This window comes from Chryseobacterium wanjuense, from assembly GCF_900111495.1.
GTDB classification, from domain to species: domain Bacteria; phylum Bacteroidota; class Bacteroidia; order Flavobacteriales; family Weeksellaceae; genus Chryseobacterium; species Chryseobacterium wanjuense.
In genome coordinates, this window is sequence record NZ_FOIU01000001.1 from 1,844,454 (window position 1) to 1,902,124 (window position 57,671).

A 57,671-nucleotide genomic window follows, 5' to 3' on the forward strand; every position below is an offset into this window, starting at 1 on the left:
AGTTCTTTCGATTTATACAACCGGGATTTCTGATTCAATAAATAGAGAATTCTTGTATCTGCTTTCTGAAAAGCAATTGAATTGACCATCGTTACAAGATCTTCAAATCTTTTGTGATAAAGTTCAAAGACAAAAGTAGACCATTCCGGGTATTTTATAAGCCATTCTTTGGCCTTGACGAGAGATAACATCAAAATTTCCGCATCTTCCTCTACTATGGCCTTAACTTTAGAAGTATCATGTGTTAATCCTGAAAGTATTGATGAGATACAGCTCTCCCCGGGAGCCAGGTAATACAGGAGAATCTCTCTCCCATCTTCCTCTGTTCGCACTACCTTAACACTTCCTGACATCACAAGAGGAATATAGTTTACATACGAATCAATATCTAAAATTACGGATCCTGCAGGGAACCTTTTTAAGTCACCGCTGGAAGCAATCTCTTTTCTGAATTCCGGATCTAAAATTTCATGAAAGTTCATTATCAAATAGTAAAAAGTAAACCTGATACGAAAGTTACAAAAAAGTATCCCACAAATTGTGGGATACAAAAAAAAATATACATAATATTCAGACCTATGTATTTTTATTGATAAAGGCTTTTTACATGAGTTTCTTCTGTTAAAGAGCCAAAACATAATTTCAAAATGTTTTCTTCCAAAAACTCAATAATCCGTTACAGGCAGAATCTACCAATTCGAAACTTCTGGGTATTTCGTCCCATTTGCTCCAATAGGTCACCAAGCGTGTTCCTACAGGAGTTGTATGCAATTGTTCTTTTACATAATTCGAATATTCATCATATAGATTTCTATGCGGAATCACTGCATCATCAATGGGAAAAGAGGTATCAATATTTTCAAAAAAAGAATTAAAAAAATAGAATGCCTCATAGTCTGCAAATGAAACCTCATTGATATTGGAGTTGATGAATTTTACATTTATAATATTGTTTTTTTCTGCAATTTTCTTTGATATTCTGGTGAGGGAAGCCCGTTGCTCTACCCCGTAGAAAAAACCCTTGGTGGAAGCAGCACCCACCAGACAAAATTTTCCCGCCCCTGCTCCGATATCAAGAACTTTCCTTCCTGGTTTCTCTACCAGATATTCAGCGGCTTTTTTTGCTATTGCAACAGGAGTCCAGTGTCTTTCTGCCACTGCCTTTACATGGGGAGGATATATCTGATCAAAAACAGGATCCTTAACATCCACATTCTGTCTGAGTTGTGTAAAAATCATTTCGTAAATTGTAGATCGTCTTCATGCATTAAAAGATTTCTTGACCTTAGCAATAGATCTTTATAAGGAAGCATTCTTTTAATTATTTTCTTATAAATGGAGTGTTAACAACTATTGCTTTAACAGGTTTGTTTCTAATTGCTATAAAAATTTCGTTTCCTGCCAAGGAGTTTTCCACCGAAACATACCCCATCCCTATTCCTTTTTTAAGTGTGGGAGATAATGCTCCTGAGGTAACTGTCCCAATAATTTGCTGATGGCAATCCCAGATTTCATAACCATGACGGGGTATGCCTTTGCCTTCCATTTCAAAACCAATCAGTTTTTTACTGACTCCTTTATTTTTTTGAATAGCTAAAAAACCACTATAAACAAAATCTTTATTAAATTTTGTTATCCATCCCAGACCTGCTTCCAGAGGTGATGTAGAATCATTAATATCATTCCCGTAAAGGCAATATCCCATTTCCAGTCGTAATGTGTCTCTTGCGCCCAGCCCGATCGGTTCGATACCTTCATGCTTTCCGGCATTAAATAGGGCTTCCCACAGATGAGCCGCATATCTGTTTTCTACATAAATTTCAAAGCCTGTTTCTCCCGTATATCCTGTTGCTGAGATCAAAGCATTCGGAATATGTCCAAATTCGCCGATGGTGAATGTATAAGATTTCATTTCTTTTACATTAACGTCAGTCAATTTCTGTAAAACTTCTACAGATTTAGGGCCCTGAACGGCTAATAAAGAAACTGAATCGGAGATATTGGTCACTTCCGCTCCAAATAAATTATAGCATCTAATCCAATCCAGAACCTTCTCTACATTGGAAGCATTAACAACAAGCAGATAATCATTTTTGCTTATTTGATATACCAGCAAATCATCAATAATTCCTCCCGTATCATTAGGCATACAGCTGTATTGTACTTTTCCGGGATAAAGTTTTGAGGCATCATTTGTAGTTATTTTCTGGATGAGCTCCAGAGAACCCGCTCCTTGTATTGAGATCTCTCCCATATGCGAAACGTCAAAGACGCCAACTCCGTTTCGTACCACTTCATGCTCATGAATAACACCTTTATAGTGAATAGGCATTTCATATCCCGCATATTCCACCATTTTTGCCCCAAGAATATGATGTATGGCATTAAAAGCCGTTTTCTTTATTTTAGTAATAACTTCCATATTATAAGCCTATTATGGATGCATATGAATCGGAAGCTAATAAACTTTCTGCTTCAAGAAGGTTGTCAACTTTCACTTTGACCATCCATCCATCTCCATAAGGATCAGAATTCACCAGCTCCGGATTTGCTTCTAATTTTGTATTGATCTCCAATATTTCCCCACCAATTGGCAGAAAAAGATCGGATACCGTTTTCACGGCCTCTACAGTTCCGAACACTTCATGCTGCTTTAAATTTTCTCCCAGGGTTTCAATTTCAACATATACTATGTCTCCTAATTCACGCTGGGCAAAATCTGTAATTCCGATATAAGCAATATCATTTTCCATCCTTACCCATTCGTGATCCGCTGTATACAGGAGATTTTCAGGAATCTTCATTATAACTGTTATTTATATTAATCTCATTCGTCTATTGCATAAAAGGTCTCTGCTAATAATAACAGACTTAATGAGATGACAAAAATAGGGGCTTTACAAGAAAGAATAAATGATGTATCTCTTCTATAAACTTGATTTAAGTCAAATTTATAGAAGCTTAAAAATACGTAAATTAGTAACCCATGATTTCAAAATTTATTTTTAACAATCAGTACCTTTTTGATGAACTCCCCGACCGCGACAAGGAGCTGCTTCGGCAGGTGATGCAAGCTAAAAATTACCGTAAAAATGAAGCAATCTTTACCGAAAGAACTACCCCTAATGGAATTTTTTACTTAAAAAGTGGTAAAGTAAAAAAATATAAGGTCGATAATGACGGAAGAGAGCAGATTATATACATCTATAATGCTGGAGAATTTTTCGGATATTCTGCTATATTAAGTGATGACACCTACGGCGATACCGCTCAAGCCATAGAAAACTCTGCTATTGCTTTTATTTCAAAAACAGATTTTTTACGCATTCTCGATCAGTCGGTTGTGTTTTCAAGATTGCTTTTAAAAAGTTTAAGTCATGAATTCAGTGTGATGGCTAATCTGATGACGGTCTTATCACAACGAACTGTAAGAGAACGTGTAGCACTCAGTTTACTGATTTTGCATAAAAAATATACATCCAATACAATGGACGACAAAGTGTATATTACCTTATCAAGAGCAAACCTGGCCAGCATGGTCGGCACGGCCAACGAAACTTTAGCCCGTATACTTCATGACTTCCGGGAAGACCGGCTAATCGCTATGGAAGGTAGAAAAATACAGATAATGGATGTAGAAAAATTAAGCCGTATCGCAAATTTATAACTCAAATGCAGCTTTCTGTATTGATCATGAATTTATCATCTGTTAACTAAAAAAAATCACTCATGTTCAGGCATAAAGGGAAAGGACGTACATATTCCCACAATTTAAAACTGGCTTCTATCTTATCCTGTGTCGCGGGATTGGTAAATATTACTGGTGTCCTTGCTGTAAGCACGCTTACAACCAATGTAACAGGACATTTTGCCTACTTCTCGGAGCAGCTTTTTTTGAGGAATTTCAAAATGGCCTCCATCTATTTGTTATACATTCTATTCTTTTTATCCGGAGCTTTCATTTCGGGGCTTATTATGGAATGGGCTTCAAAGCACAAATCTCATACGTCCTATATTATTCCTCTGTCTATCGAAATGATGATCATGCTTCTTACAAGCTTCTCCTCTGAAATACTCCCCAATACGCCTTCTGTCCCAATAATTATTTCTTCAGCGCTGCTTTTTGCGATGGGATTGCAAAATGCTTTGGTGACACGTGTATCCCAATCTGTGGTACGAACCACGCATCTCACCGGATTGTTTACAGATCTGGGAATAGAATTGTCACAGTTTTTTTTCCACCATCAAAAAGAAAAGAAAACACAATTAAACCGCAGTATTTTTTTAAAACTGATGATAATCAGCTTTTTCTTTTTAGGTGGAATCCTAGGATCTCTTCTTTACCTATATTTTCAGCTGAAAACCCTTCTTTTCCCTCTCGCATTATTATTGTTTGCCCTGTGGTATGATACATTATTATTCAAGTACTACCGGATCAAAAGAAAAACAAGGGAAAGCTAATCAACACATTACGATGAATATCTCAATTAATGCATTCCTGTTCCGTTCAAGTAATACGCTGCCTGGCATGAACTTCCTTGCAGATATTAATGTTATTTATCTCACAATTTTTTTAATGCTTTTTTGCATATTTTTGTAAAAAAGGCAAAATTTCCCAGAAAATATTAAATTCCCTAGCCATACTTTCGGTAAAGTATGTTTTATTAACCTCAAAAATAACCTTGGAATTGGATTGATCTAAATTATAGATCTGCAAAATCTCCTGAGAATTATTCATAAAAATCATCCTCCCTCTTCTAATTTTAATCGGACAACAATTGATTTTACCCTAAATAATCGGGAGGAAAAGTTTTCTGTCCATGGATTTCATCGAGATGTTGTAATAAGCTTTTTCGCTCTTCCGTCATTTCCGGAACCGGCAAAAATTCACCTTCGGAAACCGGCTGTCCGACAGCTTCGAAGATTTTTTCCAGTCCAGCAGGCATTACGGTGCAGAGCAATTTCGCAAAAGAATCTGAAGTATTTTTAAAACAATGAATAGCGCCACCAAAAGGAATTTCTACGAAACCACCTTTGGAAACAATTATTTTTCCTTTTTCTGTTTTAAATTCCACCTCACCTTCCAAAACATAGAATGTTTCGTGTGTATTGGGATGAGAATGTGGCGGCGGGCCTCCTCCCGGCGGAACCGTCATTTCAATAACGGCATAGGTATTATCCGTTTCTTCACCGGAAATAACGATGCGGTAGTTTCCACCTGCAACGCCTAATCTTTTCCCGTTTTCTTTCTCAATAATTCTAATATTTGAGTCCATAATTTTTCGTTTTTTTTAAACTTTATTAAAGTCGTCTTTCCGATTCATCAATAGGTAAATCATTTACGCTTGCAAACCATCTCTGCATAAGTCCGTTTTCATCAAATTCCCAGTTTTCATTGCCATATGCCCTGAACCATTGTCCTTCTGCGTTATGATATTCGTATTCATAACGACGCTAATTCTTTCACGGGTAAACGGAGGTAAAGGATGTTTCTGCTCCATCATATAGATTTTATGTGATTTATATTTTAATAGTACAAATTTACGCCAGCAATAAATTCAAAACGTTGACTTTTATCACAATCGATGCAGCATGAAAAGTAATTATCGAAAACTCTGTTTCCTGATTCTGCTAAGCGTTTCCCGGGAAATTCCCAAATAAGAGGCGATCTGATGTAAAGGAAATCTTTGAATCATTTCGGGATGATTTTCAACGAAGCTTTCATACCGTTGCAAAGCACTGAGGCTGATGGCATCATCAACCCGTTTCTGTGAAGCAATATGATTATTTTCACTCATTTTCCAGAACGTATCTCTAACCGAAGGAATTTCCAGAAAAGCATCAAGATTTGGTCTTGGCAAAATCAATAATTCCGTGTTTTCCCAAGCTTCGATATAATATTTTGAAGGGGTTTGATTCATAAAACTCTGCCGGTCAACAATCCACCAGTTTTCTAACGCCAGCTGCAGAATATATTCAATCCCATGGCTATCCACACTAAACTGCCGTATTGCTCCTTTCAGAACAAAACCTGTGTATGCACAAATATTGCCTTCTTCGAGAAAATACTGTTTTTTCCTTAATTTCTTTGGAAGCAATAACGATTCTATCTTCTCTTTTTCTTCAGATGAAAGGCTGGAATTGCTGTAGCGTTCTATATATTCAAAAAGCGGCTGGTACATTTTTTAGTTTTTTGGGATAAAAATCGTCATCAATCAAATTTAAAAATTTTCTTTATCCTTTCACTATTTGAATACTTTTTTAATTAAATAAAATATTAATGATTAAATAAAATCACCCTAATTAGTTCCCAGGACGATTTAAAAATAATCCTTTACTTCATTTTTTTAAATAAAAATTAAATTACTTAATAATCAAAAACTTAAAAACACACATTGACATTTGTCACAGATTTTTTGTATCAAATATCACCGTTTTCCGGAAGCCATTCAACATAATTTTGTCCTGTATAAAAGCAATTACAATCGCTGAAGTACAGAATAAAATAATATTAACTTAAATACATTTAATCATGCACACAAAAGCATTCAACCCAGAAAACGCAGCAATACTGCTGATTGACCACCAAACAGGAACAATGGCGTGGACACACTCCCACGACATCAATCTGGTAAAACAAAACGCCATTAAACTGGCAAAAATTGCAAAAGCACTTCATCTGCCTGTTATTTTAACATCAAGTATGGAAGATCAGATTCAGGGGCCTTTGATTCCGGAATTACAGGAAATCTTACCGGAAGCTTATGAAGCCCGCATCAAACGTCCAGGAATCGTTAACGCGATGCACCACGAAGGTTTTAATGAGGCCGTAAAAGCTTTAGGCAGAAAAAAACTTTTCGTAGCGGGAGTTACGACTGAGATTTGTGTGACTTTCCCTGTTTTACAGATGCTGGATGAAGGGTATGAAGTACAGGTTTCTGCGGATGCTTCGGCTTCTTACACAAAATATGGGGACAACCTGGCGTTGGAAAGAATGAGACAGGCAGGGGCAATTATCACAACGGTAGACCAGATTATTTCGGAATTGGCCATTGACTGGACAAGCCCTAATGGACAAAAACTGGTGGGAATTTTAAACTATCACTAAAATTCGGTTTATAAAAGAAACATCGTATCAGAATGTATCACGGTGTTTCTTTTGTTTTTTACAATTAAAAATTATGTTATGAAAATTATAAGAGCTTCAGAAAAACATACACATGGAAATCAGACATTCCACATTGAAATACTTTATCCGGGAACAAATCTTGGAAAAAATGATACCGGATTTTTTACCATCGGACGAATTGACCACGCTTTATTTAAGCCCCCCGGATTGGTTCCGATGCATCCGCATCAGGATGATGAGATTTTTTCTTACATCCGTTCGGGGAAGATGGTTCATAAAGACAGCACCGGACATACAGAGCATCTAAACAATGCTTATATGATGCTGATGAATGCCGGAAGCGGAATTTCGCACGAAGAAAGCGCCGAAGAAGATGTAGAAATGCTTCAAATCTTTATGCGGCCTTCTGAAAATGACTTGCCACCAAAGGTTCAGTTCCATCATTTTGAAAATATGTATAGTGAAAATATCTGGAGACTGGCTGCCGGAAACAGAGCTGACTCACCATTAAAACTAAGGGTTGACACCAATATTTTCGACATCCGGTTACAAAAAAACAATTCTGTAGAAATCCCGGATTGGAATGAGGATGTAATCAATTTTGTGTACTGTTTTAATGGGGATATTAGAATTGGAAATGAAACGATTACAAAAGGAGACAGCGTAATTCTTGAAGAAAATCTACCTCTCGAAGCCATTACAGAAAGTGACCTTGTTTTGTTTCAGATAAAAAAAGACGCCCAATATAGTGATACAGGTATGTTTAGCGGAAATAAATTTCAGTAATTTTTCTTTGTTTATAAAATACTAAAGTCTTTGAAGTTCAAAGGCTTTTGATGTTTTTTATTGTATCATTTTTTATGTAAATCTGCGATTGTATGTACAATCTTCCTGAAATCTTATCTAAAACAGGAAATGAAATCTGATCGTTTAATAATTGGACTATCAAAATCCAGTTGCTTAATAACATTTGAGTTTTTTACCAAACTTCTTCTACTTATAGTTACCTAACAATATTCATTAATAAAACTCTTAACTATTCAAACGGCAATATCTAAGATAAGAATGCATTATTTACTCTATGCATTAGTAATCTGTCACGAAATAGCCGTAAGCTTTTTGTAGGAAATATATTCCTGAGGATAAGGAAGCATCGTAGCCGGTATGAAAATTAAAACTATCTTCAAAATTTACTTGATCTGCTGTTTTTGAATTTCTTCAAATAAATGCTCCACATTTTCCTTGGCGAAAAGCCCTGACCCTTCGGCCATTGTAGTTGCTGAACCACATGCTACACCCATTGCCAAAACTTCTTTATAATTTCCTCTTTGTATCAAAACAGAAAGCATCCCGGCAATCATACTGTCTCCTGCACCAACAGTGCTTTTTACGTCAACAGCCGGTGCTTTAATTTGAATTTGTTCAGTTGCTGAAAATAAAACAGCTCCTTGAGATCCTAATGAAACGACCACAACCTCAGCTTTTCCCTGGGAAATAATAAGCTGGGCTGTTTTATGTATCTCACTGTCTTCCAGCTTTTCCTTTCCTGCCAGAGAAGCCAGCTCTCCAATATTGGGCTTTAATAAAAACACTCCTTCTTCTACAGCTGTTTTGAGAAGCTTCCCAGAAGAGTCTACAATTAGCTTGCTGCCTTTGGTTTTGCATATGTTGATAAGCTGCTTCATAAATTTCCGGTCAACCCCAATCGGAAGACTTCCACTGATTACTATAAAATCAGGGACTTGATTCATTACATCAATATTATTCAAAATTTCCTTTTGCTCCTCTTGTGTTAGCGATTCTCCAGGGAATCCAAATCTATACTGCTTCTTATCAGAAATATCCGAAACAGTAAAATTTTCCCGTGTTTCTGCAGCAACGTGGAAGGATAATGCATCCAGTTGCTCGCTATGAAGCAACTCCTCCAGTAGCATGCCGGTTCTTCCACCTGAAGTAAAAAAAGTATCTGAAAGTATCCCTAATCTTTTTAATGCTCTGGATACATTAATTCCTCCTCCCCCTGCTTCATACTTAGGAGAATTACAACGTAATTTTTTCTCAGGAATTATATTTTGTACACTGCTGCTTTTGTCTACCGACGGATTCAGTGTGATTGTTAAAATAGTCTTTTTCATTTTATTTTTTCTCAAAATTTTTAAGGGTTGCGACCAATCTTCCGGGAAACACCACTTCTGATAATTTCAAATTTCCACCATAAAGAACAGATCTCATATGTAATCTGAAATGCATCATCTTATCTTCTGTAATTTTTTTAAACTCCGGAATATAAATTTACTGACTATATATAATTTAACACGGAATTAATTTTTTATTTTTTAAATAAAACAACAAAGGCGAACTAAAATAGCTGGCCTTTGTTGTTACCTATAGTATCTGAATTAAAGTTTTCTTTAGTGATGCTTTGCGTCATCTTTGGGGGTTTTGCCGACAGATTGGTGATGACTATCTGTTTTTTTTCGGAGTTCCGTATTTTTCTGTTTTTGGGCTTTAGAAATATCCTGGGACTCCGTTTTTTGTTTATTTTCCTTGGTTCTCATTATATTATTTTTTTTTAATAATTACTGTTAGAGAGCATATTCGTAGTCAACGGCCAATTGATTTTTCACATGCCAGATACCGGGAGTTTTCCAAGCAATGCGTCCTGCTTCTTCTTTTTCATATAAAGAATCTACGACCCCTGTTAAAGTGACTGTAGTTCCCGATACGGATACTTCGATGTTACTGTCATCAATTGTACTTCTCTTAAGCGCTCTTTTAACGTTTTTCTGTTCGATCTCATCGTGTATTTCAGATTTGATCTTAATTTTGTTGCTTATTCCTGTAACTCCGGTAAGATTTTTAATATCATTTTTTGCAGCCTCTCTCTGATAATTCCAGGAAAGTTCGCCTTCCAATGTTACCCAGCCGTCTTCTACTTTTACAGCTATCTTATCATCCGGGACAGTCCAGTCAGATTTCAATGCGTTCAAAACATCCCTGGCGATTTCCTCATCTGTTTTGAACCAGGAATTCGGCAATTTAACCTCGATATTTTCAACCAAGGCTTTAACTCCGGCAACCTTTTTAGCGGCTTCTTCCGCTTCGGTCTTTTTTGAATAACTGTCTACAATGCCCGTAAGGGTAATAATACCTTCTTTTGCGATAACTCCAATTTCTGCGGCTTTCAACAGTGGCTCCCATTCAATTGCTTCTTGAACGTCTCTCTGTAATTCTGAATTTGTTTTCATTTTTAATCTAAATTTTAATTTTGGAAATTGAAATCACAATGCTTTGGCTTTGACAACAGGAAAAGACAGCTTGCAATCAATCTCCGGTTTGACAATTGTTGATTTTTAATTTTACTTATACAATAAGATTACGTAACCATTTCATTATAAAAGCATTACAAAGCTCCATATACTTTATTAAAAATAAAATGACACGAATCATTATAAAACCTGATCCTGATCAGAGTTTTAAGTGATACGTGTCATTATCAAATGGCTGATAATTGTAAAGTCCGAAGCATGGGGATAAATAATCAATTTCGCATATGTTGCCGTGAAATATTTTTTACACTTTTAAGCCTATCATTTTCTCTATTTTTTTTTGATTTATCAGAAGAAAATTTGCCCGGATGTAATCAGTTCTGCTATCAATCATTTTTTTGCAAACTTTTCAAGTTCTGTGTTGAATTTCTCCATTTCTTCGATAAACAATGCATGTCCGCTTTTCTCAAATTTCACGATGTAAGAATTTTTAAGCCCTTTGTGTAATTGTTCTGCAAACGCAAAATCACATAATTTATCTTTCGTTCCATGAAATATTGCTACAGGGACATTAATTTTTGATAATTCCGGACGTAGATCAAGATCTCTTAAAGCGATTATAGATTGGGTGGTGGCATAAGGTGAAGCATCGGCATTGATATCAGCCAGCCATTGGGACATTCCTTTGGAGATACCGTCCTCAGTTGCAGCGAAGGCTTTACCAAAATCCTCAATCAACTGTTGTCTGTTGGTTCTTGTAGTATTGATCAAACCTGCAGCGGCTTCATCCGAAGCGCCATAAGGAAAACCCTCACGCTGTTTCCAGGACGGTGCGGCAGCAGCAAAAAGTGCCAGCTTGCTTACATGTGCTCCATTGTATTTGGCCATATAATGTAGTACAACCGCACCCCCCATAGAAAAACCTCCTAGAACCGCATTTTTTATTTTAAGTTTTTCCATTACAACTTTGATGTCATCGGAGAAAACATCAAAATCATATTTACCATAAGGTCTGTCTGATTTCCCAAACCCTCTCATCGATATTCCTATTACCCGGAATCCTTTTTCTACAAAGTATTGATATTGATATTCATACATCGCATCGTTTAATGGCCATCCATGTATTAATACGATTGGTTGTCCTACTCCCAGGTCTGTTACATGAAGTTTTACATTCGGTTCAACTTCAATGAATTCGGATCTTCCGGCTGATGCAGCAGTTCTAATTGATTGAGCAGATAGCGGTTGGCCGAAAGCAAAAGTGCATAAAAGGCTTAATGTTAAAATTAATGTTTTCATTTGATTTTGATTTTAATTACTGTTAGGATTATCTTTAGTTATTTATACTGCAAAGATCTATAAAACAGTCATTTCCTAAAATGGACTATTGGATGAGTTTATGGTACATTTTTCCCTAATATGAAATAATGCAGATTTTGTACAAGGCAAAGTTCATTTCAGCTGTGGATCAACCGGCGTAAATTTCTATGATATACAATTTGTAGACAAGTACGGAATTACGAGTCATATAGGTAATAAAAAACATACGTCCAAAAAAGGATCTAAAAAGTTGATATCCTTAATCAATAATTATTACATTTTTACGAATTAAAACCAGAAGAGTATTTCTTTGGCTTCAGTCCTATATATTGCTCAAAAACTTTTGAAAAGTGACTCAGATTGGTAAACCCCAATTGATAACCGACTTCGGAAACATTCAATCTTTCAAATTTTAATAATCGTGCAGCTTCTTGCATTCTATTGTATTGGAAAAACTCGAAAATACCTTTTCCAAAAGTCTGTTTGAAGAGTTTTCTCATTTTAGGTTCGCTCATTCCAAGCTCTTTGGCGAGAACTGCTATGTTTGGCGGATTATCCAAATCGCTCTGCAATTTGATCTTAACAGAGTAGATCGCTTTAATATCATCAATATGTAAAGTACTCGTTGGTACAGATTCTCTTTGGACAAGCAAACTGAAAATATAGGAAAGCAATTCTTCACATTTTAATTTACAGTAATGGCTTTCCATAATCTCCGGAACATTCGGATAGAGCATTTCGCTGGCTACTTTTATCATTTCCGGCGATAAAGCTGTATCAAAGGCAAAATTATCTTGAGTATTCAAAATATTTTCTACCAGAGGATGATTGATGTTTCCAAATGACTTTTGCAGATAATTTCTTGAAACAGCAACTACGATGCTTCTGAAAAATGTATTCGAAGGCATATCCAAAATTGATGTTACCGATTGCTTACAAATAGTGACACTGGGTTGTTCAGGAACTATTTGCTTTTCAGATGAAAGTGAATCGGGAAAAATACCATTCAAAATAAAAATAATATCATCCTGATCCTCTGCAAATCCATTGGTGCACTCTACTACTATATCTTTGTGCAGGAAATAGTTCCTAAGCATAACACGCAGTTGATTGTCATTCCAAGAAAATCCTGTGATGAAGCCCTCCCCTTTATCTTTTGGAATATAAACATATCTTCCGGTCATTACCGTTCCCAGTGCTTTGGCAAATCCTGTGATGATGTCTGAACCTTGTTTATCCGTGATCGAAATTTTCATTTACGATTATTTTAATATTATTTACGGTTATTTTATTCATAAATGTAACAATAATTTTGTAGGCAGAAATCAAATTCAATTTTTTATTATGAAAAGCAGATTATGAGAAAATAATCAAGTAGTAAAAATTGACAATTAATTTTAAATAATGAAAGAAAAGATTAGAATAGGCTTTATAGGTCTTAATCCCAAAGGACAGTGGGCATCAACAGCACATTTGCCGGCATTAGAGCTTCTAAAAGATGACTTTGAAATAACTGGTGTAGCCAATACATCTTACGAAAGCGCCAAAATTGCAGCCGAAGCATTTAAAATTCCTTACGCTTTCGAGAATGCAGATGCGTTGATTCATTCTGAACATATAGATCTTGTCGTCGTTACGGTAAAAGTTCCTTATCATTTTGAATTGGTAAAAGCTGCACTGGAAGCGGGCAAACATGTGTATTGTGAACATCCTTTGGGAAATGGTTTGCAGGAATCTATTCAGCTGGCAGAATTGGCAGCAAGTAAAGGTGTCGTTGCTGTGACAGGCTTGCAGATGACGGTTTCTCCCGAAGTGCGCTATCTGGAACAATTGATCAGCGAAGGTTATGTTGGTAAAGTTCTATCAACCACTTTAATTGGTTCCGGTGGTCATTGGCGGGATGAAACGATATCAGAAAATTATTATCTGTACGACAAAAAAAATGGTGCAACGATGCTTACAATTCCATTAGCCCATACTTTGGCTGGAGTGACTAAAGTTTTGGGAGGTTTTAAGGAATTTTCATCCAATATCATTAATCATTTTAAAACAGTGACTCTTCAAGACACTGGTCATGTTAAAGATAAAACGGCAGATGATCAGATTATGATCATAGGAACGCTGGAAAATGATGTTGCCATTTCTGTACATTACCGCGGTGGGATTTCAAAAGGAACGAATCTGTTATGGGAAATCAACGGCACAAAAGGCGATCTGCAAATAACAGGGGCTCTAGGTCACGGCCAATTGACACCTTTAACTATAAAAGGAGCAAGCGAGGCAGAAAAAGAAATGATAACTTTAATGCCTCCACCTGAATTATATGACAGTTTGCCGGCAGATCCGGTAAGTGGAAATATAGCAAGAATCTATAAATTGCTTGCTTTGGATATTAGAAATAATACAAGAACTGCTCCTACATTTGCAGATGGTGTAGAACTTTACCGATTGTTAGATTCTATTGACAGCTAAGCGATAAGCTGTTTATTTTACAATATTTTTAAACAAAATCCTGATATTAATGTATCGGGATTATTCTTCAAATGTAATTACTTCTTAGAATTAGATACTTAGATATTCACTGATCGTTTTTAAGACACCAAAATCATCATTTGAAAGTGTAGAAAAGCTGGCGGCAACCTTTACAGAAGGATGAGCATTTTCCATGGCATAAGAATATTTTGATTTTTCCAGCATGGTGATATCATTCATGTAATCTCCGAAAGACATTGTCTGGGACGGTGAAATATTCAAAAGATTCTGCAACTTTTGCAGTGCATTGCCTTTGTTGATGTCTTTATTCATGATATCTAGCCAGTATTTCCCGGATACCACTACTTCCAGATTATTCTCCCGGAATTTTTCAAGGAAAGGGTAAAGATTTTTTTCAGACCCCTCAGGATGATAAACCGCAATCTTGAATACATCATCATCCACCTCTTCTCCCAAGTCGTTTACTTTTTGATTTTCAGTATAATATCTTGTAAAATAATCTACAAACTGCTGATCATCACTTTCATAATAAGCTTTCTTTTTTGCAGACAAAACAGCTCTCGCACCAGGAATTTCACGAATGGCCGCAGTAATGTCAACAATAAATTTATGTTCTAGCTTATCTGCGAAAAGCTCTTTATTTTTATAAATAACATATCCTCCGTTTTCTGCGATAAAACCGATGTCATTTTTAATGTCTTCAAAATATTGGGTAATACCCGACATTTGTCTGCCACTTGCAGGTACAAACAGGATATTTCTTTTTTTCAACTCCTGAAAGACAGCAGAAAAGTCAGGACTTACTTCATAATGTGAATTGAGGAAGGTGCCATCCATATCTGTGACAATCAGTTTAATATCTTTCATAATAGTAATCTTTACGCATAATTTCCCTAAAGTCTCTTGAGGGTAATTCAATTAAAATGTATGATGCAAAGTTAAGTTCTTTTTATTTATCGCTTTTGTAATGTACAACCGAAAGATTCTGCAGTATTTCTGCGCTCTGTTCCGGCGTGATGTCACGTTGTGGTTCTGCCAGCATTTCATAGCCAACCATAAATTTTTTCACCTCTGCATTCCTTAATAAAGGCGGGTAAAAATGCATATGAAAATGCCATTCAGGATGAGGTTTCCCATCTGTTGGCGATTGATGAATTCCGGCTGAATACGGAAAAGAAATCTCAAAAAGATTGTCGTATTTTGTGGTTAAATCTTTCAATATCTTTGAGAAAGAAAGCTTTTCTGCATCGGAAAACTGTAAAATGTTTTCAGCTTTTCTTTTGCTGACAACCATCGTTTCGTAAGGCCAGATTGCCCAAAATGGAACTAAAGCCACAAAATCCTCATTTTCAAGAACGATTCTTTCTTTTACTTCCAGTTCTTTTTTGATATAATCTTCAAGAAGCGAGCTTCCATTTTTTTCATAATATTTCTTCATGTTTTCCTGCGTCTTCAAAACCGTCGACGGAATTGAAGCCTGTGCCCAGATTTGGCCGTGAGGATGCGGATTGCTGCATCCCATCACACTTCCTCTGTTCTCAAAAATCTGAACGTGACTGATATAATCTTCAGAACCCAACTCTTCATATTGTTCCTGCCAGACATCCACAACTTTTTTGATGTCGTCTGCTTCCATTTCCGGTAAAGTGAGACTGTGGTTTTCAGAAAAACAAATAACTCTGTTAATCCCGCGTTCTGGTTTTAATGTAAAAAAATCCGACTGTTCCTCCGAAAATTCAATATCATCTTTCATCAGAGAGCCAAAATCATTATCAAAAACATACACGCCTTTGTAAACGGGATTTCTTTCACCATTTACCCGTAGATTTCCGGAACATAAATAACAATTCGGATCGTGAGCAGGAAGTTTTTCTTCGGCTACCTTTTCGGTTTGCCCTTGCCAGGGACGGTTTGCCCTTTGCGGAGACACCAGAATCCATTCATCCAAAAGAGGGTTGTATCTTCTGTGAGGATGCTTTTTTTGATTAAATGACGAATTTATTTCTTTTGTATTCATTGATTCCATCCGATATTTTTACACGATACACTTTCATTTCGATATTATAATACGTTTTGTATTTCGTACTGATATTTTTAATCACTTCATCTACATTTTCATCCTTAATAAGATTGATGCTGCATCCGCCAAAACCTCCGCCCATTATTCTTGCGCCTGAAACACCCTCTTCCTTTAAAGTTTCCTCTACCATAAAATCCAGTTCCTTACAGCTTACTTCAAATTCAGTCGAAAGCCCGGCATGTGTTTCGATAAGAAGCTCACCCAGATATTTCACATCGCCTTCTGACAAAGCTTTGGCAGCTTTTTCAACCCTCTTGATCTCCTTTAAAAGGTAAAGGCATCTTTTGTAGGATGTCTCTCCTATTTCTGCCCTCACTTCCTCCAACATTGAAAAACTGAAATCTCTGAACTTCTCTATTTCAGGGAATTTCTCCCATAATTTCTTTTTTCCTCTATCAACATCTTCTCTCCTGTCATTGTAACCGGAAGTGAGATGCGTATGTTTTACACAACTGTCGAAAAGCACCAGGCTGTAGCCTTCCAGATTCGCATCGAAATACTGATGTTCCAGAGAATTGCAGTCCAGCATGATCACTTGATGTTCTTTACCGAAAACAGAGGCAAACTGATCCATAATTCCGCATTTTACGCCAACAAAGGTATGTTCGGATTTTTGCCCGATCAATGCCAGATCTTTCTTTGTTAAATTTAAATCAAAAATTTGGTTGAGAATAAAGGCAAATCCGCATTCTAAAGCCGCTGAAGACGATAAACCGGAGCCCATTGGGATGGTGCTGCTAAAAGCGATCTGTAAGCCGCCGATCTTTTTTCCCTTTTCCTGAATAGCATTAAATACACCCAGTAAATAATTAACCCAAACCTGTGAAACCGGAGTTTGTTTTTGGTTGATGTTAAAGCTGAAAGAATCGTCAAAGTCTATAGCAAAAAAAGTACAGGTTTCCGAATCATCAATTTTTTTCACAGCAAAACAAATATGTTTGTCAATAGCTGCAGGGAGCACAAAACCGTCACTGTAATCGACGTGTTCACCAATAATATTAATTCTTCCCGGGGCCAGAAAAATGCTTTCCGGCTCTGACTTGAAGACAGATTGGAATGCTTCTGTTGTATAATTAATTAATTTTTCCATCATAAATGACTGCAATTTATACTTTTTAGATGAATTGAGTCTTATTACAAAACACAAATATTTTATGTTAATCGATTTGCTTTCTTTTCATCACTTTTTTTGTAGCTTCTACAATGTCATTGGCTGTGAGCCCGTATTTTTCCATCAGTTGATCGGGTGTTCCGCTTTCACCAAAGCTGTCATTTACAGCAACATATTCCTGCGGCGCAAGATATTCTGTGATCAAAAGCTGGGCAACACTGTCGCCCAAGCCGCCCAATCTGTTATGTTCTTCGGCAGTAACGACACATCCTGTTTTTTTAACTGATTTAAGAATTGCTTCAGCGTCTAAAGGTTTGATAGTGTGAATATTAATAATTTCAGCATCAATTCCCTGCTCTTCCAGGATTTCTCCGGCTTTTATCGCTTCCCAAACCAAATGTCCTGTTGCTATGATTGTTACATCTTTTCCTTCGTTTACCATCCAGGCTTTCCCGATTTCGAATGTTTGATTTTCATCCGTAAAAACAGGAATTACAGGTCTTCCGAAACGCAGGTAAACCGGACCTTCGTAATCTGCAATCGCAATGGTGGCTGCTTTGGTCTGGTTGTAGTCGCAGGTATTGATAACGGTCATTCCCGGAAGCATTTTCATCAAACCGATATCTTCCAGAATTTGATGTGTTGCACCGTCTTCGCCTAAAGTCAACCCAGCGTGTGAAGCACAGATCTTCACGTTTTTATCAGAATAAGCCACCGACTGACGAATCTGGTCGTATACTCTTCCGGTGGAAAAGTTGGCAAATGTTCCCGTAAACGGAATCTTGCCCTCTGTTGCCAAACCTGCAGCCATACCAATCATGTTGGCTTCCGCAATTCCGATCTGAAAAAAGCGTTCCGGTGCTTTTTCTATGAATTTTTCCATTTTCAATGAACCGATAAGGTCGGCGCAAAGTGCTACAACATTCGGATTTCTGTCTGCCAATTCAGCAAGACCGGCTCCAAACCCGCTTCTTGTATCTTTTTTTTCTGTGTAGGTATATTTTTTCATTGTGTGACTTGTTGAAATGATTTTAATGTAGATTTTACATTGCTATGCTGCCCAAATATTTAAAATTAATAATCTCCCAAAGTTTCTTCGAGCTGGTCTAATGCTTTTGCCAGTTGCTCGTCATTAGGTGCTTTACCGTGCCAGGCGTGACTTCCCATCATATAATCGACACCATGACCCATTCCTGTTTTCAGGAGAATGCAGATTGGCTTTCCTTTTCCTGTCAATGATTTTGCTTCGTCCAGAACGTTGAGAATTTTTTCCATATCGTTTCCGTTTTCAACTTCGAGAACTTTCCAGTCGAAGGCTTCAAATTTGGTTTTAAGATTACCTAAAGAAAGGACTTTTGAAGTGGGTCCGTCAATCTGCTGACCGTTATAATCTACCGTCGCAATCAGATTATCGACCTTGTTGTGGGAGGCATACATGATGGCTTCCCAATTTTGCCCTTCCTGCAATTCGCCGTCACCGTGGAGCGTAAACACTAAATTCTCATCTTTGTCCAGCTTTTTACCAACCGCATGACCGATTGCCACCGACAAACCCTGCCCAAGAGAACCTGATGCTACACGCACACCGGGAAGATGCTCATGGGTAGTCGGATGTCCCTGCAATCTTGAATTCAATTTTCTGAAAGTTGCCAATTCCGATTTATCAAAATACCCTGCATGCGCCAAAACGCTGTAAAAAACAGGAGAAATATGACCGTTGGAAAGATAAAATACATCTTCCCCTTTTCCACTCATATCAAATCCTTCCTTTCTTTTCATCGCATCAAAATAAAGCGCGACCAAAAAATCTGCACATCCGAGCGAACCTCCGGGATGACCCGACTGGCAGGCGTGAACCATTCTTACAATATCTCTCCTCACCTGTGAAGCGATATTTTTGAGCTTTGTAATATCGTGCTGCATATTATTTCATTTTTTGTGAATCTTTTATAAACTGCTCCAGACCGCTGTCTGTTAAGGGATGTTTCAGCAATGACAAAATGGGTGGCAAAGGACAGGTAACAACATCTGCACCTATTTTTGCACAATTGATAATGTGCATGCTATGTCTTACGGAAGCTGCCAAAATCTGTGTTTCGAATCCGAAATTATCATAAATGGTTCTGATTTCTTCAATTAAATTTAATCCGTCCGTAGAAACATCGTCCAATCTGCCTAAAAAGGGTGAAACATACGTAGCTCCGGCTTTAGCTGCCAAAAGAGCCTGTCCCGCAGAAAAAATCAAGGTACAATTTGTTCTTATTCCTTTTTGGGAAAAATATTTGATCGCTTTAATTCCGTCTTTGATGATGGGAACTTTTACTACAATTTGAGGATGTAGTGCTGCTAACTCTTCTCCTTCTTTAATCATTTCATCATAAGTGATTCCGATAACTTCGGCACTTACGTCGCCATCTACGATATCGCAGATTGTAAGGTAATGATTAAGAATATTCTCTTTTCCGGAAATTCCTTCTTTAGCCATGAGAGAAGGATTGGTCGTAACGCCATCAAGAATACCCAAAGCATTGGCTTCTTCTATCATAGCAAGGTTGGCTGTGTCTATAAAAAATTTCATAAAATATATTGTTAATTCATTTAAGTGTTAAAAATACACTTATAAATTTATCCACACAATTTTTATCTAATATTTTAAACTAAAAAATCAGGAAATAAGAATGTAAGTGATTTTAGTTAAGAGTTTTAGTTATGATGTCCCATATTTAATTTAATCTTCTTCAAATCATCCAATTCATAAACAGGGCGCTCAATGTCATAAGGAATCGGCATTTTTGAAAACGTCTGGAAATACAACAGACAGGCATCTTTCCACCAAACGGCATCTCTTGCCTGAATTTTTAATTTTGCCTGAATGTGCTGAAATCGTTCTTCATCAACAAAAGGCTGCACTTTGTCCCAATCTTTTTGATATTCGCGTACGTTTTTTACGCCTGTATCATATTTGTAAGATAATTCTTCCCATAAGGTTTTTCCGTCTTTCATCTGATAATTCCACGGAACATGATGAAACCACAGAATAAGGTTTTCCGGACAGGTTTTGATATTTCCATAGATGTCGTTTAATGGAGGGAAATAATTAGCCACTGCATTACTTCCTGATTTTGTACGGTCGAAACCGATTCCCTGTTGATTCGCCTGATGATAATACACCGGCGACCAGTCTGGTCTGCCGCCTTTGTAATCTCCCCACGGTTCAGGCCCGTAATGGTGTCCACCTGCGAAAATATGATGAAGACCAAGCGGCATCATGTAATCTACCGCTGTTTCTCTTGAAGTGAGCATCATTTCTTTTACAGGTTTGAGGAATTTTTCATCATCGTTAAACGTCATTTTTAACCATTCATCAGCAATCTGTTCAGAAGTCAGATCGTGATTCCACGCCAAACGTCCGAATGCATACCAATTGGCCTGTGCAAAATGATGACCTGTCCAGTTTTTATCTTCTCCAATGTTGGCAACACCTGCAATTGCTGTTAATGTATGTGGCCTTAAAGTACCGTCCGTAATTTTAGCAATGGTAGAATTTTTTCCATCAGAATAGGTATCGCTATCTAAAGTTTCCTTAAACAATGGTGCAAGATAAACCAGATGATTAGCTTGCCCCAGATATTCCTGAGTAATCTGGAATTCAACCATTTCGGGTGTTTTTCTCAATGCTCCAAAAAGCGGATTGAACGCTTCACGGGGCTGAAAATCAACGGGGCCATTTTTGATCTGAATAATGACATTATCTCTAAATTTACCATCAAGAGGTACAAACTCCAGATAAGCCTGTTTTGCACGGTCTTCTTTACTTGGACTGTAAACAAAAGCCCTCCACATCACGATTCCACCGTAAGGTTTCAGAACATCTGCCATCATATTGGCGCCGTCTGCGTGCGTTCTTCCATAATCCTGCGGTCCGGGTTGTCCTTCGGAATTGGCTTTAACCAAAAATCCTCCGAAATCGGGAATTAATTTATAAATTTCTGCAGCTTTATCTTTCCACCATTTCTGAACCTCTCTATTTAAAGGGTCAGAATTTTCCAATCCACCTAAAACTTTGGGTGATGAAAAATTAACAGATAAATAAACTTTGATTCCGTAAGGTCTGAAAATATCTGCCAACACCTTTACTTTTTCCAGATAGTCTTTTCTGAGCATATTCGGAGATGCATTCACATTATTGAGAACGGCCGCATTAATTCCAATCGAAGCATTAACTCTAGCATATTCTTCATATCTCGGCGAAATGGTGTTTGGCAAATCTTCCCATTTCCAAAGCGAATGTCCGGCATAACCACGCTCAATTGTTCCGTCCAGATTATCCCAATGATTAAGGATTCTGACGTCATACGAAGGTTTTTCCGTAATATCAAGATTGGTAATGGATGATTTCGTCTGCTGTAAACGTAAAATATGATAGACTCCGTAAAGCAATCCGATTTCCTTTTCGGCAGAAATAACCAATTTGTTCTGAACCGATTTTATCGTATACCCTCCTTTTAAATTTTTCAATGATTTATCCGTACGAAGCTCAATTTCCTGACCTTGCCAATAATTTATTAATTCTTTTTTAGCAATTTGTAAAGTTGGATTGTTTCCTTTGGATAAAATCTTATCTGCTGAAATTCCATTTTTCGCGGGAAACCGAAGCCAAAGCTGACTTCCGTCTTCTGCAAAAACCGTGAACGGAATTATTAAAAATAATATGATGTACAGCCTGAAATGTTGCATTGTTAAATATTTCAATTATTTAAATTTTGGCTAAAGCCAAATTGTATATCTTTTTTTTAAACGGGCTAAAGCCCGTTCCTATTGATCATTCTTCCAAACCTTCAATGGTCTTAATTTTACCGTCGCTGTCGTACTCAAGTTCAATAACTTTCATACTTCTGAGCCAGGTTTTTCCTTCGCTTGGAACAGAATCATGGAAGAACAGATACCATTTCCCCTTAAATTCAACAATACTGTGATGGGTTGTCCATCCAACGACAGGTGTTAAAATTTCTCCCTGAAAAGTAAATGGACCATAAGGATTGTCTCCTGTTGCATAACAAATCAAATGCGTGTCGCCGGTAGAATATGAAAAATAATATTTGCCGTTGTATTTGTGCATCCATGAGGCTTCAAAAAATCGGTGTTTGTCACCGTGAAGCAGAAGATTTCCATTTTCATCCAGAATCAGAACGTCTTTCGGTTCTTCTCCGAATTCCAGCATATCATCGCTTAATAAAACAACTTTAGAAGGGATTGCCGGTTCATTTTCATTAGGAAGAATGGCCGATTCAAGGGCTTTGTTATTTCTGTAGCGTTGTAGTTGTCCGCCCCAGATTCCACCGAAATACATATAATGTTTTCCGTTTTCTTCAAAAATACAAGGGTCGATGCTGTAACTTCCCATCATCGGGTGTTTCTCCGGAACAAACGGTCCGTAAGGTTTATCGCTTACTGCAACACCGATTCTGAAAATATCATTTTTATCTTTTAAAGGAAAATACATATAATATTTGCCGTTTTTATATGCCACGTCGCAATCCCACAACTGTCTTCCCGACCAGGGAATATCCTTCACAGAAAGCACAACTCCATGATCCGTAATCTCACCGTTTTCCACATCGTCTAAAGAAAAAACATGATAATCATTCATATCAAAATGGTCGCCGTTGTCATTTTCTTCCATTCCGCTTTCCCAGTCGTGAGAGGGGTAAATGTACAATTTGCCTTCAAAAACGTGTACGGAAGGGTCTGCCATATAATCTTTAGGGAATAGATATTTTGCTTTTTTCATTGTTTTAATATAGATATTTAGATGATAGACTGATAGATGATAGACTTATTTTTCTTTTGTTAATTGAATAATTTTTTCCACTACAGGTTTTGTCTGATTGTTACGGTCAAAAAGTAAAGGGTAATCGGTTCTGCCTTTTACCGGGAAATCGTTTTTCCAGGATTGGGCATCGGTAGTTCCCCACAAGGTCACCCTCCTGATTTTGTCCTGATGTTTGATGAATAACCGGAAAAAATCCAGATAACGGTTTTCCCATTCTGTTTTTACATTTTCGGGAAGTCTGGCTGTGTAAGGATTCATTTTTGCTTCGTATTCTACCTTATCTGAAACGTTGGCAGAAGTTCCCCAAGGTGAAGGAAGTGCGCTGATTTCCATTTCGGTAATATTTACTTTTATGCCGTTTGCTGCGTAAGCTACGATTGCTTTTTCGTATTCATCAAGTGATGGCGTATCGAGACCAACGTGAGTCTGCATTCCTACTCCATCGATTCGGATTCCTCTGGATTTCAGGTTCTGAACCATTTTACTGACGGTCTGAACTTTTCCTGAATGCCATTCGTTGTAATCGTTGTAATAAAGTTCTGCATTTGGGTCCGCTTCATGAGCATATTGAAATGCCAAGGGAATAAATTCTTCACCAAGAATCTCATAAAATTTACTTTTACGGTAAGTTCCGTCTTCCATGATGGCTTCGTTGACGACATCCCAGCCTTTCACACGGCCTTTGTATCTCGTAACCACCGTTGTGATGTGATTTTTCATTCTTTGTTTTAAAACTTCCGGAGAAACGTCTTTTCCGTCTTTGTCTACGAAAAACCATTTGGGTAACTGCGAATGCCAAATCAACGTATGACCGATGATAAACATTTTGTTTTTCTCTCCAAAAGCAACAAATTTATCGGCATCATCGAAAAAGAATTTTCCTTCTTCTGGCTGCAGAAACATTGATTTCATACAGTTTTCGGCAACGATGGAGCTGAACTGTTTTTTGATAATCTCAACAGACTTTACATCCTTTTCATAAATCTGCGGAAGGCTCATCGCTGTTCCGATGTAGAATTTATTTTTGAATGCGTCTTTCAGAGTATCGTCAGAAGTCGCCGTGCCTGCTGTCTTGCATGAGACAGTGAGGGTTAAAATTCCTAATAATGCTATTATTTTTTTCATAAGATTTTTATTTTCATTCGGTTTCAGATGAAACTTGTTATAAATTTTGGCTAAAGCTTTTTTTTGCCTTTATTGAAAAAAGTAAAGTCCGTTCTTATTAATTTTCTTCTTTAGCGACGAATCACTCGCAGCCCGGCTTGAACGGAGCTCTTTTTGTGGAGCGAAGCGGAACAAAAAAGCGGGAGCCCTTCGACTTAGCTCAGGATAAATTCAGACGGAAATAGCTGCCCAAATTTTTATTATATTATTAATCTTTCGCTTTTCTTCTTTCTTTAAGATCCTGTTCGATTTTGATTTCCATTTTTTTGTTGATTTCGTAAAACATCAGCAATCCGCACGCTAAAAAGAACGGAATGGACGGAAATACGCTGACCAGCATTTTTGCTCCGGCTGACACGCTTTCCGGCTGAACAACCTTCATTGCACCTTCTGAGGAAATGTAACCGTACTGACCGATAATATAGGCAACTAATGAGCTTCCGATGCTTAAACCAACTTTTAACCCAACCATCATTGCCGAGAAAATAATTGCGGTAGCGCGTCTGTTGTTTTTCCACTCGGAATAGTCGGCAACATCGGCAATCATAGCCCAAAGCAAGGGTGTTCCGATTCCGTAGAAGAAACCGTGTAAAATTTGTGACAAGAACATCAATCCCACTGATTTTGGCGGGTAAAATATAAATGCCAGTACAAATAAAGTTGAAATAAACAATGAAGCGATGAACGCATCTTTTTTACCATATTTGTCAGCAAATTTTTTGGAAAAAGTAATCCCGACAATCATCATAATGATTCCCCCTGCGTTAAACAATCCGAAACCTGCTGAACGAGGGTCTTCTCCGAAGAAATTCATTCCGATAGAATTGAAGAAATTAGTGATCGGTGATATAAATTGCTGAAGTGAAGCTTCGTCTACATAATTGTTGAAATAGTAAACATACGAACCGCCTTTCATCGCCAATGTAATGAAAATCAACGCCGTAACCGTTAACATAATAATCCACGGCTTGTTTTTCTTTAAATCTTTTAAATCAGCACCTAAAGTAGATTCCTGTTCCGGTTTTGGAATGACTCTTTCTTTTGTGGTGAAGAATGTTATCAGCAACATTACCGTTCCAATAATCGCCAGCCAGGTCATTACAACCTCGATTCCGGCTGCTTTATCGCCGTGTCCTGCAGATAAAATAATAGGCAGCATAAATACCTGAACGAAAAACTGCGCAAACATTACAGCTACAAAACGGTAAGATGAAATACTGTTACGTTCACCCATATCACCTGTAATCACGCCACTTAAAGCAGCATAAGGTAAATTATTGGCGGCATACAGCAATAATAAAACAGAGTAAGTGACTGCCGCGTAAATCATTTTTCCTTTATACGAAAAATCGGGTGTACTAAAGGCCAAAAGCGCCGCTGCACCCAAAGGAATGGCCGTTAATAAAATCCAAGGACGGAATTTTCCCCATTTTGTGCGCGTTCTGTCTGCCAAAGCACCAATTAAAGGATTAAAGACAAAACCAGCCAATAAGCCGACGGTGAGTGTAATGATGGAGGCATCTTCCGGTTTTAATCCGTAAATATCTGTGTAGAAATAAGCTAAATACGTTACAAGCGTCTGGAAAACAAGATTAGCTGCCAGATCTCCTAAGCTGTAGCCGATTTTCTCAACAACGGATATTTTTTGGGATGAGTTGTTCATATAAATTAGATATTAGATGATAGACAAATAGATAATAGATTAAAATCTTCTGTCTTTATTTTTATTATGTTTTAATAATTATTCTGTTGTAAATGGCGATGCGGGAAGTCCGGCTTTGTTTTTAAGGTTTCCGTCGGGATTGTCTGCCCAGTCGTATCGTACTGAAACAGGACTTGAAACGGTGTCATTCCAAACGATAACTCTGTTGCCTTCGATTTTGGCTTTTGCCCATTCATACTTTCCGTCTTGTCCTTTGATGGCGAAGCCTTTCAGCTCTGAAACAGGTGCAAAATCATCAGTTCCATTTTTAAAGGAAAGAATAATTTTATTTCCTTCCACTTTCATTGACTGATACATCGGTCCGTCTGCGATGATATTTTTTTTATCAGCAACCTTCAATGCCTGCAAAGCCAATCTGTCGCCAACCGATTTTTTGTTTAAAGGATGAATATCGTTCCACTCTCCCAAATCAATAATTACGGCAAGTCCGGTATTCGGAACTGATAGCGAAACCTGACGCTGTTGGTCTCTTAATTCTGCCCAATTGCTTTCTACAGGCTGCGTTTTTGGTTCCATAAAATTTGCCAATTGTACTGTGAAGAAAGGCATATCTTTCTGGTTCCATTTATTTCGCCAATCCAAAATCATTGTGGTCAGCAGATCGCCGTATTCTTTTGGTTTTCCGGTGTTGCTTTCTCCCTGATACCAAATGGCGCCTTTGATATTATAATTAATTAAAGGATTGATCATTGCATTGTACAGTCCGGTTGGTTTCCAACGAATGAAGGTTTGTCCTGGAGCCATTTTTTCCATTTTAGCTCCGATTTTATATTTCCATTCGGTTTTTAAATCTATTTTATTTCCCTCAATTTCAAGATAATAAGGTTTGTCAGCGATGAACTGCCCTTTCCCGCTTCCATTGGTAATCCTTACAGCAATGATGTTTTTGCCTTCTTTTAAAACGCCTGCAGGAATATCGTACCAACGTGGCGGATATTCATAAGTTACATTTCCTACTTTTGTTCCGTTGATGTAGGTAACATCGGCATCTTTTATTCTTCCTAAATTTAAAAAAGCGGCTTTTCCTGCCTGATTTTTAGTTAAATTAATTTCTTTTCTAAACCAAACCGAACCTTCAAAAGAACCTTCTTTATCTTCCCAAGAACCGGGAATCTGCATCGTCTTCCAATCAGAATCGTTTAGGTCGAAGTTTTCCCAGTATTGATTCAGTCCGATATCACTCTGGTTAAGTTCTGTGTACCAGGCTTTGCTCATTGCCTGTTCGGTAGATTCCGTCGACTTTATCAGCTCATCATTTTGCCATTTTTTCGCTTCATCCAGATATTCAGGGTATTTTTTCAGAGAATTTTCATCCATCCACGCCTGAATCGGAGAACCACCCAAACTAGCGTGAATAATACCGATGGCCACTTTATTTTTCTGGCTTAATTCTTTTGCGAAAAAATAAGCAACACCCGAAAAATTAAGAATCGTCTGTGGATTTGTCGCTTCCCATTTTCCGCCATCAAGCTCGGTCTGAGGTGATTTAAAATTATATTTTTGAGGAACCGTAAAAAACCTGATATTCTGATTATTTGCATTTTTAATTTCGTCAGCATAAAGAGGAGTCAGTCTGCGCATCGGCAACTCCATATTCGATTGTCCGGAAGCCAGCCAGACGTCGCCTATGAGAATGTCTTTCAATGTGATTTCATTGATGGTCATCGTGTAAGGACCTCCGGCTTTCTGCTCGGGAAGTGTGATTTTCCAGTTTCCGGTTGGGTCAGCGATGGTTTTGTAATTTTTATTGAGGAATTTCACTTCCACTTTTTCTCCTGCATCAGCTTTTCCCCAAACATTCAGTTTTTGGTTACGCTGCAAAACCATTCCGTCTGAAACCAGTGCCGGAAGTGTAATTTTGGCTTCAATAAAAGAAATGCATAATGAGCCTACGAATAAAATTAATATTTTAAAAAAGATTCTGTTTTTCATAGTAAATTGAATTCTGCAGTTTATTTTTAGTTTTTATCTGGCATTTGGGTCAATAATCTTACTTCAATGATTTTCGGGGTCAAAGATTTTTCATTTGTATTAAATTTTACATTTAGAATTTCCTTGTGACTCTCAGATTCAGGAATCGGGATTAATAATATTTGCGGAGAACTGCCCAGTTTTCCTTCGAAATTTTTAGAAATCACCTTCACTCCATTGATTTCCGCATTCAAAGTCCGGTTGTTATTGGCATCGAAATAAAGAAGATAAAGGTATTTTGCATTCTTATCTTTGTTCCTCATCTGATAGCTGAACCAGCCTTTTGCCTCACGGAAATGGCGGTCTTCCATATATCCGGTATTGGAATCTTTGCTGTCGATGAAATGGTCGGATTCCGGCTGCTGCTCACCCAACTGAATTTTATCAGTCGTAATGTTGTCCAGTTTTCTGATTTCCTCTTCTTCTTTGATTTTCTGTTTCTGAATCATTTCAATTTTATCCTGATTCGCCTGCGGAAAATAAATAATGTAACGTTCTTCCTGAATTTTATAAAACGGAACCAATTCTAATCCGTCATTGAATTGATTCTGAGGATACAATCCTTTTAATCTGAAGGTCAGATCTTTTCCGTTAATCGTTTCCAAATGGCTTAAAACAGAATCTGAACTTCCCAAAATAGTCGGAATTTCATTCAAAGGAATCTGCGGACCGTGCGCAATGTGTCCGCCTCTGCTGTCATCGGCGAAAAGTCCGTCCTGATTTTCTTTTCCGTATTTGGCAGCCAAAACGACAGGACCATATTTGAAGGCAAAATAATCCGAATGGTCAGGAAGCTGTTCTGCGGAAAGGTGCATTGGCATTTTCATTTCGATAACGTCTCCTTTCTTCCATTTTCTTTTGATGGTAAAATACCCTTCAGCATCTACAGGAACGGTAATATTTTTATTATTTAATGAAATGGTAATTTGAGAGGCATTTGCCCATTCCGGTGCTCTTAATTTTAAATTTATATTTGATTTTGAAGCAACGTCAAAAACTAATTTTGTCGATGGATTTTCAGGGAAATTATTTTCCTGTCTCAAAACCAATTTCTTTTCTGACCATTTTAAAATGGAAGGAATAAAAAGGTTCACATACAAATCTTCATCAGAATATGCATAAATCATTTCACCATATTTGGCGTGATTCTCCATTCCTGAACCTACACAACACCAAAAGCTGGTTTCCGGCTGAGAATATACTCTGTAATGACCGGGACGCATCGGTGTAAAATACACAAAACCACCTTTTTCAGGATTTTGCGTAGAAAGAATATGATTGTATAAAGCTCTTTCGTAATAATCTATGTAAGACGATTTTGGATTGGTCGCATACAATTCTTTGGAAAGTTTCAGCATATTATACGTATTGCAGGTTTCGGGACCTTCGATACTTTTAATCATTCCGCTGAAATCATTGATGGGATTGAAATGCTCGCTCACACTGTTTCCTCCGATAATTGCTGACCTTTTTTGCGTGACATTCGTCCAGAAAAAATCGGCAGCATTACTCCATTCTTTATTATTTTCCAAATCTGCAATTCTTTTGAAACCAATCACTTTCGGAATCTGTGTATTAGCGTGGATTCCTGTGAGTTTGTCTTCACCATTAAGCAATGGGTTTAAAATGGCGAGATGTGAAAAACGATGGGCAAGCTTGAGGTATTTCGGATTTTTTGTGATGTCGTAAACATCAGCGAAAACTTCATTCAAACCGCCGTGCTCGCTGCGAAGCATATCCTGAATCTGTTCATCGGAAAGTCCGGAAACTTCATCTGCCATCCAATCAGTGAGTTTTATCAGCATCTTTTTTGCCTTCTCACTGCCTGCATACCAATAGGCATCGCGTAAACCTGAATATATTTTGTGAATATTATACAGCGGAACCCATCTGTCATTCAACCCGAAAGTTGCTGCCCTGATATTTCCATCGGCAATTTCTTTCCAGGCTTTTTTACCGTTCGGAACTCCTGATAGATAGCCGTTTCCTGAAAGATTCTGGCAACGTTCCAGCTCATCGATCATATAATCCAGACGCTGTTTGACTTTCGGATCACCCGTCGAGGCGTACATCAGCGATAAAGCTGATAGGTAGTGTCCTCCGATATGACCATCCAGTCCTGTATTTTCCCAATTCGGATAATTTTCTTTTTTAGGTTTTAGCCCTGCTTCTTTCAAATAGGGTGCAAGAAGACGATCGGCATCCATCGACAGGATATATTTCTCATCTGTCTGCATCGCCTTACTGAATACACTTTCAGACAAATGAACTTTATTAAGCGAAAAGTAGCTAACATTTTTCTTTACCTGCCCAAAGACAATGGTAGTAAAGCCAAAAAGTAATATCACTGATGTTTTGTTCATTAATAAATGTTATTTCTACATTTATAAAAATAAAAGAAAGTAACCAGATAGCAAACAATTTTCATCATTTTGAAATATTACCATTAAAAAAAACATTTTGAACAGGTGAAAAAATTTCAAAAAAACGCTACCTTATCATAAAAAACAAGAATAGACAAACAATAGAAGATCAATTAAATAAATATAATTTCATCAGAATCAAAATAAATATCATTTGTTTATAACAAACCTATAAAATTTATACAGGGACTTATCGTATTTATATAATATCCCCCGAAATAATTTGAGTGAAATCAGTTATATAAATTTTAACATATTTTTAACATTGCATTCATATAGGATTTATAGTAAATCTGGCAAATAAATCGTCTTATTGATAAAAATAATTCTCCAAAACATGCTTCGGAACCGATAATTTTTCAAAAAGAATTAAAAGAGAAAGATAAAGTGTAGTATTTACATTTATTTTACATTTCATACTAAAATTTATTCTAAAAAATTTTAACTTTGCATAAATTCATTTTGATGGAAGAAAATTATCTTACTTATCCTAAACATTTTGTGGCAGTTGACTGCATTATTTTCGGTTTCGACGGGGATGACCTGAAAATTCTTCTGGTGCAAAGAAATTTTGAACCGAAGAAAGGAGAATGGTCTCTTATGGGAGGCTTTATTGATGATAAAGAAAATTCTGACCAGGCTGCCAATCGTGTCCTCAACACATTGACCGGGCTTGAAAACATCTATCTCGAGCAACTCAACACCTACACAGAAATTGATCGTGAACCTACCGCCAGAATTATGTCAATTTCATACTATGCTTTGATTAATATTCAGGATAATATTCAGATCAATGAAAAATACAGTGCCAAGTGGTTTGACTTTAAAGATCGTCCCGACCTTATTTTTGACCATAATGTGATGGTAAAAGATGCAGTTCTCAGACTGAGAAGAAGAGCAACCACAAGACCTATCGGTTTTGAGCTGCTTCCGGAAAAATTTACGATGAAAGATCTTCAGAATCTTTACGAAGCGATCTTTGACGAAAAATACGACAAGCGAAATTTTACCAGCAAGATAAACGCTTTGGACGTTCTGGTAAAAACCAATGAAAAAGATATGAGCTCATCTAAAAAGGGGTCTTTTCTTTACACTTTTGATGAAGAAAAATATAATAAGAAAATTTCTGAAGGTTTTATGTTTAAAATCTAGGCTTTAGAGGCTTCCGGTAAATTTCACTTTGATGCCTAACTGAAAATTGGCAATGGTCTTGAAGATTTCAATCAAAGTTACACGTTCTATTTTGGTCAGTTTACTGATTTCGATATAATTATCGGGATTTTTTTTATCAATGGTAATTTGGGTCGCCTGATTTTTTAGCCGAAGTGCCATCAAATAATAATACGATTGATGGATTTCGTTGTACTGCTGTTGTGTGAAAATACCAATTTCCATAAGTTTTTTCATTCTCTCGCCTGTATTTTCTATTTCCAGATGATTCTTCAGTGCGTAGACACGAATCAGATCTACGATTGGGGACATCGCCGTTTTAATATCGAAAACTTCCGATTTTCCGATGGTCTGGGTCTTTATTTTTTTGAAAAAAGTTAAAGGGGGCTCATATTGAAGTGCATTTTTTGCAATATGTGCCAAAAACAGCTGATTGGGCGAAACCAGTTTTTCTTTGATATATGTTTTCAGCTCACGGACAATACTTTCATCACCGTAAATAAAGCGAAAATCAAAAAAAGTAGAAAATTTCATTGCATTTTCCGGCACAGATTCTTCAATCCATTGGCTGTAATTTCTTTTCCAGTGAGAAAGAGAATGTGTCCATTTCGGATTACTGGCCATGAAACCACCTTTACAGTACTCAAAACCAATCATATTTAGATCATCCGAAACTTTTTTGGCAAAATCCAGAAAATATTCTCTTACCAATTCCCGCTGTTCGTTGGCTTTGTCTTCGTAGATGATTCCGTTGTCCTGATCGGTGCTCAGCGTCTGCTCTTTTCTTCCTTCACTTCCGGTGACGATAAAGGCAAATTTTGCAGGCGGTTCTCCTATTTCCCTGATGACTTTTTCTATTACCTTTACGGTTATCGTGTCAGCAATCGTGGTAATGACCTGACTCGCAATTTCGCCATGCACTCCCCTTCCCAAAAGCTGATTGATGATATCCGGAACCTGTTTCCATTTTTTGCGCAGCTCTTCGGCATTTTCTGCCTGCTTTACAGACTGGATAAACACCAGCGGACTTTGCGCCTGTTCGCTCAGCAAACGGTTTCGGCTTAGAAAACCGAGGTATTCTTCATTGTTTTTTACCAAAAGATATCTTGATTTGGTTTTAAACATCATTAAAACCGCCTCATACAAATAGGCATCGCTGGAAATACTTACAATCGGATTATCCATCACCTCCGAAATGGCTATTCCGGAATGCAGACAACGGGCAATAACCTTATCCCGCAAAGTAATATCGGTAGCATAGCCAATAATCTCGTCACTTCCCGTTTTTTTAATAAAAATACAGCTTACTTTATTGGCAGCCATCAGTTTGGCAGCTTCAAAAACGGGTGTATTTTCCTCACAGAAAACAATACTTTTATAGGCAATACTTTCAATTTTCCTAGAATACAGCTGATCGGCTGCAAAATAACTTTCTTCGAAAGTTGCGGGTGTTTTTACAAAATGTGAAAACTCTTCATCCAGCATTTTCTTACCAAAATCTGAAGTGAAATAATGAAAAAAATCCTCATATGCATCGCACAATTCATAAAATTCTTTTCTGGGTAAGGTGTAAACCACAGTTCCTTTTTTGGCAATGGCAGATTTCAGCGCACGCACTCTGTTCAGAACCACCGAAATCCCGCCGAAACAATAAGGAGAATGATGTCTGGTTACGCATCTTTTATTTCCGGCAGCATCGAAAAAGAACGTTTCATATTCCCCCGATGAAATAATATCCACACCTTTCATCTCGGTAACTTCCTGACGATAAGCCAGCGTATCTTTAGAAAACTCGGTTTTAATAAGTGTTTCAGAGATTTCAGCGAGCACTGTTTCGGGTAAAAGATGAAAAGGCTCTGTTATTTTTAATAGTGAAATAATTTTTTCTTCCATCATGATTATTTCATCTTATTCGTTAAAAATTTTAATTTACATTCTATTTCGTGATGAATTTTCTGAAGTTCGTCTTCCGATATTTCTCCTCGGGAACGGATTTCAAAAAAACATTTTGCCGTCATTTCTGCATCAATCATAGCATCGTGAGAGCGTTCCATCTTTTCATTAAAAAGGAAATCGTAAAGCTGTGGCAGGCGAAAATAATCAACGTCAGGGTTTAAAACATAGTCTTTGCTTTTGAGCATTGTGCAGTAAAAATGGCTCTGCTGAAAAGGATTTTCCAAACCTGCTCTGTAAAAATCGCAGCTCAATGTATGAATATCGAATTCTGTGAAGTGTCCCGTAATCAGCGGATGATATTCTCGGATGTCTTCTGAAAGTTTTTTTAAAACAAAGCTTCGTGTTTCTCCGTTTTTGCTTAAAAATTCCCTGGTAATTCCGTGGACTCTGAAGGATGCCACACTGATTTTCAAATTTCCAGTATTAATATAAAAATTTTCTTTTTTAACCAGGTTACCGAATTCATCATACAAAATCCACGAAACCTGAACCGCTGACGGCCAGTTGTCTGTGTCAGAATAAGGCAGATCCCAGCGTTTCGGGATTCCCGTGGTTTCGGTATCGATAAAAAGAAGATATTTTTTCAAAATTTTATTTAAAATTACAAAATCATTAGAATTTTTAACAAAGAACTTGTCTAAACTTTTATTTTAAAAGAGACAAAAGATCTAACACATTGGTTATTTAAGTTCATTATTAAACTGAAAATAAGAACACATAAGTTAAAAAAATATTTGATTTTTATTCTTTGCAGCCTTTAATTTAAACAAACTAAAAAAGGGATGCCAATAATGACATCCCTTTTTAAATATTTTTAAGTTACCAGAATCTTACGTAAAGTGCGGTCAGTAAAAGAACCGTCACTACAATCATAACCAAAGTTCTAGAATCTACTTTAAACATTGTGACATCTATTGCAAAAGCTTTCGGATTCACTTTCGGGCCAGCAAGACTTATCATTACCATCACAGCAACCGTGATAACGAATGACCATCCCATATTAATCAAAAACGGAATTTCTGTAATCGTATGAACGACACCGTTTTCTAATTTCTCATAGGTAAAAGCAGTGTATAGCCAGGTTTCTTTCCCGAAAATATCTACGGCAAAACTGTTGAAGAAAATCGCCAGTAAAAACCCTAGAAGAACACCGACCAAAGCTGCTGTTCCTGTCGTTCTCTTCCAGAACATTCCCAAAAGGAACATCGCAAAAACCCCAGGACTGATAAATCCTGTATATTTCTGAATGAAGGTAAAACCTCCTTCTCCTCCGATTCCCAAAACATCCGTCCAGGTAAATGCCAAAGCAACGGCCATTGCAACAATAATCGCCCAGCGCCCCGTTCTTACCATCTCAATTTCGGTCGCATCTGCTTTCAGGTATTTTTTATAAATATCTAAAGTGAAAATCGTGGAAATACTGTTTACTTTTCCAGCCAAAGAAGCTACAATGGCTGCGGTAAGTGCTGCCACTGCAAGACCTTTAAGTCCGGTTGGCAAAAATCCTAAAATAGCTGAATAGGCACCGTCCTTCACCCCATTGAAACCAGGCAAATGTCCTTTTGTGTATAAAACATAGGCTGCAATTCCCGGAAGCATCACAATAATCGGCATGAATAACTTCAAAAATCCTGCGAATAAAATTCCGGTTCTTGCGGTTTTCAAATCAGCTCCCAAAGCACGTTGCGTGATATACTGGTTGCATCCCCAATAATTCAGGTTTACAATCCATTGCCCTGCAAAATACATCGCCAAGCCCGGTAGAACCACATATTTCTGAACATTCAGATTTTCCGGCATTGCCAAAGTAGTCGTTGTGGTCTTTGGTTTATCAAGAATTAATTTAAAATGTTGCGGTGCTTCATGAATTAACGTCTGGAAACCTGCAAAAGCATTTCCTACAGCGGCTCCGTTGATTCTCTGGTCAACAATCTGAAGTGCCATATAAACCGTTGCAAAACCTCCGATAATTAAAACTGCCACCTGAATAACATCGGTATATCCGATTACTTTCATTCCGCCCAAGCCAATAAGCAAAGCCATCAGAAGCAATCCAACCATGATAATATGAAGATTATCTCCGCCCAGCAAAGTATCGATCGCCAAAGCACCGAGATATAGAATAGAAGTAAGGTTTACAATAACGTACAAAAACAGCCAGAAAACAGCCATAATCAGAGAAACCGATTTATTATAGCGGGTTTCCAGAAATTGGGGCATGGTGTAAATCTTATTTTTAAGATAAATCGGAATAAACCAAACCGCAATGATAATCAATGCAATCGCTGCAATCCATTCGTAAGCTGCAACAGCAATTCCCACGAAAAATCCTTCCCCACTCATCCCAATGAACTGTTCCGCTGAGATATTGGATGCAATTAAACTGGCTCCAATTGCCCACCAAGTGAGTGAACCTTCTGCCAGAAAATAATCTTTGCTGCCTGTCGCTGCAGACTTTTTTCTATTGTAAATCCAAATTCCGTACCCCGCTACCACCACAAAATAAACAAGAAATATGATGATATCAATCGTTGATAAGTTTCCCATAATCTATTTTTTAACTGAGAATTTATAAATCGTTTTAGTTTGATATTTTTGTCCCGGTTTCAGCTCTGTTGAAGGAAAAGAAGACTGATTCGGAGAATCTGGAAAATGCTGGGTTTCCAAGCAAAATCCTGTTCGAAATTCATTTTTTCCGCCGGTTTTTGTGTCAAATTTTCCATCAAGAAAGTTTCCGGAGTAGAACTGAACGCCCGGCTCATCCGTAAGAACTTCCATCACTCTTCCAGATTCAGGATGATACACTTTGGCAATGCTTCTCATTCCGGTTCCATTTAGAATCCAGTTGTGGTCATATCCTTTTCCTTTTTTAAGCTGATCATCATCTGAATTGATATCTTTCCCGATTGGTTTTGAAACTGTGAAATCAAACGGACTTCCCTTTACCGCTTTCTGTTCGCCTGTAGGAATCAACGTTTCATTTACAGGTAAAAATTTATCTGCATTGATTTGCAGTTCATGATCGGTAATCGTTTTTGTGAAGTTTCCTGAGAGATTGAAATAGGAATGTTGTGTAAGATTGACAACCGTTGCCTTATCCGTGGTCGCTTCGTAAGAAATCTCCAAAGCATTGTCATCTGTCAAAGTATATAAAACCGTTGTCGACAGTTTTCCCGGATAGCCTTCTTCGCCATCTGCACTGGTGTAAGTCAACTTAAGAGTCGGAAATTTTGCATCTTTTATAGACTCGATATTCCAGAATTTGGTATGAAAACCTTCTTTTCCTCCATGAAGACTGTTGGGTCCGTCATTTTTATCGATGTCGTAAGTTTTACCTTCCAAAGTAAATTTTGCGTTGGCAATTCTGTTTCCGTAACGACCGATCAAAGCGCCGAAATAATAAGGATTTCCATTAAAATAATCTTCAGGTTTTGTGAAACCTAAAACAATATCTTCATATTTACCGTTTTTGTCAGGTGCTGTGAGCGATGTGATAATACCCCCAAAATTGATGACTTCCAAGGTCATTCCGTTTTTGTTGGTTAAGGTATATTTCTTAATAGAATCGCCTTTTGCCGTTACCGCGTAGTCTGAAACTTGTATGTTTGCCATATTTTCTTTTTGAACCTGATTAGTGGTTTCTTTTTTATTGCATCCGAAAATACATAAAAGTCCAACAATAATAAGGTTATAGTTTATTATTTTCATAGTTTGAATGATATTACAAGATTAACGATAATAAATTTCATTCCAGCGTAATGTGTTCTTAAAATCACGGATTTTTGTATCTTCATCAATAACCAATGATTCGATGCCCGCAATTTCTGCAAAATCTTCCAACTGCTCTGCCGTAATATTTTCACTGTAACACGTGTGATGTGCTCCACCAGCCAGAATCCAAGCCTCTGCGGCCGTGTACAAATCCGGCAACGGCTTCCAAAGGATTCTTGCAACAGGAAGTTTTGGCAGTTCCTCTGTAATTTCCAATGCTTTTGTTTTGTTGATTAACAGTCTGAAATGATTTCCGAAATCCATTAAAGCAGCATTTAAAGAATCAATATTCCCTCTTGAATTGAATACCAGACGAACAGGATCTGCCTTACCACCGATCCCCAACGGATGAATTTCACAAGAAGGTTTGTCAACCGCTAAAACAGGATCAACTTCCAGCATATGAGAGCCTAAAACCGAAGGATTCGAAGGATTGAGATGATAAGTATAATCTTCCATAAAAGCATTTCCGCCTTCCAGACCTTGTCCCATCGTTTTCATGGCACGAACCAAAGCCGCTGTTTTCCAGTCGCCTTCTCCGGCAAAACCATAGCCTTTTTGCATTAACCTCTGAACGGCAATTCCGGGAAGCTGTTCCAGACCGTGAAGATCTTCAAAAGTATCTGAAAAACCTTTAAAATTTCCGTCTTTCAAAAATTTTTCTAAGCCTAATTCTATTCTTGCTGCTGCTTCAAGCGATTTTCTATGGCTTCCGCCTGAAAGAAGAGATTCAGCCATCTTGTAAGAAGCTTCATATTCTTCCATTAAAGTTTTAATCTCACCATCACCAATAGAATTGACAACGCTTACCAAATCTCCGATTCCCCAAGTATTTACCGAAAATCCGAACTTTGTTTCTGCTTCTACTTTGTCGCCTTCTGTCACGGCAACATATCTCATGTTATCTCCAAAACGGGCAAATTTTGCTCCCTGCCAATCGTCCCAGCCAGCTGCAACACGGCTCCAGTCTCCGATTTGTTTTTGAACTCTTTCCTCTGCCCAGTGCCCTACAACTACTTTTCTGTTTTTGCGAAGACGGCTTACCATAAAACCGAATTCCCGGTCACCGTGGGCTGCCTGATTCAGGTTCATAAAATCCATATCCATGGTAGACCAAGGAATATCCTGGTTGAACTGTGTGTGTAGATGCAGCATTGGTTTTTGCAAAGCCGTCAATCCGCGAATCCACATTTTTGCAGGTGAAAATGTGTGCATCCAGGTTACAATTCCGATGCAGTTTTCCGCACGGTTAGCTGCCGTTAATGTTTCAAAAATTTCTTCGGTTGATTTTACGGTTGGCTTAATAATAACTTTTACCGGAATTAATGAAGATTGATTAAAAGCTTCAACAATTTTCTGTGAATGTTCTGCAACCTGAGCTAAGGTTTCAGGACCGTATAGATGTTGGCTTCCGGTGATGAACCAGATTTCTTTTGTATTGAGAGGTGTTAACATATTTTTAGTTGATGGTTGTTTGTTGTTTGTTTTTACTGTTGCGTTGTCATTCCAAAGAACGAGGAATCTCTATTTGTTATATTTAAATGTGATTCTTCACTACACTACGTTTCGTTCACAATGACAAACTTTATTTTTAATTTTAATTACTGTCCGTAGTAGGCATTTTTGCCGTGTTTGCGTTCATAATGTTTTTTGATGAGAGAGTCTTTCAGGCGTGGTGCATCAGGATTGATCTGTCTTGTTCGATACGCCATTTCAGCAATGGTTTCCAGAACTTTGCTGTTGTAGACTGCTTTATCAGCATTTTTACCCCAGGTAAACGGTCCGTGGTTTCCGATAAGTACCATTTCAACTTCTTCGTAAGACAGTTTTTTTTCTTTGAAGCAATCTAGAATCTGGATTCCAGTATTGTATTCGTAATTTCCTTCGATTAAATCGTCGCGCATTGGAGGTGCACAGGGAATATCTGTCGTTAAATGATCTGCATGTGTGGTTCCGAAAATCGGAATATCCATCTGAGCCTGCGCCCAGGCAACGGAATAGATCGCGTGTGTATGAGAAATTCCGCCAATGTTTTCCCAGTTTTGGTAGAGGTAAGCGTGGGTTTTGGTATCGGAAGACGGTCTTAATTTTCCTTCTACCACATTGGCATCGTAATCCAGAATGACTATGTCTTCAGGTTTCAGGATCTCGTAAGGAACCCCGCTTGGTTTGATAGCAAAGATTCCTTTTTCACGGTCGACAGCACTCACGTTTCCGAAGGTGTAAACGACAAGCTTCAATGCGTCCAGCTGCATATTGGCTTCGTAACATTCTCTTTGAAGTTCTTTATAGATGCTCATTTTTTATTATTTTTTGATATTTTCTTTTCTTCACAATGCATAGGTTTCACCTATGGCTATTCATATTGAACCCTTCAGGTTCTTTTTGGAAAGTTGAATTGCACGCAGCCCGGCTTGAGCGGAAATCCTTTTTTTTGCATTAGCAAAAGCGTGGGCAAAAAAGATTGGGAGCGGAAGACGGATAAAGCTGCCATAATTTTTTTGGTTATTGGTTTTTAGTTGATGGTTTTTTAGTTGATGGTTTTTAATAATTATAATTATTTAACAGGTCGCCTCTACGATGGCTATTAACAGTTCGCTCCTACGGAGCTATATAGAAATTCTATTGGTTTCCATTAACTACAAACTGTCAACTATCAACTTCTTTTTTGATTTTATGTTGTTTTCTGTGAAGTCGGCGAGAATCTGATACTCATCCATTAATTCTGCGTATTTTTCCACGTGATCTGCCTGAGGAAAATATTCTGCTTCGAAATCGGAACCCATTTTCTGACTTGCCTCCTGAACATTTGGATAAATGCCTGCCGAAACTGCCGCATAAATTGCTGCTCCCAAAGCCGGAGCCTGGTCGGATGCTGCTACGACGATCGGCATATTGAGGACGTTTGCCAACGTTTGCATAATAAACGGGGATTTTCTGGCTACCCCACCAATTCCGATGACTTTTTCGATTTTTACGCCTTCTTCTTCGAAACGGTCGACGATTTTTTTCGCCCCGAAACAAATGGCGTTGACCAATGCTTTGAAAATATGCGGCGCTTTTGTACCGAGTGAAAGATTGCTGATAGTGGCCTTAAGTTCCTGATTGGCATCCGGCGTTCTTCTTCCGTTGATCCAGTCCAGGGCAATAGGAAGGGCTTCGGAAAGAGGAATTTTTTCTGCTTCCAGTGTAAGGTTGCGGATGAGATTATTTTCTATTTCTTCTTTTAACAGCTGTTTTTGATTTTCATCAATCACGTTGGAATTCAACAGAATATTGTGAACCGGCCAGCTCAGAATATCTTTGTACCACGCCAATACATCACCAAATGCGGATTGTCCGGCTTCAAGACCAATTAATCCCGGAATAACGGAGCCATTTACCTGACCACAGATTCCTTTCACCGTTTTATCTCCGATAATTTCGTTGGGTGCGACCATAATATCGCAGGTTGACGTTCCCATAATGCGGATCAGTGTATTTTCTTCCACTTTTGCACCGACTGCACCGGAATGCGCATCAAAAGTGCCCACTGTAATGACGGTATCGGTTGTTAGTCCTAATTTTGCAGCCCATTCCTGATTCAGATTTCCCGCCACTTCGTCTGAAGTATATGTTTTTTCGTATAGCCTGTCACGAAGTTCAGCCAAAGATGGATCTAACAGCTTGAGAAATTCTTTTGACGGCAGCCCGTTCCACGACTCGTGCCACATTGCCTTGTGACCGGCTGCACAACGGCTTCTTTTGAAAGTTTCCAAATCCTGATGGTCGGAAAGCAGAAAAGTCATATAATCGCAGTGCTCCATCCAGCTGTAAGCGGAATTTTTCACTTTCTCATCCTGTCTGTTGATGTGCAGAATTTTTGCCCAAAACCATTCGGAAGAATAGACTCCGCCCTCAAATCTGGTGTAATCTTCACCACCCCAGTTTCTGGCAAGCTGATTGATTTCTTCGGCTTCGTTAATGGAAGTATGATCTTTCCACAACACCATCATCGCGTTCGGATTTTCTTCAAATCCCGGAGTCAAAGATAATGCTATACCTTCTTTGTTCACAGGAATCGGCGATGATCCGGTAGTATCAACACAGATGCTTACAATCGTTTCCGGTGCCACTCCACTTTCTTTTACTACATCAGAAATGGTTTGTTGTAAGCCTTCGATATGGTCTAACGGATGCTGGCGAAATTGATTTTCTCCGGGTTGACAAAATTTCCCATGTTTCCATCGTTGATAGTAACTGACGGATGTTGCAAGTTCTGCTCCGTTTTCTGTATCGATCAGCACTGCACGTACGGAATCTGTGCCATAATCCAGTCCGATAACATATTTCTTCATTTTTGTAATGAATTTAGTTTTAATAAATATTTATATTTCCCTTAATCGGAGAATAAAACAAATATAAGATTCTATTTTAAATAAATGTATAAAATACACTTAATTTTAACTTTTCTTTTATTTATTGTACTTAAGGTTTATTTAATCTTTAAAACAACCAAAGAATTGGCAGGAATTTCAACTGAAAATTTCCCTTTTTTAATGATCGAATTATCTTCAACAGGCTGTATGTTTTCTGTTTTAAAATTATTTTCGTCAGAAAGGGCGGAAGCTGTTAAAATTATTTTCATTAGTTTTTGCCCCAATTTTATATTTCTAGGATTGATTTCAATTGTCTTTTCCTTAGAATCTGTATTCACAATCTTGATAATTACTTCATCATTTTTATTGTCTTTTACGGCGGTTGCATAGAGTTTGTCCTGTCCGCTGACTGATTTTTTATTGTGATACATTCTCAATAAGTCGCTTCCTTTATTATTCGAAAATAATTTCTGAACATAATAATTGGGTGTTGCGTAGGATTGCAGATTATTGAACCAAATCAAATCCGGAGTCCATTGCCAACCATCGGCGTGTGCAAATAACGGTGCGTAAGAAGTCATGGTGACCACATCTGCATTTCTTTCCAGTCCGGTCATAAAAGCGGCCTCAGACAGTGCCGATTCCCAATTGTTTTTATTGTCCGGACTTACTACTTTTACTGACTGAACGGCATACTCACCCGCAAAAACTTTAGGTCCGTTTCTGTCGTATTTGTCATATCTCGCTGCATTTTCCTGAAACCATTTTGCAGAATTGTAATAATGCTCATCCACGATTTGTGCGTTGAGTTTTTTAAGTTCTTTCCAGCCGTAATCAAAAAAATCACCGTCGGGCGAAGGTCCGCTTCCTGAAATGATTTTAATATCAGGATATCTGGCATGAATGGCTTTTTCAAAAATTTTGTAGCGTTCGATGTAATCTTCGCCCCACTGCTCATTTCCGACTCCAATATATTTCATATTAAAAGCTTTTGGATGCCCCATTTCTGCTCGAATTTTTCCCCATTTCGTATTGGCATCGCCGTTGGCAAATTCAATTAAATCCAAAGCATCCTGAACGAAGGGGTTCAATTCTTCCAGATCTACCAGCTCACCCGTGTTAAACTGGCAGGCCATTCCGCAGCTTAGAATCGGTAAAGGCTCGGCTCCCAGATCTTCGGAAAGCTGGAAATATTCGTAAAAACCTAATCCGAACGATTGGTAATAATCGGGAGTCAGACGATGCGGGAAACCAGAGCTCCATTTGTTGATGAGATATTCTCTGTCTGCTACATTTCCTAATGTTTTCTTCCATTGATACCTTTCCGCCAATGTTCTGCCTTCCACGATACACCCACCCGGAAAACGCAAAAATCCGGGCTGTAAATCGTATAATTTCTGAACTAAATCTTTGCGTAAACCACCCTTTCTTCCTTTCCACGTATCTTGCGGAAAGAGGGAAATCATGTCTATATTCACAACTCCGGTTCCTGTGAAAGTGATCTGTAGTTTTGCTTTTTCAACCGTTCTTGAGGGCGAGAAAACAGCCTTATATTTTTGCCAGCCTTTTCCTTTAATGATTATCGGGACTGTAGAAATTACGGTTCCGTTTTCGTCGACTAAGCTTGCATTGACGACAGAAATGTTTCCTGATGCATTTTCCAGATCGAAGCTGAAATCATATCCGGCATCTTTATGAAGCCCGATTCCCCGGAAGCCTTCATTTTCCAATATGTATTTTTTATCGTTGTGAACGGTAATTCTTGCGTAGTTTTTATTGGTTTTGGAATGATCAGAATAAATCGTCAAAAATCCGGAATCCAGATTATGAGAAAGTGTTTGTGTATTTTTTTGCTTCCAGCCCGTCAAGGGTTCATCAAATTCAAAGCTTCGGTTTTTGATTAATTCAGCATAAATACCGCCATCGGCTGCAAAATTGATATCTTCAAAGAAAATCCCATACATCGTTGGCTGGATTTTAATGTTGGTAGAAGTTCCATCCAGATCTAAAGTAAATTTTGAGGTTTGCGCTGTTGAAAACGCAACGCAGCTTGAAAGAAGAAGGGTAAAGATTTTATTTTTAGTTTTCATTGATAATTTATTTTGATTGTCCAAAACAGACACTTCGGCTACACTCAGTGTAATATTTCTAATGCTAAATTTTAATGATGGTAATCCGTCATTATTTAACTTTCAACTGGATACTTTTTAATGCTGAGCTTTTTGAAGTTCCACCGTAGAAAATGGTATAATCTCCTGATTTTGAAACTAAATCATCCGCTTTTTCATCATAAAATTTGAATGAATCTTCTGAAACAGTCAATTGGATATTTTTTGTTTCTTTTGCTTTAATCAAAACTTTTTCAAAAGCTCTTAACGTTTTTACGGGCGCTAAAGGATCATTATTTCTTTTCACATACACCTGCACCACTTCTTCGCCATCTCTTTCCGAAACATTATTAACCGGAATCGTTATCGTGATATTCTCATTAGCATTAATGCTGTTTTTGTTCAATTTAGCATTACCATAGGTAAATTTTGAATAGCTTAAACCATGACCAAATGCATATAAAGGATCTTCGGTCATATAGCGATAGGTTCTTCCCTTCATATCATAATTCTCAAAACCCTGATGCTTGCTTGTTTTTGAAAGTGCATTATCCAATTGCTCAAGATTTTTGTAAAAAGTAATCGGTAATTTTCCGGATGGGTTGTAATCTCCCGCTAAAACATCGGCAACAGCGGTTCCACTGGATTGTCCTCCGTACCAGGCATTCACCAAAGTGTCATAATTTTTTTCATCCTGCTCCAAACCGAGCGCACTTCCCGTGCACAGTACGAACACAACAGGTTTTCCTGTTTTTCTTAATTCTGCTAACAGTTCACGCTGAACTTTCGGAAGCTCTATTGAAGTTTTATCACCACCTTTAAAACCTTCTGCATTAACCATCATTTCTTCCCCTTCAAGGCTCGGGGACAATCCGCCGACAAAAACAATTACCTCAGCATCTTTTACTTTTTCTTTTACTGAATTAAAATTCACCGGATCTTTTCGGTACACATCGAAATCAATGCTTACATATTTTCCTTTTTGGCTGTGTCGAAGCTCTATCTGGTATTCCTTCCCTTTTTCCATTTTCACCGGAAATTCAGAAGGATGTCTTGCATCCGGCCCTTTTCTTGTCGCAATTTCTTTTCCGTCAATCAAAAGCGTATAAATATCCGATGTTGCAGCAGAAAATATCACTTCACCAGAATAACTGCTTTTAAAAATACCTGATATTTTTGCTGACGTATTTTCTCTGGCAACTCCCGGCGCAAGTTGAGTCCCCCCAAAACTGCTGTAGGTAATCCTCGTTGTATTGACCGAAGTATTGACTGGTTTTTCTTTAAATTCATTATTATTAAAAAACTCAACCTTCATTCCTTTCTCACCGTTTTTCTGGCTTACAAAATTCTGATAGAGAGATGTTCTGGATGATGGATCTGCCACCTCGGTTCCTTTTTCGTAAATGATTTCAGCATTTGGAAATTTTGTTTTAATTCCGTCTAAAATCGTTACCGTGGAAGAAGGTGTTCCGTTGTAATTACCCAACTGCATAATTCCGTCATCGGCATTGGGACCTACAACGGCAATTTTTTTAATATTTTTATGTAAAGGCAGAACATTTTTCTCATTTTTCATCAGTACAATAGACTTTTGAGCCATTTTCAATGCCTGTTCTTTATGTTCTTTAGAATCTACCGTAGAATAAGGAATATTGTTCCAGTGAACGGAAGATTTAGGATCAAGCATTCCTAATTCAAACCAGCCTTTGAGGATTCTGCGCATCGAAATGTCGAGATCTTTTTCGGTAATTAATCCGCTTGCCAGAGATTTGTTAAGATTATTGTAAGTATCTCCGCATTCCAAATCTGTTGAATGTTTTAGGGCATCTGCAGCGGTTGTTTTTTCGTCGGGATGCGTTCCATGGTATTTTTCCTGGTAAAAATCGGCCAAAGCCCAGCAGTCTGAAACGACCATTCCGTCGTATTTCCATTTACCACGAAGGATTTCATTAAGCAACGTATTGTTCGCGCAACAAGGCTGACCATCGAATGCATTATAGGCGCACATCACTTCTCTTACATTTCCTTCCAAAACCAATGCTTTGAAGGCCGGAAGATAGGTTTCATACAAATCCCTTTTGGAAATTTCGGCGTTGTAAGAATGCCGGTTCCATTCCGGGCCGCTGTGAACGGCAAAATGTTTGGCGCAGGCGTGGGTTTTAAAATATTTCGGATCATTGCCCTGCAGGCCTTTTACGGCAGCAACTCCCAAAACAGAAGTTAAGTAAGGATCTTCCCCATACGTTTCCTGGCCTCTTCCCCATCTAGGATCTCTGAAAATATTAATGTTGGGAGTCCAAAAAGTAAGACCTTCGTAACGTCCGGTTTTGTTGGCTTCCTCAAAAGATTTATTATATTTTGCACGGGCTTCGTCAGAGATCATTTCAAAAGTTTTGAGATGTTCCGGAACGTCCCAGGTTGCTGCCAATCCGATCGCCTGAGGGAAAACGGTAGCCGTTCCTGCCCTTGCGACACCATGAAGTGCCTCATTCCACCATCCGTAAGCGGGAATTTCGAGTCTGGGAACAGCTTTGGAATTATCCATCATCATGCCGATTTTTTCATCGACAGTTAATAATCCTAAGAGATTTTCAATCCTTTTCTCAACCGGAAGATCGGGATTCCGAAACGGATATTTGTAATTCTGACCAAAACTGAAAGCATAGATTATTACTGATACCGTTAATAAAATTTTGTTCATATAATTGATATTAAAGCAGTTTTAAATTAAATTAACTTAAATATTACTATCGAATATTTCTTTACCATGTGATAAAGACAAATATAAGATTCTATTTTTAATAAATGTACAAATTACACTTAATTATAAATTATAAAGAAAAAAAGTCACCGGAATGAACCGGTAACCTTATTAAAAGCAAGTTTTAATTGAATATGATTAAGGTTATTGCTTTATAAATTTTGTCTTGATGTTTTCTCCTAACCCGGAAATTTCAATAAAATACATCCCCGCAGGAAGTTTTGAAATGTCAATTCTGTTTTTACCATTGGTCAATTTTGCGTTATAAGAAACTGTACTCCCTTTTGCATCAACAATTGAATATACTCCGTCAGACCATTTCCAATCAATAAAAATTTCATTTTTTGCAGGATTTGGATAAAGGATAATATCATTTTTTGTCACTGTTGCATTGTCAACTTTAAGCGTCATAAAACTCAAAGGAAGAAAATTATCAGTATATGTATTATTTTCAGTAAGATATCCCTGGAACGAACTGATTATCGGTTCATTTCCTGCCGTTACTTTATAAAATCCTGTAACGCCGCTTTCTGTTTTCAGTACATATCCTCCCGCAGCAACTTTTATAGACTGATAAACACCGTTGATCTGATTAACAGTAATTGCTTTTGGGGTAGATACAGCACCCGATCCTGTGAATGTTTTACTTCCTGTCGCATTGATTAGCACAGGGATATTGGCAGGAATTACCCCATTGGAAATCGGTGAACATACCACAGTCCCAGAACCGGGCTGCATCATGTACGCTGTAACTCCCGAAGGAATGGCCGACTGAAAAGGTAAAAGAACGATCCCGTATCCATTGAAAGTTCTTGTATATGTTGCGGAACTTGCTGTAAAAGCAAACGGAACCTGAAAATCTTTACCTAAATCTGAAAGACTAAGATTCTGACAAGAATTGCCGGAAACTACATTTACATTATTGTTGCTCACACTTCCGTTCACATAAAAAATACTGTTGCGGTTGGAAGAAGCAGTGTTCCAGGTATCTGCCGATGTGTTTCCTGTAACATCCCGGAAATCAATGGATGTATAGAATTCATTTTCCAGCGCATCCATAAGATTGCTGTCCGTAAGCGAATATGCCGCTGCAAATTTTGAAGCTCTTTCATTGCCTACATTGAAATAAACATCGCCTAAAGTAAGGGTCAGTATAGAACTGTAATTTCCACTTCTCAGCCCAATAATTCCTTTGCAGCCATACGGAAGAACCGTTCTGGAAATATCAAACACAAGATTGAAACTTCCTGAACCCGGAGCAGGAAATGCTATACTTCCATAATTATGAGATCTTACCGTACCGTTGGTATCAACATAATATAATGTTGTATTGGATGAAGTCGGCAAGTTGGTTGTTGTATAATTTAATACATTAAAAATTAATTTGTTGTAACGGTCATCAAGATTTAAATATCCATTGTTGGCATCGGTATTTGAACTTATCAATGGAGTAGAATTATAGAAGGTAACTGTTTTTCCGCTCAGCTGATAATTAGTACCAAACGCCGAATTGGTCGGAACTTGACTTTCAATTTTATTATAATGAACATCACCTCCCGTCATTAATGATACCGGTCTGTCGCCACTTTTATTAAACACAAAAGTCATTACACTCGAAGGGCTCACCTGAACCGTAGGACGAAAACTCGCCGTACTGAAAGAAAAAGGTAATGAAGCCATATTCAAGGACTGAGACGTGGTTGTCTGTACTCCTGAAGCAGTAAAAAACGGCAGATCAACTTTAAGATCAAAGGTGTTTGCAGAAGAGTTGATAACAACAAGGGTGATCTGGTTTCCGTCCAGTGAAATATAAGAAGAGCCTTCCAAAGTTCCGCCTGAGGTTTCCCATTTGGCATCAATTCTGGTTTTTCCGGTGGTATTTTTAGCATATTGGGATAAAATGTATCCTCTTTTGGTCATTTCCCCGGCAACTGTTCCGTACGAGCCATCTCCCATCAGTCCGTAAAATCTTTTTGAGGCATAATGAATCCACGCATTTACATTTCCAAGCAATGCATTATTGACACTTTTTGCAAAAGTGAAGCCATCGGTATTCCAGATAAAATCTCTTGGAGTCTGGCTGCTTGAAGAATTCCAGTTAATCAGATATTCTGTCTGCCATATTTCTTTATTATAATTCTGAAACTGCTTGTAAACAGACTGCATCGAACCGTACTGATGCCCTCCGTACACCTCAAAATTCGCCATTACTGCAGGATCTAAGAATGCATTGGCAAAATTATCTGTAAAACCAACGCTTTCCGGCGCGATTACCTTACAGTTGATAAGGTGGCCGTAGTTTTTAACGAAATTTGCAATTTGCGTCGGCGTCCAGATACATCCCTGATACTGTGCCATTTCATCAGGTTCATTTTGTATGGATATGTAATCCAATGTCACACCATTATCCTGCAGATAGGTCACAAAACTATTGAGATAAAGAGCATAATCCTGATATTTTTCCGGCTTAAGATACCCGATTTGCTGTATTCCGTTTGTATCGGTATATACTGCGTTCACATGGTTATTGGTTTTCCATTCTGCGGGCATGGTCCAAGGGCTGGCGAATATCTTAATTCCCATAGATGCTGCCAACTGAGCCGTTGCAAGAGCCACACCCCAGTTGCTGCTTTGCTCGGGAATATAAAGGCGCATGATATTATACCCTCCTACACTGCCTGCACCCCAGAGTTTCTGGATCTCTGTGGTAGTCATGTGGTTGTAGCCGAATTGAGGACTACAGACAAAACCGCCAAAGCCAGTTATTTTCTGATAAGCAATACTCTTGTCAATTTTCACTTTTGCCTGCACATTTTGGGCATTCAGCTGCACTGAAATGGCAATACCTGTAATCATTACAAGTATACGTTTGAAGATCTTTTTCATAGTAATTAAGTTGTTTTAAATTTGATGTAAAATATGTCTAATGAATAGGTTAATATTCCATTTTTTCACTGAAAAATTCTCTGCTTCATTATACCTTTCAGTCATCAGTTTTCAACAATTACCATCTTCATTTATTTTTCTGAATAATCACTTTGAGGAGCTCCCAGATAACTTGGTTTAAGGCCTCCCGTATCAATCAGTATTTTCTCTAACACAATTCCCGGCTCCAGAACCCTGAATCTTAGTGTATGCTTGCCCGGTTGTGAAATCTGATGTTTTGTCACTGATTTAATGATGTGTTCCGACTGCCATTTTCCCAATTCTCCACGGTAATGTCCGTTGAAATTGACGGTCTCAGGTTTTCCTCCATCGAAGGAAATCTCATAACGCAATCCTTTGTTATGGTTGAAATTTAAAGTCGGAGCTAAAAGCAGCTGAACTTCAAATTCACCTTTAGATTTAAAATTAATATCATATTCCAGATAGATATTTTCATCGGATTTCGGGTAGGCATTCTGGGGAAAAGTCGTTATCCCGGATTTTGTTTTCCCGAAATCAGGAATCACTTCCCAATGAATCCTGTCGGAATTATTCATCCTCGCAAAATTTTCCGCTTCAATGGAAACATAGCCGTTTTCTTCTGCAAATATTTTATCTTTCGGAGTGGCAGTTGCTTCGGAGATATAGATTACGTCAGGCATTACATTTACTTTTCCGTCGAACCAGGCTTTGTATCCTATCTTCATCTGATCCATCATATGCGTCCATTTTCCTTTGGCAATTTCATTGTTATATTTATTGTCGAGATAAGCATTTCTTTCAAAACATTCTTTCACTTTATCTGCGTAGAAATTCGCCTGAATATCATTTTTGCCAGCCAGTTCTTTATTTTTGGCCACTGCATAATACATTTCATATAAATTACTGCATGCGTCGATTGGGTACAGAACCAACTGATAATAGGCATCCTGATATTCTTCCGGAATCTGGTCTTTTAAACGTAATGCATCCACTGCTAGTGCTCTGTAGTCATTCAGTACCGTCTCAAATTCATGATAATTTTCAAGGCTGAATGTTTTGCTGTCAAGTGTTTCAGGGGTAACTCTTCGATTATATTTGGCATAAAGATTAATCATTCGGGCAATTTCCTTTGAATGTTTCTCGCCAAATTGCTGTGCAGCCCATTTTTCGGTATATTCCAAAAGATTTTTAGCGTTAAACTGTTTGGGATTCCAGGCCATTTCAAGGAAAAAACTGATCGGGAATTCCATCGGCTTTAGATCGCCTACATTCACTACCCAGACTTTGTCGACTTTATGTTCGTAAGAAAGATTCATCTGTTCCCAAACCCGTTGAATCGGACTGATATTAATCCACTTAGAATTTCTCGGTCCACCTACATAATCGAAATGATAATATATTCCGTAACCGCCTTTATGCAAGGGTTTTGAAAGATCCGGAAGCTTTCTCACATTGCCCCAGTTATCATCGCAAAACAGCAAAATAACATCATCCGGAACCCTCATGCCTTTATCGTAATAATCCTGAACCTCTTTGTATAAAGCCCAAACCTGAGGTGTTTTATCCGCTTTCTTACCGGTTACCTCAGCAATAATTTTGCGTTGGTCTTTTACGATTTTTTCGAGTAAAGAAATATTGGTTCCCTCTCCCATTGCTTCATCGCCATCGCCACGCATTCCAACGGTAATGAGTTTTTCCCAGCTGTTACTTCTTACGATTCCTGCTTTCCAGAATTCCTGCAATACTTTGGGATTTTTGGAATAATCCCAGACATTCGGGAGGTTATTTCTTTTGATATACCGGTGCCAATCGGTCTGCGCCTGCGCCATCGGCTCGTGGTGAGAAGTTCCCATTACGATACCCATTTCGTTGGCTAATGGCCCGCTCAAAGCATCATCGTCATAAAATGCTTTTCCCCACATGGCTGGCCAAAGGTAGTTGCCTTTCAGGCGAAGGATCAATTCAAAAACTTTTTCGTAAAATTTTGAATTAATACCGCCAAAAGTGGCTCTAGCCCAACCACCAAGAGATGGTTCTTCATCATTCAGGAAAATCCCGCGGTACTCTACAGCAGGTTCTCCATCGGTATATATTCCTTTTTTAAAATATAAATTTTCTTTCGTTTCAACCGGAACATCCGCCCAGTAATACCAGGGTGAAACGCCAATCTGCTGCGAAACTTCATAAATTCCGTAGATGGTTCCTCTTTTGTCACTTCCGGCAATCACAATAGCTTCTGAAACTCCGGGAAATGGATTGCTGATATTCTGGATAATATATTTTTCTGTTTTACCGATTAATGATTTCCCGTCGATTTTTTTTTGTCTGATTAAATCATCGATCACAGATTTTGTTCCGACAGTTCCGATAATAATTAAAGGAGAAGTCATTCCGGAAATCTGATTCAGAATGTTGGGTTGTTCGCCTGTAACTTTCTGAAAATCTGCTTGGAGGTTCTTTACAGCTCTCATAATTCCTGCATCCATCTGAGCATCTGCATACAGGGAAATTCTGACAGATTTGTCTTTCAGAAGAATAACATCATTGGTTTTTTCTGTCGTGATAAACCGTTCGGTTGCCTGTACATTACCAAAAGCACCCAACAACAGTACAAAGAAAAATAGTATAGGTAATCTGTTCATAATCTTATCTTTATCTGATTGAAACCTTCAAGGTTTAAGTTTAACATTTATCAGTTGCGAATCGCACGCAGCCCGACCTGAGTGGAGCTCTTTTTGTGGAGCGAAGCGGAACAAAAAAGCGGGAACGGAGGGCGGATAAAGCTGCCCAAATTATTCCTGCATTAATTCTTCAACACAAAACCGCCATTCGGCTGAATTTCAATTTCGTATACTCCTTTTTTATTGATAGAAATCTGTTTTGTAAATGTGGTTCCGGATTTATCATCATTAATAAGTTCGACATTTTTGCCTGCTAACATCAGGAGATTGAGTTTAAGTTTCTTAACCGTTTTTTCTGCATTCACCCCGGCAACATACCATGTATCCTGATGCCTTCTTGCAATGACCGAATATTTCCCCGGATAGCCGTCGATAAAAATCGTCTCATCCCAAAGTGTCGGAACATCTTTCATAAAATCAATCTGAAATTTTGGAGCATCGGCCAGGTTATTCGGCATTACTGCAAACATCTGAACGGGATTTTGAAATAACACGGCAGTAGCCAACTGAAATCCGTCTGTTGTATGTCTTTTATTTTTATCCTTGTTTGATTGGGTTAAAAATTTATTGAGAAAAGTGCCGCCAAATTCCATACTTCCGACCGTATTCCTGATAAACGGATGTAAGGTTGCAAAGAACGCTTCCTGCTTACGGACATCTTCTGAGAAATAGAGCATTTCCGAAGCTAAAACGGCTTCACTTCCCGCATAATTCGGGTACATCACTTCCCAGCCTCGCGGTAAAGTGGCGCCATGGAAAATAATCGTTAATCCGAAATCATTAGCATCAGACAAAATATCTTCGTACAGACGCATGGTTTCCTGTTTGTCTCCGCCGAAGAAATCGACTTTCAGGCCTTTTACGCCAGTTTCCTTTAGCCATTTCATTTCTTTTTTCCTTTCTACGGCATTGCTCATTTTGTTTCTTGGTCCCATCGGTGCATCGTTGGCAGCTCCGTTGGAATTGTACCAAAGCATAACACCCACATTTTTGGATTTCGCATACTGAACGAGTTGTTTCATCCGCTCTTTCCCTATATTTTTATCCCAAAGTGCATCGATCAAAATAAATTCATATTGTAAAGAAGAAGCAAGATCTATGAATTTCACCTGATCATCATAGTTCATACTTGCATCCTGCCATAATATCCAGCTCCAGGTAGAACGCCCAAACTGATATTCCTGCGAAGGCTCGTAAAGCGGTTCCAGCACATCAAAAGGAATCGTAGTTTCCACGATCGGTTTCAACGAATCTCCAATGCTAATGGTTCTCCACGGTGTTTTTCCGGGCAAAGAAAGTGCTGCTCCGGAACTTCCGAAACCGTTGTTTTCCGCCATATTTGGATAGGCTACCTGATAAAGATTCTTTTCTGAAGTAGTGCTGAGATGTGAAGCGCAGTACAAACTCGTCACGCCAGTCTCCGAAAGCAAAATCCAGTTACCGCTTCCGACATGGAAAAGTCCGGGGAAAACGTAACCGTAATCGGCTTTAATTCCCAATTCCGCATCCGCTTTGTATCCGCTTTCGTAGCTTGGCGCTGTTCGGGCGAAACCGGTCATCGGCTTCATCATCGGTGAGAGAAATGTCGTAGTCTGTGTCGGGAATCTATATCCGGTAACTTCCGACTCTACCACCGCACTGAAACGGTCTTTCATTGACGGAATCTCATAACGGAAAGCAATATTATTATCGCTAACCTGAAACTCAATTTCAAGACCGAACTGATCTGCATTCATAAAGCTGACCATCAAAGTATTGGCTTTATACTCAACTTCAGATTTTTTTATTTTTTTGTTGCTGTATTTTTTAGAAACAACATCTTTTTTGCTGTTGATGAATTTTAAATTTTTAGAAAAATCAGATTCATTGGTGATCAACCCCAACGGAGACTTGTCGAGCATTGTTTCTCCCTGAAAACTTACAGAGTATAATGCTTTTCCTTGTTCTGAAAATACATTCAGCTTCAATTTGCCATCCGGACTGGAAATTTCAGCAACTTGAGCTTTAATTTCTGATAAAAGACAGAAAATTATTAATGATAGAAATATAAGTGTTCCTTTTTTCATTTTAAATTATTTTGAAAACATCCAATAATCGAAAAACATGATATCTTTTTCCGCTTTACCATTACACACGAAATAAAGATTGTGAATGCCTGTAATTTTGTTGGATAGATTAGTCGTAACTGTTTCAAATCGATCATCTCCACCGGTAAGAGGAACTTTTATGGTGGCGGCAACCGGTCCGTTTAAACCGTCTAGATGAACATCCATTGTGACACCGCTGTTATGTGTAGTTCCAACACGGGCAGAAAAAGATGATGCGCCATCTTTTCCAAAATCAACATTCTTTACACTGGTGTAAGCGCCATTTTTCTTTGCTTTAATGAAAACTCCCGCTGTTTTATTCTGATAAGATTTTATATTCTCTGACCAGGCTATCATTTCCGCCTGATTGAATGAATAAGGATTAATGGTTCCAATGGCATCCGTAATACCGTTGGTCATTTTAAAAGGTGAAATAGAACCATCTTTATTAAAATTAAGCTCCTGAACGCTTACTGATCTTGTAAATCCACTTCCGCCCGGCAATGCACCGTTGTGGTAGAAGAAATATGTTTTTCCTCTGAAATCAATAACTCCGGGATGATTGGTAAAGGATTTTCCTTCCGCAGGCATTATGATTCCGCCGTATTTCCAAGGACCTTGTGGACTTTTGCTCGTAGAATAGCCGATAAACTCGGGAAGCGGACCGCCCGGCCAGAAAAGATAATATAAATTTTTGCGTTTGTACAGCCACGGACCTTCTTCATATTTGGTGGGTCTTTCAGGATTTCCTTCTCTTTTACCGAAAGATTCTTCGGTCATCGGAACTTCAACAATATCGCCGGAATAGGAAATCATATTTTCATTTAATTTTACATATTTAAGCTTGGGATTTCCCCAGTACATATGCGCCTGACCATTGTCATCAATAAAAACCGTAGGATCGATATCACCCCATTCGCTCTGAACCAATGGCTTTCCCAACGGATCATGAAACGGACCAAAGGGACTGTCAGCAACAGCAACTCCAATTGCGCCTTTGTTATTGGTTTTAGAAATCATCGGTACGTACATAAAAAACTTTCCGTTTCTTTCGATGCACTGTGCTGCCCATGCATCACGTTTTGCCCAATCAAAATCGTTGTAGGAAAGAATAATGCCGTGGTCTGTCCAGTTGACCATATCATTAGTAGAAAATACCTTCCAGTTGTTCATGGTAAACCATGTAGAATCATCTTCATCGTGCGTTGTATAGACATATAAACGATCGTTATACACCATCGGAGCCGGATCTGCGGTATAAGCGGTCTGAATAATGGGATTTTGGGCAGTTAAAATTCCTGTGCAGCCTATCAATAAGCTACTTATTATACATTTTATGGTATTATTCTTCATTTTAAATATTTCTATGATGAACACTTTAATTTGAGCTAAATTTCCACCAGTCGAAATAGAAAAGGTCTTTGTTTCCTTTGAATACAAAGTACAAATCGTGAATGCCTTTTATATTTTTCACTGGAGATTTAATCGTTTTGAAGAGGTCACCTTCGCCTTTTCCCGTTACCTGAACAGTTCCTAATAACGCTCCATCTACAGCATCGGTATGAATTTCTATAGTTCCCCCGTTGATTGAGGCAACCGATATTTCCAGGAGATTCGTTCCTTTGGAAAAATCAACACCCTGAACTTTGGTATAATCTCCATTGTTAATCGATGAAACTACGATTCGGTCGGTAATTTTTTTACCGGTATCGTAAGGGTTATTTCTTTCCCATTCGGTCATTTCTTCTGTTTTTACACCTTCACTGTAAGCAATGGTTTCCGCTTCAACCCTATGATATGGATTTAAAACTGCAATTCTTTTTACGCCTTCAGGATTCCAAAAAGGCAATTTTTGAATGGTGCCATCTGCATTGTAAATCATTTCGCTCACACAGACAGAGCGGCGTTCATAGTGCTTGCTGATTGTTTGTTTCCCTAAATTGTAATGGAAACCGAAAACATAAGATTTTCCTTTATAATCAATAATTCCGGGATGATTTCCGTTGGAACGTTTGTCGCTGTCCATTATCATTCCTTTGTATTCCCACGGCCCAGTTGCCGATTTGCCCATTGCATACCCGATTCCTTCCGGACAGCACGTTGAGGCATACGCCATATAATAATTTCCGTTTCGTTTCCATGCCCAGGGACCTTCCTGATAATGAAAAGGATCGGGAGAACCTTTCACTTTGGCAATCGATGGATCTTTTACAATAGACCCGTCAACAGAAATCATATCTTTATTGAGCTTTACATACCATAAATTAGGGTTTCCCCAATACAGATAAGCCTGTCCATCATCATCAATGAGAACCGTAGGATCGATATCGTCACTGGAATTTTTCACCAACGGTTTGCCAATAGGATCTTTAAAAGGTCCATAAGGGCTGTCTGCTACCAAAACCCCGATTCCTCTCTGCCCGGGCATCGGACAATACATATAAAACTTGCCGTTTCTTTCTATAACCTGAGGCGCCCAGGCTCCATTTTCGGGATCAGTCCACTTGAAATCCTTTAGGGAAGCCACAATACCGTGATCAGTCCAGTTGACCATATCGGTTGAGGTGTACAGCAGCCAGTTTTTCATTTTAAATCCGAACGCATCATCTTCGTCGTGGCTCGTGTAGAGGAAAACGGTATCCCTGTAAACCATTGGAGCAGGGTCGGCCGTGAATTTGGTTTGAATGATAGGATTTTGGGCAGATAACAATAATCCTGTAACCAGTAATCCTATATTTAAAGTATATTTTAAAACTGTTTTCTTAAGCATAATTAGTTTTTTTGAGTTTAATATTTAATGATTTGCTCTGTCCGTATTGATACCTGATCAATTAGTTACAGTTATTTCATCACTACTTTCATACTTTTACCCGAATAATCCACTGTTTTCTGCTGACCATTTGGAAGGACAATCGCAAAATTTCTTTTGTCAATCATTCCCTTATATTTTCCTTTTCGGGCTTCAATGGTAAGTGTATGTGATTTGTCGTTCCAATACATTGGTATTTCGGTGTAATCTCCTTTTTCGTAATTGTAATTGTCGAATTCATCTTCATACAAGACAAAATCACCATCTGAACCCGGATAGACTTTCAAGATTAAATTATCCCATTTTTTCTCAGTAGCATATTGAACATCGGGACCGAAAGGGATGATACTTCCGCCTTTTACATACAAAGGCATACTTTGAATATTAACTGTTTTTTCAATTTCCTGCCCCCCGTTGTATTTTACATCGGTCCAGTAGTCGTACCATACGGTTCCGGACGGCAGATAGACTTTGACGGTTTTATTTTCAGTAAAATCTATATTGGAAACCGAATTCTCTTTTTTTATTTCATCTTTTTTATTCCAGC

The 57,671-nt window shown here is 38.1% G+C and carries 44 protein-coding genes and 1 pseudogene (2 of these 45 cut by a window edge); 6 read left to right on the plus strand and 39 right to left on the minus strand.

The genetic code is table 11. The annotated features are described in order from the left end of the window. The 4 genes from BMX24_RS08340 to gcvH all read right to left on the minus strand — a co-directional run. Positions 1 to 482 carry the 5' portion of a Crp/Fnr family transcriptional regulator gene (locus tag BMX24_RS08340; protein ID WP_089791569.1) on the minus strand. It extends 127 nt beyond the left edge of the window, so the window shows 482 of its 609 coding nt (coding positions 1-482); it begins with the start codon at positions 480 to 482; its stop codon lies off the left edge, out of view. A 160-nt stretch (positions 483 to 642) separates the two neighbouring features. Continuing rightward, positions 643 to 1,239: a methyltransferase domain-containing protein gene (locus BMX24_RS08345; protein ID WP_089791570.1), complete on the minus strand. Its 597-nt coding sequence runs from the start codon at positions 1,237 to 1,239 to the stop codon at positions 643 to 645. Positions 1,240 to 1,321: 82 nt separating this feature from the next. Beyond that, positions 1,322 to 2,422, minus strand: coding sequence for a glycine cleavage system aminomethyltransferase GcvT (gene gcvT / locus BMX24_RS08350; RefSeq protein WP_089791571.1), 1,101 nt, complete (start codon positions 2,420 to 2,422; stop codon positions 1,322 to 1,324). Between the two features lies 1 nt (position 2,423). Further along, positions 2,424 to 2,804 (minus strand): glycine cleavage system protein GcvH, encoded by a 381-nt coding sequence (gcvH, locus tag BMX24_RS08355; protein ID WP_089791572.1) that lies wholly within the window; start codon positions 2,802 to 2,804, stop codon positions 2,424 to 2,426. 182 nt (positions 2,805 to 2,986) lie between these two features. Between gcvH and BMX24_RS08360 the strand changes: the two genes are divergently transcribed. Next, complete coding sequence (locus tag BMX24_RS08360; RefSeq protein ID WP_089791573.1) at positions 2,987 to 3,667, plus strand: Crp/Fnr family transcriptional regulator; 681 nt, start codon at positions 2,987 to 2,989, stop codon at positions 3,665 to 3,667. 62 nt (positions 3,668 to 3,729) lie between these two features. Next, positions 3,730 to 4,461 (plus strand): YoaK family protein, encoded by a 732-nt coding sequence (locus BMX24_RS08365; protein WP_089791574.1) that lies wholly within the window; start codon positions 3,730 to 3,732, stop codon positions 4,459 to 4,461. Positions 4,462 to 4,784: 323 nt separating this feature from the next. On the opposite strand, the gene BMX24_RS08370 is transcribed toward BMX24_RS08365, so the two are convergent. From BMX24_RS08370 to BMX24_RS08380, 3 genes and pseudogenes are all read right to left on the minus strand, one after another. Continuing rightward, entirely contained in the window at positions 4,785 to 5,276 is a 492-nt protein-coding gene (locus tag BMX24_RS08370) for a cupin domain-containing protein (RefSeq protein WP_089791575.1), read from the minus strand. A gap of 25 nt (positions 5,277 to 5,301) precedes the next feature. After that, a pseudogene (locus BMX24_RS21505) lies at positions 5,302 to 5,451 on the minus strand (DUF1348 family protein); the annotation flags it as partial. A gap of 152 nt (positions 5,452 to 5,603) precedes the next feature. Then, positions 5,604 to 6,182: a Crp/Fnr family transcriptional regulator gene (locus BMX24_RS08380; protein ID WP_089791576.1), complete on the minus strand. Its 579-nt coding sequence runs from the start codon at positions 6,180 to 6,182 to the stop codon at positions 5,604 to 5,606. 350 nt (positions 6,183 to 6,532) lie between these two features. Between BMX24_RS08380 and BMX24_RS08385 the strand changes: the two genes are divergently transcribed. Both BMX24_RS08385 and BMX24_RS08390 read left to right on the plus strand, forming a co-directional pair. After that, positions 6,533 to 7,108 (plus strand): isochorismatase family protein, encoded by a 576-nt coding sequence (locus BMX24_RS08385; protein ID WP_089791577.1) that lies wholly within the window; start codon positions 6,533 to 6,535, stop codon positions 7,106 to 7,108. A 78-nt stretch (positions 7,109 to 7,186) separates the two neighbouring features. Continuing rightward, entirely contained in the window at positions 7,187 to 7,915 is a 729-nt protein-coding gene (locus BMX24_RS08390) for a pirin family protein (protein WP_089791578.1), read from the plus strand. Between the two features lie 404 nt (positions 7,916 to 8,319). On the opposite strand, the gene BMX24_RS08395 is transcribed toward BMX24_RS08390, so the two are convergent. The 5 genes from BMX24_RS08395 to BMX24_RS08410 all read right to left on the minus strand — a co-directional run bounded on the left by BMX24_RS08395 (position 8,320) and on the right by BMX24_RS08410 (position 12,974). Continuing rightward, a complete protein-coding gene (locus BMX24_RS08395; RefSeq protein WP_089791579.1) occupies positions 8,320 to 9,264 on the minus strand; it encodes a 1-phosphofructokinase family hexose kinase in 945 nt (314 codons plus the stop codon). Between the two features lie 276 nt (positions 9,265 to 9,540). After that, positions 9,541 to 9,687 carry a hypothetical protein gene (locus BMX24_RS21165; RefSeq protein WP_170835672.1) on the minus strand — a complete coding sequence of 49 codons (147 nt, stop codon included), beginning with the start codon at positions 9,685 to 9,687 and terminating at the stop codon, positions 9,541 to 9,543. A gap of 27 nt (positions 9,688 to 9,714) precedes the next feature. After that, positions 9,715 to 10,377: a BON domain-containing protein gene (locus BMX24_RS08400; protein WP_089791580.1), complete on the minus strand. Its 663-nt coding sequence runs from the start codon at positions 10,375 to 10,377 to the stop codon at positions 9,715 to 9,717. A gap of 411 nt (positions 10,378 to 10,788) precedes the next feature. Continuing rightward, a complete protein-coding gene (locus BMX24_RS08405; protein WP_089791581.1) occupies positions 10,789 to 11,697 on the minus strand; it encodes an alpha/beta fold hydrolase in 909 nt (302 codons plus the stop codon). Positions 11,698 to 11,999: 302 nt separating this feature from the next. Further along, positions 12,000 to 12,974, minus strand: a complete 975-nt coding sequence (locus BMX24_RS08410; RefSeq protein ID WP_089791582.1) for a helix-turn-helix domain-containing protein — start codon at positions 12,972 to 12,974, stop codon at positions 12,000 to 12,002. A 148-nt stretch (positions 12,975 to 13,122) separates the two neighbouring features. Between BMX24_RS08410 and BMX24_RS08415 the strand changes: the two genes are divergently transcribed. Next, positions 13,123 to 14,190, plus strand: coding sequence for a Gfo/Idh/MocA family protein (locus BMX24_RS08415; protein ID WP_089791583.1), 1,068 nt, complete (start codon positions 13,123 to 13,125; stop codon positions 14,188 to 14,190). Between the two features lie 90 nt (positions 14,191 to 14,280). Here BMX24_RS08415 and BMX24_RS08420 read toward each other — a convergent pair whose 3' ends face one another. The 12 genes from BMX24_RS08420 to BMX24_RS08475 form a co-directional block, all read right to left on the minus strand. Further along, the gene (locus BMX24_RS08420) at positions 14,281 to 15,078 is read right to left on the minus strand and encodes an HAD family hydrolase (RefSeq protein ID WP_089791584.1); all 798 of its coding nucleotides are present in this window, start codon (positions 15,076 to 15,078) and stop codon (positions 14,281 to 14,283) included. An 82-nt stretch (positions 15,079 to 15,160) separates the two neighbouring features. Then, positions 15,161 to 16,228, minus strand: coding sequence for a UDP-glucose--hexose-1-phosphate uridylyltransferase (locus tag BMX24_RS08425; protein WP_317040873.1), 1,068 nt, complete (start codon positions 16,226 to 16,228; stop codon positions 15,161 to 15,163). After that, positions 16,197 to 17,384 (minus strand): galactokinase, encoded by a 1,188-nt coding sequence (gene galK, locus BMX24_RS08430; RefSeq protein WP_089791586.1) that lies wholly within the window; start codon positions 17,382 to 17,384, stop codon positions 16,197 to 16,199. The genes BMX24_RS08425 and galK overlap by 32 nt, the downstream gene beginning before the upstream one ends. A 64-nt stretch (positions 17,385 to 17,448) precedes the next feature. After that, positions 17,449 to 18,411 carry a transketolase family protein gene (locus BMX24_RS08435; protein WP_089791587.1) on the minus strand — a complete coding sequence of 321 codons (963 nt, stop codon included), beginning with the start codon at positions 18,409 to 18,411 and terminating at the stop codon, positions 17,449 to 17,451. 65 nt (positions 18,412 to 18,476) lie between these two features. Further along, entirely contained in the window at positions 18,477 to 19,325 is an 849-nt protein-coding gene (locus tag BMX24_RS08440; protein ID WP_089791588.1) for a transketolase, read from the minus strand. 1 nt (position 19,326) lies between these two features. Then, positions 19,327 to 19,980, minus strand: a complete 654-nt coding sequence (gene fsa / locus BMX24_RS08445) for a fructose-6-phosphate aldolase (RefSeq protein ID WP_089791589.1) — start codon at positions 19,978 to 19,980, stop codon at positions 19,327 to 19,329. A gap of 125 nt (positions 19,981 to 20,105) precedes the next feature. Beyond that, complete coding sequence (locus tag BMX24_RS08450; RefSeq protein WP_089791590.1) at positions 20,106 to 22,139, minus strand: alpha-glucuronidase; 2,034 nt, start codon at positions 22,137 to 22,139, stop codon at positions 20,106 to 20,108. An 85-nt stretch (positions 22,140 to 22,224) separates the two neighbouring features. Further along, entirely contained in the window at positions 22,225 to 23,193 is a 969-nt protein-coding gene (locus BMX24_RS08455) for a glycoside hydrolase family 43 protein (protein WP_089791591.1), read from the minus strand. A 45-nt stretch (positions 23,194 to 23,238) separates the two neighbouring features. Then, a complete protein-coding gene (locus BMX24_RS08460) occupies positions 23,239 to 24,360 on the minus strand; it encodes an endo-1,4-beta-xylanase (protein ID WP_089791592.1) in 1,122 nt (373 codons plus the stop codon). A 247-nt stretch (positions 24,361 to 24,607) separates the two neighbouring features. Continuing rightward, the gene (locus BMX24_RS08465) at positions 24,608 to 26,062 is read right to left on the minus strand and encodes an MFS transporter (protein ID WP_089791593.1); all 1,455 of its coding nucleotides are present in this window, start codon (positions 26,060 to 26,062) and stop codon (positions 24,608 to 24,610) included. Between the two features lie 78 nt (positions 26,063 to 26,140). Further along, positions 26,141 to 28,054 carry a sialate O-acetylesterase gene (locus tag BMX24_RS08470; protein WP_089791594.1) on the minus strand — a complete coding sequence of 638 codons (1,914 nt, stop codon included), beginning with the start codon at positions 28,052 to 28,054 and terminating at the stop codon, positions 26,141 to 26,143. A gap of 26 nt (positions 28,055 to 28,080) precedes the next feature. After that, positions 28,081 to 30,456 carry a glycoside hydrolase family 127 protein gene (locus tag BMX24_RS08475; protein WP_089791595.1) on the minus strand — a complete coding sequence of 792 codons (2,376 nt, stop codon included), beginning with the start codon at positions 30,454 to 30,456 and terminating at the stop codon, positions 28,081 to 28,083. 525 nt (positions 30,457 to 30,981) lie between these two features. Between BMX24_RS08475 and BMX24_RS08480 the strand changes: the two genes are divergently transcribed. Next, the gene (locus BMX24_RS08480) at positions 30,982 to 31,668 is read left to right on the plus strand and encodes an NUDIX hydrolase (protein WP_089791596.1); all 687 of its coding nucleotides are present in this window, start codon (positions 30,982 to 30,984) and stop codon (positions 31,666 to 31,668) included. Positions 31,669 to 31,671: 3 nt separating this feature from the next. On the opposite strand, the gene BMX24_RS08485 is transcribed toward BMX24_RS08480, so the two are convergent. The 15 genes from BMX24_RS08485 to BMX24_RS08555 all read right to left on the minus strand — a co-directional run. Continuing rightward, positions 31,672 to 33,582 (minus strand): DUF294 nucleotidyltransferase-like domain-containing protein, encoded by a 1,911-nt coding sequence (locus tag BMX24_RS08485; protein WP_228404742.1) that lies wholly within the window; start codon positions 33,580 to 33,582, stop codon positions 31,672 to 31,674. A gap of 2 nt (positions 33,583 to 33,584) precedes the next feature. Then, complete coding sequence (locus tag BMX24_RS08490) at positions 33,585 to 34,229, minus strand: 3'-5' exonuclease (protein WP_089791597.1); 645 nt, start codon at positions 34,227 to 34,229, stop codon at positions 33,585 to 33,587. 232 nt (positions 34,230 to 34,461) lie between these two features. After that, positions 34,462 to 36,189: a sodium:solute symporter family transporter gene (locus BMX24_RS08495; RefSeq protein WP_089791598.1), complete on the minus strand. Its 1,728-nt coding sequence runs from the start codon at positions 36,187 to 36,189 to the stop codon at positions 34,462 to 34,464. A 3-nt stretch (positions 36,190 to 36,192) separates the two neighbouring features. After that, positions 36,193 to 37,350, minus strand: a complete 1,158-nt coding sequence (locus tag BMX24_RS08500) for an aldose epimerase family protein (RefSeq protein ID WP_089791599.1) — start codon at positions 37,348 to 37,350, stop codon at positions 36,193 to 36,195. 21 nt (positions 37,351 to 37,371) lie between these two features. Continuing rightward, positions 37,372 to 38,868 carry an L-arabinose isomerase gene (gene araA / locus BMX24_RS08505; RefSeq protein ID WP_089791600.1) on the minus strand — a complete coding sequence of 499 codons (1,497 nt, stop codon included), beginning with the start codon at positions 38,866 to 38,868 and terminating at the stop codon, positions 37,372 to 37,374. A gap of 146 nt (positions 38,869 to 39,014) precedes the next feature. Further along, on the minus strand, positions 39,015 to 39,713 hold the full coding sequence (locus BMX24_RS08510) for an L-ribulose-5-phosphate 4-epimerase (RefSeq protein WP_089791601.1): 699 nt from the start codon (positions 39,711 to 39,713) through the stop codon (positions 39,015 to 39,017). Between the two features lie 339 nt (positions 39,714 to 40,052). Then, positions 40,053 to 41,750: a ribulokinase gene (locus BMX24_RS08515; RefSeq protein WP_089791602.1), complete on the minus strand. Its 1,698-nt coding sequence runs from the start codon at positions 41,748 to 41,750 to the stop codon at positions 40,053 to 40,055. 137 nt (positions 41,751 to 41,887) lie between these two features. Continuing rightward, positions 41,888 to 43,861, minus strand: coding sequence for an alpha-L-arabinofuranosidase C-terminal domain-containing protein (locus BMX24_RS08520; RefSeq protein ID WP_089791603.1), 1,974 nt, complete (start codon positions 43,859 to 43,861; stop codon positions 41,888 to 41,890). A gap of 91 nt (positions 43,862 to 43,952) precedes the next feature. Continuing rightward, entirely contained in the window at positions 43,953 to 46,580 is a 2,628-nt protein-coding gene (locus BMX24_RS08525; protein WP_089791604.1) for a beta-glucosidase, read from the minus strand. A gap of 204 nt (positions 46,581 to 46,784) precedes the next feature. Next, a complete protein-coding gene (locus BMX24_RS08530) occupies positions 46,785 to 49,526 on the minus strand; it encodes a T9SS type A sorting domain-containing protein (RefSeq protein ID WP_228404744.1) in 2,742 nt (913 codons plus the stop codon). A gap of 131 nt (positions 49,527 to 49,657) precedes the next feature. Beyond that, a complete protein-coding gene (locus BMX24_RS08535; protein ID WP_089791605.1) occupies positions 49,658 to 52,189 on the minus strand; it encodes a glycosyl hydrolase 115 family protein in 2,532 nt (843 codons plus the stop codon). A gap of 161 nt (positions 52,190 to 52,350) precedes the next feature. Further along, positions 52,351 to 54,294, minus strand: a complete 1,944-nt coding sequence (locus tag BMX24_RS08540; protein WP_089791606.1) for a glycoside hydrolase family 97 protein — start codon at positions 54,292 to 54,294, stop codon at positions 52,351 to 52,353. Between the two features lie 6 nt (positions 54,295 to 54,300). Beyond that, positions 54,301 to 55,668, minus strand: coding sequence for a glycoside hydrolase family 43 protein (locus tag BMX24_RS08545; RefSeq protein ID WP_089792840.1), 1,368 nt, complete (start codon positions 55,666 to 55,668; stop codon positions 54,301 to 54,303). A gap of 25 nt (positions 55,669 to 55,693) precedes the next feature. After that, entirely contained in the window at positions 55,694 to 57,085 is a 1,392-nt protein-coding gene (locus tag BMX24_RS08550; protein ID WP_089791607.1) for a glycoside hydrolase family 43 protein, read from the minus strand. A 71-nt stretch (positions 57,086 to 57,156) separates the two neighbouring features. Then, positions 57,157 to 57,671: the end of a glycoside hydrolase family 31 protein gene (locus BMX24_RS08555; protein WP_228404746.1), read on the minus strand. It continues 1,957 nt past the right edge of the window; 515 of the gene's 2,472 nt are visible here — the last part of the coding sequence; the start codon falls outside the window, past its right edge; it ends in the stop codon at positions 57,157 to 57,159.

Bases quoted from the DNA above. Each gene is read 5' to 3' on its own strand.
- BMX24_RS08345 (WP_089791570.1), bottom strand. From the start codon at position 1,239: ATGATTTTTACACAACTCAGACAGAATGTGGATGTTAAGGATCCTGTT.
- gcvT (WP_089791571.1), bottom strand. From the start codon at position 2,422: ATGGAAGTTATTACTAAAATAAAGAAAACGGCTTTTAATGCCATACAT.
- gcvH (WP_089791572.1), bottom strand. From the start codon at position 2,804: ATGAAGATTCCTGAAAATCTCCTGTATACAGCGGATCACGAATGGGTA.
- BMX24_RS08360 (WP_089791573.1), top strand. From the start codon at position 2,987: ATGATTTCAAAATTTATTTTTAACAATCAGTACCTTTTTGATGAACTC.
- BMX24_RS08365 (WP_089791574.1), top strand. From the start codon at position 3,730: ATGTTCAGGCATAAAGGGAAAGGACGTACATATTCCCACAATTTAAAA.
- BMX24_RS08370 (WP_089791575.1), bottom strand. From the start codon at position 5,276: ATGGACTCAAATATTAGAATTATTGAGAAAGAAAACGGGAAAAGATTA.
- BMX24_RS08380 (WP_089791576.1), bottom strand. From the start codon at position 6,182: ATGTACCAGCCGCTTTTTGAATATATAGAACGCTACAGCAATTCCAGC.
- BMX24_RS08385 (WP_089791577.1), top strand. From the start codon at position 6,533: ATGCACACAAAAGCATTCAACCCAGAAAACGCAGCAATACTGCTGATT.
- BMX24_RS08390 (WP_089791578.1), top strand. From the start codon at position 7,187: ATGAAAATTATAAGAGCTTCAGAAAAACATACACATGGAAATCAGACA.
- BMX24_RS08395 (WP_089791579.1), bottom strand. From the start codon at position 9,264: ATGAAAAAGACTATTTTAACAATCACACTGAATCCGTCGGTAGACAAA.
- BMX24_RS21165 (WP_170835672.1), bottom strand. From the start codon at position 9,687: ATGAGAACCAAGGAAAATAAACAAAAAACGGAGTCCCAGGATATTTCT.
- BMX24_RS08400 (WP_089791580.1), bottom strand. From the start codon at position 10,377: ATGAAAACAAATTCAGAATTACAGAGAGACGTTCAAGAAGCAATTGAA.
- BMX24_RS08405 (WP_089791581.1), bottom strand. From the start codon at position 11,697: ATGAAAACATTAATTTTAACATTAAGCCTTTTATGCACTTTTGCTTTC.
- BMX24_RS08410 (WP_089791582.1), bottom strand. From the start codon at position 12,974: ATGAAAATTTCGATCACGGATAAACAAGGTTCAGACATCATCACAGGA.
- BMX24_RS08415 (WP_089791583.1), top strand. From the start codon at position 13,123: ATGAAAGAAAAGATTAGAATAGGCTTTATAGGTCTTAATCCCAAAGGA.
- BMX24_RS08420 (WP_089791584.1), bottom strand. From the start codon at position 15,078: ATGAAAGATATTAAACTGATTGTCACAGATATGGATGGCACCTTCCTC.
- BMX24_RS08425 (WP_317040873.1), bottom strand. From the start codon at position 16,228: ATGAATACAAAAGAAATAAATTCGTCATTTAATCAAAAAAAGCATCCT.
- galK (WP_089791586.1), bottom strand. From the start codon at position 17,384: ATGATGGAAAAATTAATTAATTATACAACAGAAGCATTCCAATCTGTC.
- BMX24_RS08435 (WP_089791587.1), bottom strand. From the start codon at position 18,411: ATGAAAAAATATACCTACACAGAAAAAAAAGATACAAGAAGCGGGTTT.
- BMX24_RS08440 (WP_089791588.1), bottom strand. From the start codon at position 19,325: ATGCAGCACGATATTACAAAGCTCAAAAATATCGCTTCACAGGTGAGG.
- fsa (WP_089791589.1), bottom strand. From the start codon at position 19,980: ATGAAATTTTTTATAGACACAGCCAACCTTGCTATGATAGAAGAAGCC.
- BMX24_RS08450 (WP_089791590.1), bottom strand. From the start codon at position 22,139: ATGCAACATTTCAGGCTGTACATCATATTATTTTTAATAATTCCGTTC.
- BMX24_RS08455 (WP_089791591.1), bottom strand. From the start codon at position 23,193: ATGAAAAAAGCAAAATATCTATTCCCTAAAGATTATATGGCAGACCCT.
- BMX24_RS08460 (WP_089791592.1), bottom strand. From the start codon at position 24,360: ATGAAAAAAATAATAGCATTATTAGGAATTTTAACCCTCACTGTCTCA.
- BMX24_RS08465 (WP_089791593.1), bottom strand. From the start codon at position 26,062: ATGAACAACTCATCCCAAAAAATATCCGTTGTTGAGAAAATCGGCTAC.
- BMX24_RS08470 (WP_089791594.1), bottom strand. From the start codon at position 28,054: ATGAAAAACAGAATCTTTTTTAAAATATTAATTTTATTCGTAGGCTCA.
- BMX24_RS08475 (WP_089791595.1), bottom strand. From the start codon at position 30,456: ATGAACAAAACATCAGTGATATTACTTTTTGGCTTTACTACCATTGTC.
- BMX24_RS08480 (WP_089791596.1), top strand. From the start codon at position 30,982: ATGGAAGAAAATTATCTTACTTATCCTAAACATTTTGTGGCAGTTGAC.
- BMX24_RS08485 (WP_228404742.1), bottom strand. From the start codon at position 33,582: ATGATGGAAGAAAAAATTATTTCACTATTAAAAATAACAGAGCCTTTT.
- BMX24_RS08495 (WP_089791598.1), bottom strand. From the start codon at position 36,189: ATGGGAAACTTATCAACGATTGATATCATCATATTTCTTGTTTATTTT.
- BMX24_RS08500 (WP_089791599.1), bottom strand. From the start codon at position 37,350: ATGAAAATAATAAACTATAACCTTATTATTGTTGGACTTTTATGTATT.
- araA (WP_089791600.1), bottom strand. From the start codon at position 38,868: ATGTTAACACCTCTCAATACAAAAGAAATCTGGTTCATCACCGGAAGC.
- BMX24_RS08510 (WP_089791601.1), bottom strand. From the start codon at position 39,713: ATGAGCATCTATAAAGAACTTCAAAGAGAATGTTACGAAGCCAATATG.
- BMX24_RS08515 (WP_089791602.1), bottom strand. From the start codon at position 41,750: ATGAAGAAATATGTTATCGGACTGGATTATGGCACAGATTCCGTACGT.
- BMX24_RS08520 (WP_089791603.1), bottom strand. From the start codon at position 43,861: ATGAAAACTAAAAATAAAATCTTTACCCTTCTTCTTTCAAGCTGCGTT.
- BMX24_RS08525 (WP_089791604.1), bottom strand. From the start codon at position 46,580: ATGAACAAAATTTTATTAACGGTATCAGTAATAATCTATGCTTTCAGT.
- BMX24_RS08530 (WP_228404744.1), bottom strand. From the start codon at position 49,526: ATGAAAAAGATCTTCAAACGTATACTTGTAATGATTACAGGTATTGCC.
- BMX24_RS08535 (WP_089791605.1), bottom strand. From the start codon at position 52,189: ATGAACAGATTACCTATACTATTTTTCTTTGTACTGTTGTTGGGTGCT.
- BMX24_RS08540 (WP_089791606.1), bottom strand. From the start codon at position 54,294: ATGAAAAAAGGAACACTTATATTTCTATCATTAATAATTTTCTGTCTT.
- BMX24_RS08545 (WP_089792840.1), bottom strand. From the start codon at position 55,668: ATGAAGAATAATACCATAAAATGTATAATAAGTAGCTTATTGATAGGC.
- BMX24_RS08550 (WP_089791607.1), bottom strand. From the start codon at position 57,085: ATGCTTAAGAAAACAGTTTTAAAATATACTTTAAATATAGGATTACTG.